Annotated in this window: 41 protein-coding genes and 1 pseudogene; 17 read left to right on the plus strand and 25 right to left on the minus strand. The window is 72.8% G+C overall.

Going from position 1 to position 47600, the window contains the following annotated elements; all coding sequences use genetic code 11:
* Both E0504_RS47535 and E0504_RS47540 read left to right on the plus strand, forming a co-directional pair.
* A partial coding sequence (locus E0504_RS47535; protein ID WP_131627813.1) for a response regulator transcription factor occupies positions 1–265 on the plus strand: 265 nt, incomplete at its 5' end.
* Positions 266–1035: 770 nt separating this feature from the next.
* A complete protein-coding gene (locus tag E0504_RS47540; RefSeq protein ID WP_131627815.1) occupies positions 1036–2769 on the plus strand; it encodes an AAA family ATPase in 1734 nt (577 codons plus the stop codon).
* A 97-nt stretch (positions 2770–2866) separates the two neighbouring features.
* Here E0504_RS47540 and E0504_RS47545 read toward each other — a convergent pair whose 3' ends face one another.
* The 3 genes from E0504_RS47545 to E0504_RS47555 are packed head-to-tail and all read right to left on the minus strand — an operon-like array spanning position 2867 to position 4846.
* Entirely contained in the window at positions 2867–3505 is a 639-nt protein-coding gene (locus E0504_RS47545) for a nucleoside deaminase (protein WP_131627817.1), read from the minus strand.
* 46 nt (positions 3506–3551) lie between these two features.
* A complete protein-coding gene (locus E0504_RS47550; protein ID WP_112108845.1) occupies positions 3552–4214 on the minus strand; it encodes a YdcF family protein in 663 nt (220 codons plus the stop codon).
* A 35-nt stretch (positions 4215–4249) separates the two neighbouring features.
* A complete protein-coding gene (locus tag E0504_RS47555) occupies positions 4250–4846 on the minus strand; it encodes a dihydrofolate reductase family protein (RefSeq protein ID WP_112108844.1) in 597 nt (198 codons plus the stop codon).
* Between the two features lie 315 nt (positions 4847–5161).
* Here E0504_RS47555 and E0504_RS47560 point away from each other — a divergent pair, with 315 nt between their 5' ends.
* Entirely contained in the window at positions 5162–6946 is a 1785-nt protein-coding gene (locus tag E0504_RS47560) for an ABC-F family ATP-binding cassette domain-containing protein (protein ID WP_131627819.1), read from the plus strand.
* 40 nt (positions 6947–6986) lie between these two features.
* Here the strand turns inward: E0504_RS47560 and E0504_RS47565 are convergent, their stop codons facing one another.
* Together E0504_RS47565 and E0504_RS47570 are read right to left on the minus strand one after the other, a co-directional pair.
* Entirely contained in the window at positions 6987–8246 is a 1260-nt protein-coding gene (locus tag E0504_RS47565; RefSeq protein WP_112108842.1) for an acyl-CoA dehydrogenase family protein, read from the minus strand.
* A 248-nt stretch (positions 8247–8494) separates the two neighbouring features.
* Positions 8495–8971 (minus strand): VOC family protein, encoded by a 477-nt coding sequence (locus E0504_RS47570; RefSeq protein ID WP_112108841.1) that lies wholly within the window; start codon positions 8969–8971, stop codon positions 8495–8497.
* 246 nt (positions 8972–9217) lie between these two features.
* Here E0504_RS47570 and E0504_RS53880 point away from each other — a divergent pair, with 246 nt between their 5' ends.
* Positions 9218–11209, plus strand: a complete 1992-nt coding sequence (locus E0504_RS53880) for a serine/threonine-protein kinase (protein ID WP_112108840.1) — start codon at positions 9218–9220, stop codon at positions 11207–11209.
* An 80-nt stretch (positions 11210–11289) separates the two neighbouring features.
* On the opposite strand, the gene nifV is transcribed toward E0504_RS53880, so the two are convergent.
* The 4 genes from nifV to E0504_RS47595 form a co-directional block, all read right to left on the minus strand.
* Complete coding sequence (nifV, locus tag E0504_RS47580; protein WP_112108850.1) at positions 11290–12531, minus strand: homocitrate synthase; 1242 nt, start codon at positions 12529–12531, stop codon at positions 11290–11292.
* 277 nt (positions 12532–12808) lie between these two features.
* Positions 12809–13699 carry a ferritin-like domain-containing protein gene (locus tag E0504_RS47585; RefSeq protein ID WP_083391003.1) on the minus strand — a complete coding sequence of 297 codons (891 nt, stop codon included), beginning with the start codon at positions 13697–13699 and terminating at the stop codon, positions 12809–12811.
* Between the two features lie 138 nt (positions 13700–13837).
* Complete coding sequence (locus E0504_RS47590; RefSeq protein WP_112108839.1) at positions 13838–14524, minus strand: zf-HC2 domain-containing protein; 687 nt, start codon at positions 14522–14524, stop codon at positions 13838–13840.
* The gene (locus tag E0504_RS47595; RefSeq protein ID WP_112108849.1) at positions 14512–15021 is read right to left on the minus strand and encodes a sigma-70 family RNA polymerase sigma factor; all 510 of its coding nucleotides are present in this window, start codon (positions 15019–15021) and stop codon (positions 14512–14514) included. Before E0504_RS47595 ends, E0504_RS47590 begins: the two co-directional genes overlap by 13 nt.
* A gap of 199 nt (positions 15022–15220) precedes the next feature.
* Between E0504_RS47595 and E0504_RS47600 the strand changes: the two genes are divergently transcribed.
* Complete coding sequence (locus E0504_RS47600; protein ID WP_235014879.1) at positions 15221–15706, plus strand: hypothetical protein; 486 nt, start codon at positions 15221–15223, stop codon at positions 15704–15706.
* Between the two features lie 73 nt (positions 15707–15779).
* Positions 15780–16865 carry a GntG family PLP-dependent aldolase gene (locus E0504_RS47605; RefSeq protein ID WP_112108838.1) on the plus strand — a complete coding sequence of 362 codons (1086 nt, stop codon included), beginning with the start codon at positions 15780–15782 and terminating at the stop codon, positions 16863–16865.
* Between the two features lie 16 nt (positions 16866–16881).
* On the opposite strand, the gene E0504_RS47610 is transcribed toward E0504_RS47605, so the two are convergent.
* The 3 genes from E0504_RS47610 to E0504_RS47620 all read right to left on the minus strand — a co-directional run bounded on the left by E0504_RS47610 (position 16882) and on the right by E0504_RS47620 (position 19256).
* Positions 16882–17307: a TIGR03618 family F420-dependent PPOX class oxidoreductase gene (locus tag E0504_RS47610; RefSeq protein WP_368672128.1), complete on the minus strand. Its 426-nt coding sequence runs from the start codon at positions 17305–17307 to the stop codon at positions 16882–16884.
* A gap of 297 nt (positions 17308–17604) precedes the next feature.
* Positions 17605–18792, minus strand: coding sequence for a serine hydrolase (locus E0504_RS47615; protein WP_207974722.1), 1188 nt, complete (start codon positions 18790–18792; stop codon positions 17605–17607).
* A gap of 227 nt (positions 18793–19019) precedes the next feature.
* A complete protein-coding gene (locus tag E0504_RS47620; protein WP_131627821.1) occupies positions 19020–19256 on the minus strand; it encodes a hypothetical protein in 237 nt (78 codons plus the stop codon).
* 294 nt (positions 19257–19550) lie between these two features.
* On the opposite strand from E0504_RS47620, the gene E0504_RS47625 reads away from it, so the two are divergent.
* Both E0504_RS47625 and E0504_RS47630 read left to right on the plus strand, forming a co-directional pair.
* Entirely contained in the window at positions 19551–21002 is a 1452-nt protein-coding gene (locus E0504_RS47625) for a helix-turn-helix transcriptional regulator (RefSeq protein ID WP_165938864.1), read from the plus strand.
* 25 nt (positions 21003–21027) lie between these two features.
* Positions 21028–21447 (plus strand): hypothetical protein, encoded by a 420-nt coding sequence (locus E0504_RS47630; RefSeq protein ID WP_112108834.1) that lies wholly within the window; start codon positions 21028–21030, stop codon positions 21445–21447.
* Between the two features lie 49 nt (positions 21448–21496).
* Here the strand turns inward: E0504_RS47630 and E0504_RS47635 are convergent, their stop codons facing one another.
* From E0504_RS47635 to E0504_RS47645, 3 genes are all read right to left on the minus strand, one after another.
* Positions 21497–21973: an NUDIX domain-containing protein gene (locus E0504_RS47635; RefSeq protein ID WP_112108833.1), complete on the minus strand. Its 477-nt coding sequence runs from the start codon at positions 21971–21973 to the stop codon at positions 21497–21499.
* Between the two features lie 25 nt (positions 21974–21998).
* The gene (locus tag E0504_RS47640; protein WP_112108832.1) at positions 21999–22235 is read right to left on the minus strand and encodes a hypothetical protein; all 237 of its coding nucleotides are present in this window, start codon (positions 22233–22235) and stop codon (positions 21999–22001) included.
* 210 nt (positions 22236–22445) lie between these two features.
* On the minus strand, positions 22446–24020 hold the full coding sequence (locus E0504_RS47645) for an MFS transporter (RefSeq protein WP_243657972.1): 1575 nt from the start codon (positions 24018–24020) through the stop codon (positions 22446–22448).
* A gap of 209 nt (positions 24021–24229) precedes the next feature.
* Between E0504_RS47645 and E0504_RS47650 the strand changes: the two genes are divergently transcribed.
* Positions 24230–25177: a helix-turn-helix domain-containing protein gene (locus E0504_RS47650; RefSeq protein ID WP_131627825.1), complete on the plus strand. Its 948-nt coding sequence runs from the start codon at positions 24230–24232 to the stop codon at positions 25175–25177.
* Here E0504_RS47650 and E0504_RS47655 read toward each other — a convergent pair.
* From E0504_RS47655 to E0504_RS47670, 4 genes are all read right to left on the minus strand, one after another.
* Positions 25167–25844: a hypothetical protein gene (locus E0504_RS47655; protein ID WP_112108830.1), complete on the minus strand. Its 678-nt coding sequence runs from the start codon at positions 25842–25844 to the stop codon at positions 25167–25169. The genes E0504_RS47650 and E0504_RS47655 overlap by 11 nt on opposite strands.
* A gap of 159 nt (positions 25845–26003) precedes the next feature.
* A complete protein-coding gene (locus E0504_RS47660; RefSeq protein WP_112108829.1) occupies positions 26004–26999 on the minus strand; it encodes a hypothetical protein in 996 nt (331 codons plus the stop codon).
* Positions 26996–27325 (minus strand): PadR family transcriptional regulator, encoded by a 330-nt coding sequence (locus tag E0504_RS47665; RefSeq protein WP_083391002.1) that lies wholly within the window; start codon positions 27323–27325, stop codon positions 26996–26998. The genes E0504_RS47660 and E0504_RS47665 overlap by 4 nt, the downstream gene beginning before the upstream one ends.
* A gap of 58 nt (positions 27326–27383) precedes the next feature.
* Positions 27384–27893, minus strand: a complete 510-nt coding sequence (locus tag E0504_RS47670; protein ID WP_235014875.1) for a MarR family transcriptional regulator — start codon at positions 27891–27893, stop codon at positions 27384–27386.
* Positions 27894–27993: 100 nt separating this feature from the next.
* Here E0504_RS47670 and E0504_RS47675 point away from each other — a divergent pair, with 100 nt between their 5' ends.
* On the plus strand, positions 27994–28629 hold the full coding sequence (locus E0504_RS47675; protein WP_071063472.1) for an NAD(P)-dependent oxidoreductase: 636 nt from the start codon (positions 27994–27996) through the stop codon (positions 28627–28629).
* A 2012-nt stretch (positions 28630–30641) separates the two neighbouring features.
* Here the strand turns inward: E0504_RS47675 and E0504_RS47680 are convergent.
* Positions 30642–31283, minus strand: coding sequence for a carbonic anhydrase (locus tag E0504_RS47680; RefSeq protein WP_071063414.1), 642 nt, complete (start codon positions 31281–31283; stop codon positions 30642–30644).
* Between the two features lie 428 nt (positions 31284–31711).
* Complete coding sequence (locus tag E0504_RS51030) at positions 31712–31852, minus strand: hypothetical protein (RefSeq protein WP_160144362.1); 141 nt, start codon at positions 31850–31852, stop codon at positions 31712–31714.
* Positions 31853–32191: 339 nt separating this feature from the next.
* On the opposite strand from E0504_RS51030, the gene E0504_RS47685 reads away from it, so the two are divergent.
* From E0504_RS47685 to E0504_RS53885, 3 genes are all read left to right on the plus strand, one after another.
* Complete coding sequence (locus tag E0504_RS47685; protein WP_112108827.1) at positions 32192–34747, plus strand: protein kinase; 2556 nt, start codon at positions 32192–32194, stop codon at positions 34745–34747.
* A 117-nt stretch (positions 34748–34864) separates the two neighbouring features.
* Entirely contained in the window at positions 34865–37237 is a 2373-nt protein-coding gene (locus tag E0504_RS47690) for a protein kinase (protein WP_131627827.1), read from the plus strand.
* Between the two features lie 8 nt (positions 37238–37245).
* A complete protein-coding gene (locus E0504_RS53885) occupies positions 37246–39516 on the plus strand; it encodes a serine/threonine-protein kinase (protein WP_131627829.1) in 2271 nt (756 codons plus the stop codon).
* Positions 39517–39564: 48 nt separating this feature from the next.
* Here E0504_RS53885 and E0504_RS47700 read toward each other — a convergent pair whose 3' ends face one another.
* From E0504_RS47700 to E0504_RS47710, 3 genes are all read right to left on the minus strand, one after another.
* On the minus strand, positions 39565–40338 hold the full coding sequence (locus E0504_RS47700; RefSeq protein WP_112104806.1) for a Clp protease N-terminal domain-containing protein: 774 nt from the start codon (positions 40336–40338) through the stop codon (positions 39565–39567).
* Between the two features lie 72 nt (positions 40339–40410).
* Entirely contained in the window at positions 40411–41319 is a 909-nt protein-coding gene (locus E0504_RS47705; RefSeq protein ID WP_131627831.1) for an ABC transporter permease, read from the minus strand.
* Positions 41319–42257: a daunorubicin resistance protein DrrA family ABC transporter ATP-binding protein gene (locus E0504_RS47710; RefSeq protein WP_020461615.1), complete on the minus strand. Its 939-nt coding sequence runs from the start codon at positions 42255–42257 to the stop codon at positions 41319–41321. Before E0504_RS47710 ends, E0504_RS47705 begins: the two co-directional genes overlap by 1 nt.
* 101 nt (positions 42258–42358) lie before the next feature.
* On the opposite strand from E0504_RS47710, the gene E0504_RS47715 reads away from it, so the two are divergent.
* From E0504_RS47715 to E0504_RS47730, 4 genes are all read left to right on the plus strand, one after another.
* Entirely contained in the window at positions 42359–42973 is a 615-nt protein-coding gene (locus E0504_RS47715) for a TetR/AcrR family transcriptional regulator (protein WP_020461616.1), read from the plus strand.
* 74 nt (positions 42974–43047) lie between these two features.
* Positions 43048–44754: a hypothetical protein gene (locus E0504_RS47720; protein WP_112104808.1), complete on the plus strand. Its 1707-nt coding sequence runs from the start codon at positions 43048–43050 to the stop codon at positions 44752–44754.
* A 140-nt stretch (positions 44755–44894) separates the two neighbouring features.
* On the plus strand, positions 44895–46562 hold the full coding sequence (locus E0504_RS47725; RefSeq protein WP_112104809.1) for a CocE/NonD family hydrolase: 1668 nt from the start codon (positions 44895–44897) through the stop codon (positions 46560–46562).
* Between the two features lie 85 nt (positions 46563–46647).
* A complete protein-coding gene (locus E0504_RS47730; protein WP_112104810.1) occupies positions 46648–47286 on the plus strand; it encodes a TetR family transcriptional regulator in 639 nt (212 codons plus the stop codon).
* A gap of 98 nt (positions 47287–47384) precedes the next feature.
* Here the strand turns inward: E0504_RS47730 and E0504_RS47735 are convergent.
* Positions 47385–47600 (minus strand): annotated as a pseudogene (locus E0504_RS47735) (IS5/IS1182 family transposase); the annotation flags it as partial.

The raw sequence follows: 47600 nt of genomic DNA on the forward strand, positions 1-47600 counted from the left end.
GCTGCTGGCTCCGTCGGTGACCAGGCGGGTGCTGGAGCGGTTGCGGGACGGGCCGAGCGAGGACCCGGCGATGGCGACGCTGAACCAGCGGGAGCGCGAGATCCTGCAGCTGATCGCGGACGGGTTGACGAACCGGCAGATCGGCACACGGCTGGGGTTGTCGGAGAAGACGGTGAAGAACTACGTGTCGAGCATTCTGGAGAAGCTCGGCCTGGCGAGCCGTACGCAGGCCGCCGTCTACCTGATGAAGCAGAGTGGGGAGTAGGCGACTGTGGGAGTACGTCGCCGTCTGCGCGTTCCTCGGCTGCCTGGTTGCCGCGCGGGCGATCGTCCGCCGGTGCCGGTCGGCAGGTCCGCCCCGGCCCGGTGCGCACCCCGGTTCGAGGCCTCGGACCTGCATGGACGGCGATACCACCGGTAGGTCCACCCCCCGGCCCGGACGGCCCGGAGCGCGCTGGACCGATCCGAACGGCCCCTGAGAACAGGGCAGCAGGTCGGGTGAGAACGGGACCCTGAAGTCACCTGACGACGCGGGACGAATGGAGGATCGTAACGGGAACAGGGAAACGGACCAAGGAGGATGATCTCCATGTCTGGACTCGTCGATCGACACCGGCATCGTACGGCCCGCCGGCCCCCCGGTCTTTTCCCGACAGCGCCGGCGCGCGAGCTCTTCGGCTCGTAGGACGAGGCGGTGGGATCGCGGCCCGCGGATTTCCGCGGGCCGCTCGAACCGGAGCCGGATCGGCCGGTGTTTGAACACCGCTGTTTGGCCCGGTCGCGCCATTTTATTCGCCCGGATTGAATTCCGGGTGATTCTCCGCCGCGGCCTCTTCCTTCGTTCGCTGCCCGGCTTTCCGTTCAACGGTGTGGCCGGGCTCTGTGCGTGGGGCGCCCCGCGGATGGCGATCCGTCGTCCACGATCCTCGATCCTCGGCTTGATCCGCGGCGTCGATCAGCGGTGCCGGCGATTCGGTCGCGCGGCGGCGGGTGAAACCGAACAGGAATCGTCCAGAACACGGTCTGGAGACGTAGATGTTCGTGCAGAAGGACGCCTTTCCAGGGCAGGACACCGAGGTCCGCCCCGCGCCGTCGGAAATCCCGGGCCCTGCGCCCGTCCGGGAGCAGGCGGCCCGGGAAATCCGTCTCGACAGCCGCGAGACCGTGCAGACTCCCACCGCCGTGGTCTTTCTCACCGAGGACCGCGCGTACAAGCTGCGCCGGGCGGTCAACCACGGTTTCGTGGACCACCGCTCCCGCCGGGCCCGGCTGATCGCCTGCGAGGACGAGGTACGGCTCAACCGGCGCCTCGCCCCGGACGTGTACCTCGGCGTGGCCGACATCCGGGACGAGACCGGGGCACTGCGCGACCACATGGTCGTCATGCGACGGCTGCCGGCCGACCGCCGGCTCTCCGCGCTGATGACAGCCGACGTCTCCGGCGAGCTGCGTGGGCTCGCCCAGCGGCTCGTGGCGTTCCACGAAGGGTGCGAGACCACGCCCGAGAGCACCCGCACCGGTGGTCTGTGCGCGTTGGAGGCACTCTGGCTGGAGGCGATGGACGGCCTCGCGCCGTTCCGCGGCCGGATCCTCGACGCCGCCACCGTCGACGAGATCGGCCGGCTCGCGCTGCGCTACCTGACCGGCCGGGGCCCACTGCTCGCGGAGCGCCAGGCCGCCGGCCGGATCCGCGACGGCCACGGCGACCTGCTCGCCGACGACATCTACTGCCTGAACGACGGCCCGCGGGTCCTCAACTGCGTCGACGTCGACCCCGCGCTGCGGGCCGGTGACGTCCTCGGCGACGCAGCCTCCCTCGCGATGGACCTCGAACGGCTCGGCAACGCCACCGCGGCCCGGACGTTCCTCGACGCCTACCGTGAGTTCTCGGGCGAGACCCATCCAACGTCGCTGGAGGACCTCTACATCGCCTACCGGGCGGTCGTCCGCGCCAAGACCGCCTGCGTCCGCGACCACCAGGGTGACCCGGCCGCCGCCGACGAGGCCCGCCGGCTCACCGACATCGCGCTACGCCACCTGCGGCGCGGCCGTCCCCGGCTCGTCCTGGTCGGCGGCCTGCCCGGCACCGGCAAGTCGACACTGGCCAGCCATCTCGTCTCCGGCGAGGATGACTGGGTGCTGCTGAGCTCGGCCGCCGTCCGCGGCGAGCCGGTCGGAGCGGGCGCGACCGCCCCCGAGTCCGACTCCACCTCCGCCTCCGCCTCCGATTCGGCCGGGACGGAGCCCGCGGCGGGGTGCTACGGCGCGGACGCGACCGAGCACAGCTACGTGGAGGTGCTCACGCGGGCCCGCCACGCGCTCGAAAGAGGGAGGAGCGTCGTGATCGATGCCTCCTGGTCCTCGCGGCGGGTGCGCGCACGGGCCGCCGAGCTGGCGGCGGAGTGCGACGCCGACCTGATGCAGCTGCGGTGCGTGGTCCCGCCCCGGGTCGCGGTCGCCCGCATCGCCGACCGCGCGACCGTCCCCATCGCACTCGGCTCCACCGCGGACCGGTCCGGTCCGGTCCACTCGACCGCGACCCGTTCCGCTCCGGCGGGCGTCGTGCCGATCGGAAGGGCACCGATCGGCGCCGTCGCGGGTGGTGCCACCACCGGGCACCGCGCCGACCCGGCCAACGCCCTGGCCCCCGACGAGTGGATCTACCTGGACATGGCCACCCGCACCGATCCGTGGCCCGACGCACACGACATCGACACCTCCGCCCCAGTCGAACACGCAGTCACCGCCGCGCACCTTCTGATCAACTAGCCCACCCCATCCGCCTCGCCAGCCCCCTCTCGGCCGGGCGAGGTGATGTGTGGCGGGTGAGTGGGCCTATGGACGCACCCACCCGCCACTGACCTATCTACTGGTCGCAGTTGGTCAGAAGATCCCAGACCTGCTCAAGCGCCTGGCTGGTCGTATCAGGGTGATTGGCTTCGAGGCGATGCGAGATGGTCCGAGCTCGGTGGGCGCGTTGTGGCGCGACCGTTTCCATCGCCTGTAGGAGAGACCCGTTCGTGTTCAGGGCGGGGAGGACCGCGGCCCACTCGCCCAGCGGGCCGGCAAGAGGGCCGGTGACCGCCGGCCAGCGACGTCGGACCTCCTCGTTGAGATCCGGCAGCTGCTCAATGCCGAGCCAGGTCGGATCAAAGGCTCCGAAGCGGACCTGGCCTATGCGCGCCACCACCACGGCGCCGAGACACATCGGGCACGGGTGCAACGTCGTGTAGAGAACAGCGTCGTGTGCACGATCCTTGCCCGGGGGGAGCGCGGCAAGGGCCTCCATCTCTGCGTGGGCAAGCAGGCGAGGAGACGCGGAGGCGAAGCGTTGGTTTCGGCCCTGGCCGATGATGCGCCCCCCGCTGTCGGTCAGTATCGCGCCGACTCCGACCCCACCGGCGCGATACGACTCCCACGCCATCTCCAGTGCTTTGTGCCACGGTGTATCGAGGGCCGCCCAGGCCTCGTGCGGATCCTCGTACCGGCGTGGTTCCACTGTCATGGCCTCCTCGGGGAGAATCGTTGATGCTGCCGCTCTGGCTCGAAGGTCAGGCGATGAGGCGGCTGGTGTAGCCGGCTGCGACGAGTTCGCGGTATGCGTTGTGGACGTCGTCGGGGACGGGTTGGGGGATGGCGTGTCCGCGTTCGGCGTAGAGCCAGATGCGTTGGGTGTCTCCGACGAGCATGGAGATGACGCGGTCGGTGTTGCCGATGCTGGCGACGTAGTCGTCGAGGGTGGCTGGTTGGGATGCGCAGCGGACGGTGACGTCGGGCCAGAGTCTGCGGCAGGTGGCGTAGGCGCGGCGCTGCTGGTAGGGCCGCGAGATGAGCGTGACGGAGCTGGGTGTCATGCCGTGGGTGGTGAGGAGGTCGCGGGTTCGGGTGATGTTCTCGCCGGTGTTGCGGGCGGTGGTTTCGGTGAGGATGGCGGAGTCGGGGACGTTGAGGGACAGTGCGTGTTCGCGGTAGTGGACCGCTTCACCGCGGGGGAATGTGCCGATGGTGGTGGGGGCGTTCGCGCCGGTGAACACGATCTGGGGGAACAGGCCCTGGTGGTAGAGGGTGGCGGTGCAGGTCGCGACGCTGAGGTCGTGGCTGCCCAGGCCCACGCCGACGTCGGTGGGGTGGGGGTCGTGGTGCATGTCGTGGTAGTTCCAGAGCACGTCGACCGGGCTCCGCAGCATGGTGGGCAGCGATGCGTCGGGGGGCATGAGCCGTCTGTGATGTCGAAAGGTTCGCGTCCCGATTATGTGGACGGCCGACGGTAGGTGAGGAAAAGCGCGCCGCTTTTCAGGGCGGTGTGGTCGGCCAGCTCCCAGCGCTTGGGATCGAACGGGGCGGCGCCGGAGAACAGTGGAATTCCGGTGCCGAGGGTCAACGGGCCCAGCTTTACGACCAGCTCGTCGATCTCCGGGTAGAGGACGCCGGCGAGTGTTCCTCCACCGACGAGCCAGACGTCCTTGCCGTCCTGCCTCTTCAGCTCCTGCGCTGTCGTGACCGGGTCGGTGGCGACCAGCTCGACACCCGGGTCCGGGCTGGTGGTCAGGGTTCGGGAGAAGACCAGGTGGCGAAGGTGCGGGAAGGCGTTCGTCACGCCGGCCCGCAGGCCGGTCTCGTAGCTGCGCCGGCCTTCCAGAACAGTGTCGAAGTGGGTTCCCGGGGCGGTTACCCCGAGGGCCGCGCGCGCCGGGCCGGGCAGGGTCTCCGGGTATTCGGCGACGAGGTGCTCGAGGTAGTCCTGCGGCACCGGCCAGAATCCGCCGGGTCCGGTCGGGTCGGCACCGTCCGGGCCCGCGACGAATCCGTCGACGGTGGAGGCGACGAGATAGACCAGCTTCCGCACGACACCACACTCCTCGGAATCGGGGAACCGGCGGCGGTCACGGTCAGGCGGCCGGCCCGACGCACGACCCTACCGGTGCGGTTCCGAGTCAAGATAGTCAACGGCGTTGACGTCTCGGCTTCGCCTTTCCGATCTTGAGAAGCCACGGCCTGGGGAGAGCACGGGGCCGCCACAAAACCTCTGGGCGACCCGGCCGGCGTGGGGTACGGTCGTTTCGTCATGAGGCACTGACCCCACCCGCGCCCGCGCCTGAGGCCCCCGCATCTGAGGCACTGCCCGGCGGGCGGAGGAGACCAGCCGCTCTGGTGGTGTCGCATGCCCGCAACAGCTCTGTCCGCCCATGACCTCGTCCGCGTGCTCGGTGGGCGCAGGGTTCTCGACGGCGTCTCCCTCACGGCCGTTCCCGGTCAGCGGATCGGACTGATCGGGGAGAACGGCGCCGGCAAGTCCACGCTGCTGCGCCTGTTGGCCGGGGTGGACGAGCCGGACGGCGGCTCCGTCGTCCGGCCCGTGGAGCTGGGGTTCCTCCACCAGGAGATGCCCTTCGACCCCGCCGCGACCATCCGTCACGTGCTCGACGACGCCCTGCGCGAAGCCCGCGCGGATCTCGCCGAGCTCGACCGGCTGACCAGCGCGCTCGCCGCCGGCGACTCCGCCCCTGGTGGCCCGGCCGACGGCGAGTCGACCGACAGCGGCACGGCCCCGGCCGACCTGCTCGCCGCGTACTCCGCGTGTCTCGACCGGGTCGAGGAGCATGCGGCCTGGGACGCGGACCGGCATGCCGAGATCGTCCTTGCCGGCCTCGGTCTCGCGCGGGTTCCGGCCGACCGCGCGCTCGGCTCACTCTCGGGCGGGCAGCGCGGCCGGCTCGCGCTCGGTGCGCTGCTGGTTCGCCGGCCCGCCGCGGTGCTGCTGGACGAGCCCACAAACCATCTTGACGATGACGCCGCGGCGTTCCTGGAGGAGCAGCTGCGGGCTCTGCCCGGGGTCGTGATCGCGGCGAGCCATGACCGGACTTTCCTGGACGCGGTGTGCACCGACCTGATCGACCTCGATCCCGCGCTGGGCGGCCCGACCCGCTACGGGGGTGCCTACACCGAGTACCAGCAGGCGCGGCGCCTGGAGCGGGAGCGCTGGGAGCGCCGGTTCGCCGAGGAGCAGGGGGAGCTGGCGGCGCTGCGGCACGCGGTCGCGGTGACCGCCCGCCAGGTCGCGCACAACCGCCCGCGTCGCGACAACGAGAAGATGAACTACGGCCGCACCGCCGGCCGGGTGCAGGACCAGGTGTCGCGGCGCGTGCGCAACGCCGCCCGCCGGCTCGGTGACCTGGAGCGGGAGCAGGTCCGGCGGCCACCGCGGCCGCTGCGGTTCAGGGTCGGCGCGCTCGTCGCCGAGCCGTCCGCCTCTCCGTCCGCTGCCCTGCCGTCGGCGGGCGTCCCGGTCCAGGCGGGTCCGGGGCAGGGGACCATCGTGTCGTTGCGGGAGGTGCGTGTTCCCGGCCGCCTCGTCCTCGACCGTCTCGACGTGACGGTGACGGACCGCCTGCTGCTCGCCGGTCCCAACGGCGCGGGCAAGTCGACGCTGCTGGCGGTCCTGGCAGGCCGCTTCGAGCAGGCCGGCCCCGCGCTCGACCCGTCCGACCCGACACCCGGTGGTGTTCCCGGTGTTCCCGGTACGACCGGCGTGACGGGGGAGGTGCTGCGGCGGCGTGGGCTGCGGGTCGGCCTGCTGGCGCAGGACACGGTCTTCGCCCGGCCGGACCGCACCGCGCGGGACGTCTACACGCTCGCGCTGGGACCCGAGCGGGCCGCGGCGGTGCCGCTGGCCTCGCTCGGCCTGCTGGCCCCGCGTGACCTCGGCACGCGGGTGGGGGAGCTGTCGGTCGGGCAGCGGCGCAGGCTCGCGCTGGCGCTGCTGGTGGCGGACCCACCCGAGCTGCTGCTGCTCGACGAGCCCACCAACCATCTCTCGCCGGCACTCGCCGACGAGCTGGAGGAGGCGCTGGGCGGCGGCCCGGGCGCCATCGTGGTCGCCAGCCACGACCGCTGGCTGCGCTCCCGGTGGCCCGGCCGCGAGCTGAGGCTGACCCCGGCCGGGTGACGGTGGCGGCAGGCAGCGGCGCCAGCGGCGGATGGGGACGTCAGCGGCGCATGAGCAGTGTGTCCCCGAACAGGTGCGCGCCGACCATCTCGAAGTTCGTCGCGGCGAGGGTGATGTGGCGGGCCGCGGTGTGGACGTCGCGGAAGCAGCGGTCGAGGTCCCCGCCGGAGCGCAGCGCGCTCGCGCCGGCCGCGGTGTGCAGCATGGTGACGGCCTGGACGCAGTTCTCGCCGACGGCGGCCGCGGCGAGCCGGATCACCCCGCTCAGATCGTCGCCGCCGTTCTCGCCGCGCTCCGTCGCCTGGTCGGCGGCGTCCTCGAGCATCAGCCGGCTGGCGCGGACGAGCGCGGTGGCACGGGCGAACGTGGCCTGCACGGTGTGGCCGCCGGCGAGGGTCTCGGTCGCGCGGGCGGGAACGGTCTGGAGGGCGAGCTGGCGGAAGGCGCGCAGTGCGTCCTGGGCGATGCCGAGCGCGGTGGAGGCGGTGGTGAACGGCGCGAAGTCGTAGTAGGCGACGGCGTAACCCCGGGACTTTCGTGCGGTGGGTGGCCGCCGCAGCAGCGAGCCGTCGACGGTCTGGCTTTCGGGGACGACGATGTTGTCCACGGTGAAGGTCCCGCTGCCGGTGCCGCGCAGGCCCAGCGCGTGCCAGTCGTCGGTGAAGGTGGCGGCGCCGCGCGGGACGCACAGCATCCGGATCGGTGCGCTCCCCGTCGGGGCGCTACCCGGAACCTGGGCCTGGGCCGGAACCTGGGTCGGGGCGTGCGCGGGTGTCGACCTGCGCGCCGGGGTGTTCGTGGACGTCTGGGCGCAGCCGCCGGTGACGACCGCGCTGGCGACGAGCCAGTCGGCGTGGGTGGCGCCGCTGGCGAACGACCAGCGGCCCCGGAGCCGGTACCCGCCGGGTACCGGCACCGCCTGGCCGGTCGGGTTGATGCCGCCGACGACGAGCCCGTGGCTGCTGCAGAAGATGCGGCAGGCGGCCTGGTCGGACAGGTAGTCGGAGATGCGCCCGATCGCGCCCTGCACGCCCATCTGCCAGGCGGCGGACGGGTCGGTGCGCGCGATCGCCTGCAGCACCGCCGATCCGGTGCGCAGACTCACCCCCGCGCCGCCGAACGCGCGGGACACCCACATCCGGTGGAAGCCCTGCTCCCGCAACGCGTCGATGACCTCCGGGGAGGTGGCGCGGTCCTCCTCGGCCCGGGACCGGTGCTCGGCGAGCAGGCCGGTGACCTTCTCGACCCGGGTCAGCCACTGCTCGGTCTCCTCGGCGTGGGCCTGGGGGAGGGTGGTCATCGTTACCGGCCGCCTTCGTGTCGCGCTCGTCGCTGGAGTGGACATCCGGCCGGGGCCGCGCGCTGGGGCAGATCCGCATCCACGATCTGATGGTAGGGAATCTTCCGTAGGATCGACGGCTGAAAGGAAATAGTGCCGTGTGTGCGGCTCTCCTGTGGCCTGTTCGCGGGGGTGAAGGTGGCCGGGCCCGCCGGCCTTGGTCCCCTTGTGGGGACCCGGCCGGCGTGCTCCGCGACGGGGCCGCCCGGCTACCGGCCGTCGGCGGCGCGCTCGATCGCGGCGATGTCGATCTTCCCCATGGTGAGCATCGCCTGGGTGGCGCGCTGGGCGCGCTCCGGGTCGGGGTCACCGACCAGTTCGGTCAGCCGGGTGGGGACGACCTGCCAGGACAGGCCGAAACGGTCGGTGAGCCAGCCGCACTGGCTTTCCTTGCCGCCGCCGTCGGTGAGGGCGTTCCAGTAGTGATCCACCTCGGCCTGGTCAGCGCAGGGGATCTGGAACGAGATCGCCTCGGAGAAGGTGAACTCCGGTCCGCCGTTGAGCGCGACGTATTCCTGCCCGTCGAGGGTGAAGGAGACGGTCAGGGCCAGGCCCTCGGGTCGGTGCATGCCCGGCCCGTAGCGGGTGACGCCGGTGATGGCCGAGTTCGGGAAGACGGAGACGTAGAGCGCGGCGGCCTCCTCGGCGTCGGTGTCGAACCACAGGCAGGGAATCGTCTTCGGCATCGCTGTTTCCTCCACTGGTCGTGACGCCCGCTGGTCGTGGACGCCCGGGTCCGGCAGTCTGGCCTGCCGGTGGTAGGACCGGCGGGCGTGCGTGAACTCATCGGCGCGGCGGGACGTTCTCCCTACGGGCCTGGCAGGGGTTTTTGCGGCGGGCTCGGCTGTCGCGTGTCCGTTGCGGCGGTTTCGGGCTCGTGTGGCGGGTAGTACGGGGAGAATTCGGTCGTGCCGGAGAAGGCGGAGCAACCAATGCAGAGCGACCGAGCCGCGGGCCGGGAGCGCCGGCTGGCCGGCCGGTACCGGCTGGGCCGCGTGCTCGGCAGCGGCGGGGCGGGAATCGTCCGCGAGGGCGAGGACATGCTCCTGCGCCGGCCGGTCGCCATCAAGCAGGTGCGCCTGCCGCCGCTCGCCTCCGAGACCGAGCGGGAGATCATCGGCGAGCGGGTGCTGCGCGAGGCGCGCGCGGCGGCGCGGCTGCGCCATCCCGGTCTGGTGGCCGTCTACGACGTCATCGACGCCGAGGATTCGCCGTGGATCGTCATGGAGCTGGTCGACGGCCGGTCGCTGGCAGAGGAGATCCGTGCGTCGGGCCGGCTCGCGCCGGCGTGGGTGGCGCGCATCGGGGTGAGCCTGGCCTACGCGCTGGAGGCGGCGCACCGCGCCGGGGTCGTGCACCGGGACGTCAAACCGGGCAACGTGCTGCTGACCGCGGACGGGCAGGCCCGACTCACCGACTTCGGCATCGCCGTCAGCGAGGGCGACGCGACCCTGACCAGCACGGGGATGGTGGTCGGCTCGCCTGCCTACATCCCGCCCGAGCGGGCCCGCGGCGCGCGGGTGGGCGTGCCCGGTGACGTGTGGGGCCTGGGCGCCACGCTGTTCACCGCGGTGGAGGGCGAGGCGCCGTACGCGGGTGAGGGCGCCCTGGCGACGCTGGCGGCCATCATCCAGGATCGGCGCCGTCCTTACCGGCACGCGGGCCCGTTGCAGGACGTCATCGACCAGCTGCTCGATCCCGATCCGGCGCGGCGCCCGTCGCTGGCGCAGGCCCGGGCGCAGCTGCGGCGGATCGCGGCCACCGCCGAGCCGCATCCGACCGCCGTGTTCGACGCGGAGGCCGACGCGCTGCTCGACGCCGACGTCGGCGACCGGCCGGACGCGCCCCTACCCGGGCCGGCGGAAGCCGAGGAGGACGCCGATCTCGGGCTCGGCGACGACCTCGGATCCGGCAACAGCGCCGGCGCCGGCAGCGGCAGCGGCAGCGGCAGAGCAGCGGGCCGTGGGGCCGGCACCGGACCGCGGACGGGCCCGCGTGCCGGCTTCACCTTCGGTACCGGCCCCGCCGCCCGGACCGGATCCTCAGACGCTGGCCCAGGACCGCGGCCGAGTCCAGGTGCCGATCCAGGGCCGGGGCCGGATCCAGCCGCGGGTGCGCGCGTCGGCGGGGCCGCGGCCGCGCCGGAACGGCGCCGTCGGGTGGTGCTGCTGGCGATGGTCGTCGCCCTGCTGCTCGCCGCGGGCGGGGTCGGGCTCGGGCTGGCCCTGACCGGCGGTTCGGACACCCCGTCGGCCGGCCTGGCGTCAGGTACCAGCGCCCCGGCCACACCCGCGGGTACCGGCGGGCCGTCCGCGGGCGCGTCGACCAGCCCGACCGGTGGGCAGGCCGTGACACCGGGAACCTCCGCCACTCCGGGCGGCACCAGCCCGGCGTCGGCGACGCCGGGTCAGGGCGGTTCGGGCGGCGTGCCGTCGCTGGACAGGCTCGGCACGGTGATCCCGGACGACACCGCGCCCGCGCCGGCGCCGGCCGGGCTCGAGACGTACCGTGGCGCGGCCGGGTGGTCGCTCGCCGTCCCGCCGCAGTGGGCCCGATCGCGCCGTGACGGGGACCGCGAGACCTTCACGGCTCCCGGGGGCTACCCGAATCTGCTCGTCGAGACGCGGGACGTCGCCGGCCCGTCCTCGATCGGCGCGTGGCACGAGCTCGAGCCCGGCACCCGGCGCACCACCGCCGGCTACCAGCTGGTCTCGATCCGCCCGTCGGACGGGGCGGACGGGACGACGTCCGCGGTGTGGGAGTTCACCCTCACCTCAGGCGGGCAGACGGTGCACGTCCTGGACTTCGGTGTGGTCCGCAACGGGCACGGCTACGCGCTGTTCTGGCGGGTGCCCGAGGCCCAGTGGCAGGACCAGCTCGAGCTGATCCGCACCATCACCGCGACCTTCCGCCCCGGGCCCTGACCGCCGCCGCGCCGCGGCCGACCGCCGAGGCGCGACCGGCGGCGCGGGCCGCCGCCGCTGGCGCCACCAGCGGCGGCGGGTCAGCCGCGGCGGGGCCGTGTGCCGCGGCGGCTGGCGACCCGCCGGGCCATCGCCCGCAGCTGGTCGGAACTCAGCGGCTGCTTGTACACGGTGGCGTGCGCGCGGACCAGGCCGACGATCGGTTCCAGGTCCTCGTCGGGCGCGTCGATGCCGTGCCGGTCCATCGCGTGCCGCACGGCGGCGCGGCCGCTGTGCTTGCCCAGCACCAGCCGCCGGCGCGCGCCGACCTCCGCCGGGTCGAACGGCTCGTAGGTCGCCGGGGCGCGCAGCACGCCGTGCACGTGGATGCCGGACTCGTGGTCGAACACGGCGTCGCCGACCACGGCCTTGCCGGCGGGAACCGGCCGGCGCGACGCGCCGGCGACCAGCCGCGCCAGCGGGCGGAACGCGGCGGTGTCCAGGTCGACGGGCAGGCCGAGCAGGTGCCGCAGCGCCATCGCGACCTCCTCGGTCGGCGCGTTGCCGGCCCGCTCGCCCAGGCCGGCCACCGTGGTGCTCACCCAGGTGAACCCGGCCTGCACCGCGGCGATCGTGTTCGCGGTCGCCAGGCCGAAGTCGTCGTGGGCGTGGATCTCCCACGGCCCGGGGACGGCGTCGAGCAGCGCCCGCAGCCGCGTGTGCAGGGTGATCGGATTGGCCACCCCGACCGTGTCCGCCCAACGGAACCGGGTGACGCCGAGGCGCCGTAGCTCCCCGGCCAGGTCGATGACGAAGCCGTCGTCCGCGCGGGAGGCGTCCTCGAAGCCGACGCTCACCCGCAGGCCACGGTCGGTGGCGTCGAGGACGCAGTCGCGGATGCGGGCCCGCGCCCAGGCCCGGTCCTTGCCGAGCTTGGTGCGCAGGTGCAGGTCGGAGGCGGGGATGGTCAGGTGCGCGGCGTCGACCCCGCTGGCGACGGCGGCGTCGACGTCGCGGCGGTCCGCGCGGCACCAGGCGACCACGCCGGCCCGCTCGACCGCCGCGACGACGCGGCGCAGGACATCCACCTCGACCGGCCCCATCGCCGGCACCCCGGCCTCGATCTGGTGCACGCCGGCGGCGTCGAGCGCGACCGCGATGGCGATCTTCTCCTTGGCGGTGAAGGCGACCCCCGGGGTCTGCTCGCCGTCACGCAGGGTGGTGTCGCAGAACCGGACCGGACCGGGGCCAGGCCCGGGGTCCGGCCCGGACCCGTTCTCCCGAGCGTGATCCGTCGGGACGGGGCGCGGCGCGGGCGGGCAGGACGACGTGCCGCTCTTCATGATGGTCACCGGCACTTTCGACGGCTGAGGAGAATCCGGCGCTGGCTGTGTGTTCCCGGTCTCGCGGGCCGGCTCATACAGGCAGACGCACGGTTCCAGGCGACCGGAATCGCTCAGGACCCTATGTTCCGTCGATTTCGTGCGCGGGTCGTGCGGTAGCGGCGAGGTTAACAGGATAGTCCGCGGCGAGGGCGGTACCTTTTCGGGGACGGGAAATCCTGCGGAGGTCGAAGGATAATCTCCCGCGCCGGGAAATCCGCCCTGCCGCCCGGCGGGCTCAGCCCAGCGACGCGGCGAGCGCCCGGCGGATGTCGCCGGTGCTGTGCAGCGGCACGCCGACCGCCGAGCCGATCGCCCGGCGCAGCTTCGCCAGCAGCTTCTCCTGGGCGTCCGGCGGCGAGATCCGCAGGTAGACGTCGATCACGTCGTCGACCGTCTCGTGGCCGCGCAGCTCCTCGACGCGCTGGTGCTTGTAGACGCCGACCGGGTGGCTCAGCCGCGACGACGTCACATAGAAGTGGATGCGTTCCAGGACGGACGGCAGCTCCTCGGGATGCGTCGCCAGCCGCCGCTTCAGGTAGTAGAGGAACTCGCGGGCGTGCCCGGCCTCGTCCCGGCTGGCGCGCAGGTACAGGTCGGCCAGGACGGGTTCCTGCACCCAGGCCGCCATCGCCCGGTAGACCGTGTTGACGGTGATCTCGCTGATCACGTTCGTGGCCAGTGTGGCGCTCGGCGTGACCCCCGGCTCGTAGGGCTCCCGCAGCGCCTCGACCTTGGCCTGCTCGATGTGCACGCCGACGGCGCGCAGCCACGCCCGGAAACCGAAGTGGTGCTGCAGCTCCTGGTAGGCCCAGATGGCCACGAAGGCCGAGCAGTCGTAGTCGTCCGCGAACTCGCTGAGAAAGCCGTGCAGGCCGGGCAGGGACGTCGCCTCGCCGAGCACGACGCCCTTGGCGGTGGCGATGTCCTCGGGCCGGACGAGGTCGTGCCGGATGTTCTCCAGGCCGACGTCGGAGACCTTCCACTGGAGGCGCTCGTAGTGCAGGAAGGCGTCGAAGCTGTGGGACTCGCCGGCGAGGGCGTCGCCGGCGCCGGATCCGTCGGTTCGGGAATCGCTGCTCGGGGTATTGCCGGTGTGGATGTCGGTCGGTGCCGTGGTGACGGCCATGGGTGGACTCCTTCGGAGATCTCCCGGAGTATCTCGCATCCATTGTCGGGCTGTTTCCGGGAATTCCCAGCCACGGCTCCGGACGGCAATCGCGCAATTCCGCGCGCTAATCGTGCCCTCGAGGCCCTTCGCGGTGGTTCAGGTGGTGCGGACCGGGACGGTGAGCAGGTCCTCGCCGGTGCCGCTGACCACCACGACACGTACGAGCCGTCCTGCCGGGATGGCGGACGTCCCGCGTACGTCGACCGCGCCGCGGTAGTCGGCGGTCCAGGTCGCCGCGGTGTCGCTGCTGCCGTCCTCGGACACGGCGACCAGGGCGCAGGTCGTTCCCGGCCGCACGCCCCACAGCCGGATGGTGAAGCCCGCGCCGGAGGGGACGTCGGTCACCCAGACCTCCGCCCACACGCGGGTGGTCGCGTCCGCCGCCGACACCAGCCGGCCCGCCGGCCCGTCCGGCGAGGATGTCAGCGCCACGGTGCCCGTGATCGACCCGCCGGCGACGACGGCGGACAGCGCCGCGGCGGCCAGCGCGCGCCGCCGGCGTGCCGTGCGCCGGGACCGGGCGAGCCCGGCGAGCGCGCGGTCGACGGCGCGCTCGCCGGGCTCGCCTGCCGCGGCGGCGGGCGGGGGATCGGTGACGTCGGCGAGGCGCAGGCGGGAGAGCAGGCCCGGCAGCCCGGCCAGCCGGGTCAGCTCGGCGCGGCAGTCGGGACATCCGTCCAGATGAGTCTCCACCGCGGCGCGTTCTCCGGGGGCGAGCGCGCCGAGCACGTAGCAGCCGAGCGTGACGCGCAGCGCCGAGCAGGTGTCGGTCACGGCGCCCACCCCTGCTCCTCCAGCGCCAGCCGCAGCGCGCGCAGGCCGTAGTAGACCCGGGACTTCACCGTGCCCTCCGGAATATCCAGCGCCGCCGCCGCCTCGGCCACCGAGCGGCCGAGGAAGTACGTCTTGACCAGCGCGGCGCGGTGTTCCAGGCTGAGTGTGCGGAACGCCTCCGCGACCTGCCAGCTTTCCATCGCCCGTTCCAGGTCGTCGCCGGCGGGCAGCGACGCCAGGACGTCGCCGGGCAGTTCGGCCGGGCGGGCCCGGCGGGCGCGCTGCTCGTCCACGACGATCCGGGCCGCGACGGTGAACAGCCACGGGCGCAGCGGCCGGTCGTCCGCGCCGAGCTTCGGCGCCTGCCGCCAGGCCCGCAGCATCGTCTCCTGCACGACGTCCTCGGCCCGGCCGCGGTCACCGGTCAGCCGGGTGGTGAAGGCGAGCAGTGCCGCCCCGTGCTCGGCGTGCACGGCACGCACGAACACGGCCCCGGGGTCGTCCACCCCGGGCCGGCCGCCGCGGCGCAGTCCCACATCCCCCCTTCACGGGCAGAACGGCCGTTCGGTTCAGCGGCCGCGCTGTCGGACGGGTGACAGCGGTCACGGTGAACCGGGACGGCCCGTGCCGCGTGACATCCCACGTCCGCACCGGCTCCCGGCCCTTCCGAGGTGCTGGCCCTTCCGAGAGACAGGAGAACATGTGATGCACCGTCCGCATACCCGTACCGCGGCCGCACTGGCGACCGGCGTCATGCTGCTCGCCCTCACCGCCGCCTGCGGGGGCGGCGACGACACCGCCGCCGCGCCGGCGGCCTCCCAGCCCGCCGCGGCCACGGCCGCGCCGTGGACCGGTGCGCCGAGCGCGGGCGCGACCGCGGGAGCAGGCGCCCCGGCGGCGCCGACGGCGACCGGCACGACCGTCACGGTCACCGCGACCGAGTTCGCGCTCAAGCTCTCCCAGGACACCTTCACCGCGGGCACCTACACGTTCGTCACCACGAACGACGGCCAGGCGATCCACGCCCTGGAGATCGAGGGACCGGGCGTGAGCGGCTCGGAGACAGCGGACCTCGGGCCGGGCCAGTCCGAGGGACTCACCGTCGCCCTCAGCCCGGGCACGTACAAGCTGTACTGCCCCGTCGGCAACCACGAGTCGCGGGGCATGTCCACGGAGATCACCGTGACCTGACCTCGCCCCGCCTGGTCGTGGTCCGCCTGGCCGTGGTCCGCGTCCGGGGCGGCGCCGGGCTAACGTCGGGAGGGTGAGCGTCCAGCCCCCGCGAACACGGCCCGCCGGCCTGCCCGTCGACCTGCGCAGCGACACCGTCACCCGGCCCACGCCCGGCATGCGCCGCGCGATGGCGGAGGCGGAGGTCGGCGACGACGTCTACCGCGAGGACCCGACCGTCCGCGAGCTCGAGGAGCAGGCCGCCGTGCTGCTCGGGCACGAGGCCGCGCTGTTCGTGCCGAGCGGCACCATGGGCAACTTCTGTGCCCTGCGCGCCGGCGCCCCGGTGGGCACCGAGGTCGTCGCCGACACCGACGCGCACGTCGTCACCTACGAGCTCGGCGGGCTCGCCGCCCTCGGTGGCGTGCAGACCCGGACCCTCAGCGGCCTCGCAGACACGCTCGACCCGGCCGACATCGCGGCCCAGCTGCGCGCGTTCCCGGTCGCGCACAACTACAACATGGTCCGGACGAGCGTGCTCGCGGTGGAGAACACCCGGGCCCGGGCCGGTGGTCGGGTGTGGCCCCTGGAGCGGCTCGACCGGCTGCGGCTGATCACCGAGGATGCCGGGGTGGTCCTGCACTGCGACGGCGCCCGCCTCTGGAACGCGGCGGTGGCGCTCGACGTCCCGCCGCGCCGCCTCGGCGAGATCTTCGGGACGCTGTCGGTCTGCCTCTCGAAGGGCCTCGGCGCCCCGGTCGGCTCCCTCGTCGTCGGCGGCGCCGAGCACGTCGAGCGGGCCCGCGAGTGGCGCAAGCGGCTCGGCGGCGGGATGCGCCAGGCCGGGGTGCTCGCCGCCGCCGGCCTGTACGCGCTGCGGCACCACCTCGACCGCCTCGCCGACGACCACCGCCACGCCGCCGCGCTGGCCGCGACCCTCGCCGACGCGGCACCGCGGCGGGTCCACCCGGAGCGCACCGAGACCAACATGGTGCTCGTCGACGTCCCGGACGCGGCCGCCTTCTGCGCGCAGGCGGCGGACGGCGGTGTGCTCGTCGGCCTGGCCGGTCCGACGACGATCCGGATCGTCACCCACCTCGACGTCGACGACACCGCGATCCGCCGGGCCGGGGACGTCCTCGCCCCGCTGCTGAACGCCCTGCCACCAGCCGGTTCCTGACCGCGGCGCCGAGGTGTCAGGGGCCGTAGGCCCTGGTCGGGTGGATGAGGACGGCGGCGCGGCGCTGTTCGGCCATCACCCGGTCGTAGGTGTCCCAGTCGTCGTGGGTACCACCGGCGGCGGTGAAGATCTCCCGCAGCAGCAGCCGGAGACGCTCCGCGTCGACCTGATCGTGGGGGTCGTCGGGCCCGACGATCTCCGCCGTGCCCTCCACGGTGGCCCACCGCCACCCGGACCGGAACGTCGCGCTGACCTGCGGCCGGCGGCGCAGGTTGGCCAGCTTCGTCCGACCGTAGGTCACGAAGGCCACGACCGGCGCGGGCTCCCGCGGATCGGGCGGCAGCGGATGGGGCATGAACGCGGCGTTCACCACAGAGGCCTGGATGCTCCCGTCGGCGCGGCTGGTGGAGATCACGGCCAGCCCGCTCTCCGCACGCCCCAGCTCGGCTGCCGCCTCGAAAGCGGCCCTGTCAAAGGCGGCCCCCTCGAGAGCGGCGGAGTTGTACGGGGGGTCGAACGGGGCCACAGCCGTCCCTCGCCTTCGCGGTCGGTCCGCCCCCACCGGCACCGGACATGGTGGTGGGCGGTCACACACGGTCCGCGGCCAGGCTACCCAGCGGGAGCCGCGAAGCGACGATCACGAGCTGTGGCGGACGTCCTCAGGCTACGGATGGCTGACAGGCGCGCTGCGAGGCGGCCGCGTCCGGCTCCGGGGAGGGGGTCCGCGGGGCGCGACGGCTCAGGCGAGCGCGGCGCGGGCGGCCCGGCGGATCTCAGCGTGGACGTCGGGGAGGCCCGAGTCACCGAACATGCGCTGGGTCAGCACGATCACGGTCAGCTCCCTGGCGGGGTCGACCAGCCACGACGAGCCGAGGCCGCCGTCCCACCCGAAAGCGCCGCTGTCGTGCACCGCCTGGCCGAACGACCACGACTGGTCGTCGAAGTCGCCCGGGAGCAGCCCGCCGCGCGACCTCTGCCCGGCAGTGAGCTGACCGGTGGTCATCGCCCGGACGGACGACGCGGACAGCACCGGGGCGCCGCCGTCGAGGAACATCCGGGCGAACGCGAGCAGGTCGTCGGCCGTTGACAGCAGACCCCCGGCGCCGTCGCAGAACTCCGGCGGCCGGCCCCAGGCGCTGCCGGCGGGCTCGTCCCAGGCGACCAGGCCCGCCGGTTCGGGCCGGTAGGCGGTCGCGAGGCGGCGGAGCCGGCCGGGACCGGGCGCCCAGAACGCGGTGTCGTGCATGCCCAGCGGGTCGAACAGCCGGGCGCGCAGCACCTCGGCGAACGGTGCCCGCGCGGCGCGCTGCACCAGCACGCCCAGCACCGAGGCTCCGGTGTTGTACAGCCAGCGCTCCCCGGGCTGGGTGATCAGGGGCAGCGACCCGAGCCGCGCGATCCACTCGTCCGCGGCCGGCGGCGTCGCCGGGTCGGGCGGTCCGAACGTGGCCAGCCGTAGCCGGTCGGCCGCCTCGACGACGGGCCACGGTGCCGCCGCGGTGAACATCTCCCCGGCGAGGCCGAACCCGAAGGTGAACGTCAGCAGGTCCCGCGCCGTGATCGGCCGCCGCGCCGGGACGGTGTCGTCGAGCGGGCCGTCCGGATGGCACAGCACCCGCCGTCCTGCCAGCTCCGGAAGCAGCCGGTCGACCGGCTCGTCGAGGTCCACCAGCCCGTCGTCGACCAGGGTCATCGTCACCGCGGCCGTCATCGGCTTGGTCGTCGAGGAGATCCGGAACATGGTGTCCCGCGCCATCGGGGCGCCGCCGACGGCGAGGGCGCCCAGCGCCTCCACGTGCACGTCGTCCCCGGCCGCGACGAGGGCGACCAGGCCGGGGACGAGGTCGTCCCCGGCGTCGTCCCCGACGTGGCGCGCCGCCGTCCGGTGAAGAAGATCCCTGCCCTCGTCCGCCAACCGCACGCCCACAGTTCCTCCTCGGCTCCCACGCGTCGACCCGATGGTCCCTTCCCAGGTCAGACCGCCGTAGACCGCGAATTCCATCGGCGCGCCCCGGCCGACATCTCCCTTTGCATCCGGGGAGGGGAGTGCCGCGCAGCGGGGTGCGGAAGAGAAGACGCCCATGCGGAAATCCGGGCCGGTCGGTGGTGACCACCACCGACCGGCCCGGTCACGACTCCACTCAGCTGATCACCTCAGAAGATCACCCAGTTCTTGTCGTTGGTGTCGGCATACCAGAGGTTGGCGCACTGGAGGCCACCGTCGCGCCGGAGGCAGACCCGGACCGGCCGATGGGCGGCAGCGATAGCCTCGGTTCGCAGCGCCTGCCCGTTCACGCTCGCCGTCGCCTCGCAGTAGTCCCAGGTTCCGGCCGCGCTGATCTCGTCGGTCGAGTAGAAATGCCTGTCCGCGTCCCCGCCCGGCAGCGGCACGGTGAAATCTGCGCGATCGATGGACAGGATGTCTCCGGCCCGTACCTGACTCCCGGATTTGACTTCGGCGTACGCAGCGCCGTTGATTTTTCCTGTACGTAGATCGATTATTACCCCGTGAAGCTCGGCGGGATAGGAGAGGTCTCCGATCCGTCCGTCTGCGGATCGGTTGCTCCCGCGAGTAGCCGGATCATGGTTTCCGCCGATCGGACCGAGCGACGGACCCCGGTGGTCGCTCGCCGGTAGGCTCCGGCCGCGGTGCCCGGTGGACGCGTCCTACGTACGGAGGCAGGGTTGACCCAGGCGGGGGCCAGAGAACTGGGTGAGTACCTTTCCCACCTCAAACAGCGCAGTGGCCGGAGCTATGCATGGATTGGCGTTCGCGTCAACGCGGGCCGGTCGACGGTGCAGCGATACTGCGTCGGCCGCACGGTCCCGACCGAGTTCGCGATTCTGGAAAAGATCGCGCGCCTGTGCGGCGCGGATAATAAGGAAATAGAACGACTCTTCCGGCTCTGGATGTCTGCGGTCGCGGTCGATCCGAGACGACCTGGGGATGCGGATCCGCCGCCGCCGGAGCACGAACCGACGGCTGGCGGCGCGCCCCGTCCGGCCATCGACGGCGGTGGCGTCGTCGGGTCATTGCCCGCCGCTGGCTGCGCTGACTCGGCCGATGCCGATGCCGATGCCGATGCCGATGCCGATGCCGACGGCGACGGCGACGGCGACAAGGCTGGCATCGGCATCAGATCCGCGGAGATCCGCGGCGTCGTGGTCGAGGGCGTGGCGGGCGGCCAACCATCCCTTCCGCCCGCCGGGATCTCCTCGGAGCCGACCGAGGCGCTCGACCCGCGCCGGAACCGCCCGCGACGGATGCTCGTGTTGGGTGCGTTACTGGTCGCCACCGCGGTCCTCGCCACGGTGTCAGCCGTGTCCCAGGGGTCCTCACCGTCCGTGGAAGCCGCTTCGGAGGGCGTGCCGGTGGCCCAGTGGATCGACGGACCGGCATGGACGCGGCCGTTCGCGCCTGTGCGGCCGACTCTGTTCGGAGTGACGGTCAACAGCGCGACCGGCTCCATGCCGGCCTTCCGCGTCGGCGCCGTCCGGCTCTGGGACAGCGGCACCCGCTGGTCCGAGATCCAGTTCGCCCGGGGCGAGTTCGAGTGGACGATCGTCGACCGGCAGGTGGCCGGCGCGGAGCACGCGGGGCTACCCGTCCTGTTCGTCCTCGGCGGCACACCCCCCTGGGCGAGCCCGGGCGGGGCGCGCGGGCTCTATCCGGACGGCACCCGTGCCACGCCACCCGATGACCTCGCTGACTGGGACGTGTTCGTCCGAGCCCTGGCCGAGCGGTACCGGGGCCGGATCGAGGCCTACGAACTGTGGGTGCTCGGCAACGACCGCCGCTTCTTCGACGGCCCGGTGGAGACCCTCGTCGAGATGACCCGCCGGGCAAGCCGCGTGATCCGTGCGGTGGACCCGGCCGCCAGGCTGGTGTGCCCGGGGATGGGGAACCTCGAGACACCGGAGGGCCAACAGACGCTGCGGCGCTTCGCCGAGCTCGATGGCTACGACCACTGCGACGCGGCGGGGATCAAACTGCATCAGCGCAGCGCCGCCGACCCACCGGAGTCGATGCTCGGCATGGCGATGACCGTCGACAAGATTCTGCACGACACCGGGAACCACCCGCCGCTGTGGAACACCGGGACCACCTACAGGATCCGTTCCCAGACCGCGCTCTGACGATGTCACCGCCCGCAACTACGCCGTGCGCTTCTTTCTCGCCGGCATCTACGCGCGGGATCTGAACCTCGAACGCATGTACTTCTACAACTGGGGCGGCACGAAGATCCCGCTGGTCCTACAGGCCGTCGGGGGCGCGCCGACCGGGGCGGCGCTCGCCGTCGAGCAGCTTCAGCGCTGGCTCCACGGCGCCAGCAGCCGGTCCTGCGGGCGCGGTGTGGCCGTCGGCCAGCCCGAGAACGTCTGGCAGTGCGAGTTCGAGGTGCGCGACGCCGAAGGAACACACAGCGCCTTCATCCGCTGGACCCATGACGGCACCGCCGCGACGACGGCCGGCCCGCGCACCCGGACGGTTCGCCATCTCGACGGCACCACGACCGAGACGACGGCGGGCGAGCCGATCCTCGTCGGAGAGGAGTCGATCCTCGTCGACCTGGAGGACTGACCGCCGCCTCGCCGATTCTCACGCCAGCACCGCCGGCCGGAGCAGGCTCTCAACGCGGCGGCGGCGCGGTTCGACTCAGGCGGGCGAGGGCGACGTCCATGACCTGTACCCGGCCGGGAAGCGGGCGGGTGCCGTCCCACCAGGTGATCGTGGCGATCTCCGCGTCGGGTGTGAACGGGTGGGAGGCACCGGCCCGTCCCGTGAAGACCGCGGCGTACTCCGTCCGGGACGGGGCGGCCAGGCCGAAGTGCGCGAGGCCCGCGAACACGAGCGCCTCGGCCTCGTACCCGGACTCCTCGCGCAGCTCGCGGACGGCTGCCTGCCGGGGTGTCTCCCCGGGCTCGATCGTGCCGCCGGGCAGCTCCCAGCACTCCCGGCGGCGGTCGCGGACCAGCAGGAGGTCGTCGCCCCTCCACAGCGCCACCAGCGCAAGCGGCAGCGGGGCGACGCCCGTGGCTTGCTGCTCGGCCACCCGCTGGAACGCCAACAGGACGTTTCCCCCGTAGTCCTGGGCCAGCACGGTCATCAGCGTCGGGAACGTGGACGTGGGTTCAGGGCACTTCCAGGTTGCCCTCGATCAGGGGCAGGTGCTGCAGGTGCTTCGCGTTGGACGCGATCGCCACCAGCGCGAGAGCCTGCGCGTAGGCGACCTTGCCCGCCTCGTCGAGCGCGTCGACGTCGATGTCCGCGAGGACGTCGACCGACATCCGTAGGAACTCCTTCGAGTCGAACTCCGTGCCGTCACCGATCAACGCGGGGACGCGGGGCGGGAGAGCGCGTTTGGCCATACCCCATGGTGCTTGCCGCCGCGTCCCCCTCTTGCCCGGACCCCCGATCGGCCCACCACATCACCGGCGTGCGGACCCCCGGGCCCGCCGACAGACCTCACCGAAACCGGGCGTACCCGGGAAAGCGCGGCGGGTGAGTGAGTCCATGGACCCACTCACCCGCCACGGTTCTGCTGGAACGGCCGTCATCAGTTCGGGCACGGGGTGCGGCTACACCATGGCTGTCCGGAGGGCCGGGCGGCGGCGGAGCAGGAAGGCCGCGATCAGCGCGGCCAGGGCGATCGTGACGAGCCCGTTCACGACCAGCGCGGTCTGGATGCCGCCCAGCGTCGCCTCCCGCGCCGAGTGGTCGCCACCCGCGGTGAGCGCGGACGTCCGGGCGGTCGCCACCGCGCTCATGATCGGTATGCCCAGTGTGAGTGCCACCTGCTGGGTCATCGTCGTCAGGCCGGTGGCCAGGCCCTGCTGGGTGTCGGGTAGCCCGGAGGTCGCCGTCACCAGGTAGGCGACGAGCCCGCTGGCGTGGCCGAAGAATCCGACGACGGAGGCCGCCAGCACGAGCGACAGCGAGCTGCGGTCCAGCCCGACGAAGGCCAGGGCCAGCGCGGACAGGCCCTGGACGAGCAGCCCGAACACCAGGGTGCGGCGCGGTTCCACGACGGCCAGGACGCGCGGTGCCACCAGTCCGGCCACGAACGCGGCCGCCCCGGGCAGCCCGAAGATCAGCCCGGTCGTCACCGCCGAGTAGCCGAGGACCCGCTGCAGGTACAGCGTCATCAGGAACACGATCGAACTGCCCATCGCGAAGACGACCAACCCGCCGAGGTTGCCCCATCCGACGTGGCGCAGCCGCAGCACCTCCAGCGAGGCCAGCGGATGCGGGCTGGTCGCCTCTATCCGCCAGAAGGCGCCGAGCAGGACGAGCCCCGCGGCCACCGCGATCCACACCGACGGCCGGCCCCAGCCGTCCTCACCGCCGCTGGAGATGCCGTAGACGAAGGCGACCAGCCCGGCGGTGACGGTCAGCGCACCGGGGACGTCGAGCCGCTGGCGGACGTCCGCGCGGCCACCGGGGACGACCCGCGGCGCGGCGAGCAGGATCGCCAGCGCCACCGGAACGTTGACGAGGAAGGCCCAGCGCCAGCTGAGATAGCCGGTCAGCAGCCCGCCCACCAGCGCGCCCACGGTGAAGCCGGCCGGCAGCAGCGCACCGTTGAGGCTGAGCGCACGCTGCCGGACGGGGCCCTCCGGGAACGTCGTGACCAGCAGGGACAGCGCGGCCGGGATGGCGATCGCGGCCGCGAGGCCCTGGCCGACGCGGGCGAGCAGCAGCAGGGTCGGCCCCTGGGCGAGCCCGCCGAGCAGGGACGCCACGATCAGCAGCACCAGGCCGGTGAGGAACATCCGGCGCCGCCCGGCCAGGTCGGCGACCCGCGCGAACAGCAGGGTGAATCCCGCGGAGGGCAGCGCGAACGTGGTCGCGATCCACTGCAGGTCACCCTCACCGAGCCCGACCCCCGCCCCGATCGACGGCAGGGCCACATTGAGGATCGAGAAGTCGATCGCGAGCATGAACTGCGTCCCCAGCAGCAGCACGAGCGCCAGCCGCTGCCGCGGAGTCATCCGGTCGGGCCCCGCCGGCCGTCGATCCGCGGTGGCGGGCCGCCCGGTCGCGGACGGCGCGGGGTGCCTCGGGGCCGGCACGGCGACGCCGGCCGGGTCGGTCGCGTCCGGCGCGCCGACGGAGGCCCGTTCCGAGATCGCCGCGGGCATCGAATCTGTCATGCCCCGCACGATTCTGGACGTCGGCGGCCCTAGCCACGCCCCCGCCGTTGCCACCCCCACGGGTCCTGCCCACGGCGTGGATGGCACCGTCAGGGTGACGACCACCGGGAATAGCCCGGCGGCGGAACCCGGTCCTGGTGGTTCCTGGCACTGGCAGGGTCACCCTCGCCCCGTCGACTCGCGCGCCGCGCGGCGTGACAATGCCGAGCATGACCGAGCTGGGGGAGTTTCTCCGTTCGCGGCGTAACCAGATCACACCCGCGGACGTCGGCCTGACCCGCCCGGGTGACCGCCGCCGCGTCCCGGGCCTGCGGCGCGAGGAGCTGGCCCAGCTCGCCGGGGTGAGTGTCACCTACTACACCCGGCTGGAACAGGGGCAGAGTCGCAACGCGTCCGACGCGGTCCTGGACGCGCTCGCCCGGGTGCTGCTGCTCGGCGACGACGAGCACGCCCACCTGCGCACCCTGGCCCGCCCGGCGCGCGTCGCCCGGCGCACCGCCCGGCCGGAGAAGGTCCGCCCGGGCGTGCGGCTGCTGCTGGACGCGGTGCGCGACGTGCCGGCGCTCGTCATCGGACGGCGGACCGACGTCCTGGCCTGGAACCGGCTCGCGCACGCCCTGCTCGCGCCGCACCTGGACTTCGCGGCGCCGAACCGCTGCGCGACCCAGCCGAACATGGCCCGCCTCATCCTGCTGGACCCCCACATCCGTGATCTTTATGTGAACTGGCGGCGCAAGGTCGATGAGGTCGTCCGCTACCTGCGGCTGGCCTCCGGTCAGTATCCCGACGACCAGCAGCTCACCACCCTCATCGGCGAGCTGTGTGTGAACAGCCCGGAATTCGCGGTGAACTGGGCCCGCCACCAGGTGCGTGACTGCGGGCACGCCGTCCGCGAGTACCGGCACCCGCTGGTGGGCGACCTCGTCCTCGCAGAGGAGGTGCTGCGCGTGCAGGACGACTCGGGCCTGCGGCTGCTCGTGCTCTCCCCCGAGCCGGGCTCGGCGAGCGCCGAACGGCTCACCCTGCTCGCCAGCCTCACCGCCGCCACCGCCGCCACCGTCGCCACGGCCACGGCCGTCGGCGAGCACCCCTGCGCCACGACTCCCGGCAGCCATCACCTCGCCACGACTCCTGGCAGCCAGCACCTCATCCCGTAACCACCGTCGCCTTCCCCACGCCCGCACCCGTGCCGTGGTCACCGAGGCCGGCGCGGTCGCGGTCCACCCGCAGCAGGTGGACGCCGACCAGGACGAACGCGGCTCCGGCCACGGCCTGGAAGACGGCCACCAGGGCGAGCGGAAGGACGTCCACCAGTGTGCCGGGCAGGGCCATCAGCAGGAGGAGCCAGCTCGCGACGGGGACGAACCGTTCACGGACGAGCGCCGTGGCGAACAGCATGCTGCCGGCGACGTAGAGGATCCCGGCGGTGTACACGGCCGGCATCGTCGGGGCGGAGTCCGCGAGCGCGTCGCGGACGGGCTCATCCAGGGGGAACAGCACGTACACCCGGGAGAACTCGATACCGGTCAGCAGCACCAGCCCGACGATGTTCGCCAGCGCGCCCAGGTCGAGCAGCCGGTTGCCCGGCCCGGCGAGGGGACCCGGCCTGCGCAGGCAGGCGGTGATGCCGGCGACGGCGAGCACCGCGAGGACGGGCGCGGCGACCCCGGCGGTGTTCAGCACGGCGTTCTCGCTGCCGGCGATGTCCACCGGCGCGTCGAGCAGGACGGCGGCGCCGCCCGCGATGCTCGCCGCCGCGGCCGCGAGCCGGGTTCGTGGCTCGACAGCGGGCGGGCTGGATGGGGTGTCTCGGTCGGTGCTCATGGTCGTCCTCCGAACGGCGGGGAGTGTCGCCCCGGCCACCGACCCTGTCTATATCGGTAGCCGGTACTCTGATCGCCAATATAACGGTAGACGTACTAGTGGGCAACGGGACAGCTGGCCGCCCCGCTGGAGGCGCGGGTCAGTGCGGGTCAGTGAGTTTCAGTGCAGTTCGGTGAGGCGGCGGCTTCCACTGCCGGTCACCGCCACCGCGATCGCCACTCCCGCCGCCATCAGCAGCCAGCGCAGCAGGAGCAGCTCGTCACGGTCGAGCGCCACGGCCCGCAGGGCGTCGCCGAGCTCCCCGAGCGCACCCAGCGCGAGCCGGCCGAACCACACGACGGCCGCGGCGGCCGCCAGCCGTGGATCCTGCCCGCCGAGCAGGACGCACAAGGCGGGCAGCAGGACGGTCAGGCCGAGGCGGAGCGCGACCGGTGCCGCCTCTCCCACGGTGCAGGTCGCGGCGAGTGCGAGCAGCGGGCCGGCGGCGTAGGTCGCGGCGACGCCGGCCCGGCGCGCGGACCGCGGCCAGTGCCGCACGGAGGGCCCGGCCGCTGCCGCCGGCCTTTGCGCCGGACGGCCCAGCAGCAGGCCCAGGAAGACCACGCCGAGGCCGGACAGCCAGCCGAGATCCCCGTACCCGCCGCTGTTCGCGGCGGTCAGACTGGCTGTGATCGTGACCAGGACCGTGAGCGCGGTTGCCGTCAGTGCGCCGGCCCGCCGCCCGCTGTATCCCAGTCCGACGCCTACCGCCCCGCTCACTCCCGCCACGGCGGTCCACCACTCGGGAACCTGACCAATCAGGAGAGCGGGGGTGATCCGGGGCGTCGCGCCGCCGAACTGTGCGGTCCAGACATCCACCGTCATGACGAGCAGTAACACCACCGCGCCGAGGTACAGGCCGCCGCGCCAGATGTCGACAGGCCCCGGTCCGGCGCGGGCCCGTGCGCGCAGGCGCAGCGCCAGCGCGGCGAGCGACCCGAGCTCGCCGAGGTGGGCGCGCCGGCCGCGGGTGGCACCGACCTCCGCGACGGTGAGCGCCACGTCGTGGGTGAACGCGGGGTCCACACCCTCGAGGCGGGCGGCGAGCCACCGCGTCGACGCGGCGAGCCGGCCGTCGCTCCAGCGTCCCAGCGGGCCGGGGGTGGACGCCGTCACGTGCCGCGCAACCCGAGCCGGGCCACGGCCAGGTCGGCGTTCGCCCGCAGCCTCGCGGCCTCCTGAGCAAGCAGGTCGGCACCGGTGTCGGTCAGCCGGTAGTTGCGGCGTGGCGGGCCGCCGTCCGACACCTCACCGTCGAAGGCGACGAGCCCGTCAGCCTCCAGGCGTTCGAGCGCGCCGTACAGGGTGCCCGCGCGGAGCCGGACGCGCCCCTGGGACATCTCCTCGACGGCCTTGATCACCCCGTAGCCGTGCAGCGGCCCGGGCCCCAGCGCGGCGAGAATGAGAAACGTCGGTTCCCGCAGCGGGACGGAGGCGGACACCCCGCGATCATACCGTCGACTGTGCCGCCCATCGGTATACCGGCGGCCGGTGATCGGCCTAGGAATCCTCGGGCGTCGCACAGGTGGAACGGGGCCGGGCTCCCAGGTGCGGATGGATCCCCGGGTGCAGCTTCAGCGTCGCGGCCACCCGGCGCAGCAGGCCGACGAACACCCGCCGCTCGTCGGCGGTCAGATCGCGGGCGATCTCGCCCTCCAGCGGTGGGAGCATCTCCGCGACCTGCTCCAGGAGTGCCGTGCCGGCCGGCGTCAGGTCGATCTCGAAGGCCCTCCGGTCCTGTGCGCTGCGCCGCCGCCGGACCCAGCCCGCCTCCTCCATCTCGTCGATCAACCCGACCATGTTGTTGCGGTGCATGCCCAGCGCGTCCGCGAGCTGCTGCTGGGTCCGGCCCGCGGCCGCGGTGGTCAGGTTGCTGAGCACACCGAACGCTCGCGGTGAGACGCCGAGCGGCGCCAGCCGGTCGGCGAACTCCTGCGCCGTGCAGGCGCCGACCTGGGACAGCAGGAAGGGCAGGGACGCGGAGTAGGGGGCCGCCGGGACGTCGCTCACGAGTCGGAAGTGTACCGTCCAGTGATTGTCATCTAAGGTGACAATCACTGGACGGGCGTTTGGCGCCGATTCTGTGTGATCGAGGTGGGGAGTGGCTGAGATGAAGATCGCCGTGGTGGGGGCGACCGGGCGGACCGGAGCCCTGGTCGTGGAGCAGGCACTGGCCCGCGGCCATCGGGTGACGGCCGTGGCACGCCGGCCCGAGGCGGTGCCGGCCCGGCACGACAACCTGCAGGTCGCCGCCGCGGACGTGCTCGACCGGGACACCCTCCTCCCAGCGCTCGCCGGCGTCGAAGCCGTCGTCTCGGCGCTGGGCGCGGCGGCCGGCAGGGAACCGACGACGGTGTACTCCACCGGCGTCCGCAACCTGCTCGCGGCGATGCGGGCCGGCGGCGCGGGCACCATCGCCGTGATCTCCGCGACCCCGGCGGGGCCGCGCGGCGAACTGCCCTTCCTGGAACGGCGGCTGATGATGCCGGTACTCGACCGTTTCTTCGGCGAGGCCTACGCCGACATGCGGCGGATGGAGGACATCCTGCGGACCAGTGACGCCGACTGGATCTCGGTGCGCCCGCCCCGCCTGATCGCCCGCCCCGGGACCGGCTCCTACCGCGTCGCCACGGAGGCGCCGCTGCCGAGGGCCCGCAGCATCACCTATTCCGACCTGGCCATGGCCCTGCTGGACGTGCTCGACCGCCGCGACCTCCACCGCCGAGCGGTAACCGTCGCGCACTGAACCGCCGCCGGCCGCCGGCCGGCACGACGTGGAGGGCCTCGGTGCGGGAGCGGTGTCTCCCCGCCGCAGCAGCGCTCTGTGCAGGCGGGCGTTCTCCTGGTACAGCCGTTGTAGTTCAGCCTGCCGCCTCCTTTATCTCAGTGGCAGGGGCGCGGTCACGGCGTATAGGGCCTTCGTAACAGGAGTCCTGCGAGGAACCCGTACGGCGGAGTCTGGAGTAATTTTGAGCGACGCGGGAAGCCGAGTGGAAGGTGGCGTCACAACGGTCATCTTCGGATTCGACCCCGGCTCGGATCTACAGTAGGGAGACGAGGGGTTTCTGTGTCGATTCCATTGTGGCGAACGGGTGTGGCTGGAAGGGTTGTAGTCGGAGAGTATGGTGGCCGTTATATCTGCATAGAAAAAGACAGGGCCGGAGCTGGTTGGCATATCTACGTCTCGGAGAATCCGCCGGGTGACCCGGGTGAGGGTTGGGATATTTGGGCCGAGAATGAACGCCGGATAGAAGAGTGGTTTCAGGATCTTGAGATCGCTGTTGAATGGGAATCTGGTTGAACGGATCTTTTTCGTCCGTACTCGGACTCCTGGCGTGCGCCGCGGTCGGGTGGCAGCAGGATCTGCGGGTCTTCGCCTGATCCCGGTTCTCTCATCAATGCTGAGGAGCACCGTGCCGGCCGGGGGCAGGGCTCCGGCAAGGCTGCGGGCTAGTAATTCAGGTTTCATGATCGCCTGAAGTGGTCGTTCGAGTTGGCGGGCGTGGGGGCATAGTGCCTGGGCGATGTTGGTGGCGCCGGTCAGGCGCAGGATGCTGATCGTCAGGTTGCGGAGGCTGGCCATGACCTGAGGGGCGTTGCCGGTGCTGGCGCGGTGGTCGTCCTCGTCGAAGGCGACGTCGCGGATCCAGTGCAACTGGTTCTCGATGGTCCAGTGGCCGCGGGCGAGGTCGTCCTCTCGGGTCCGCCGGTGTGGGGCCGCCGTCGGCGGGTGATCTGGACGGCCTGGACGGCGTGGGGGAAGTCGAGGCCGGCGCGGGCCTCGGTGGCCTCGACGACGCGGTCTCGGTGCGTCCATTTGTCTCAGGTGGCGGCGATTAGATTTTTGGTGAGAGTGGGTGATGCTTTGTCGGCGAGGGTCCATAAGACGACGTGATCCATGGAAGAATAGCACTTTACGAAATAGGCGTGCCGACCGCTTCGGCCTGCCCTACTCCCCATCCTCTGCCGGCATACGAAGGGATTCTGAAAGCGGGAGGCGGACTGGGCGGGGCCGCAAATTTTACCAGTGGTTTCGCTCGGTGGCGGGACCGCCGCTACTGTGCACCCTGATCGAAGGAATGCTGCTATGGCTGCTGACGGGATAGTACTGCGACCCCGCCTCTATAGTTGGGCGATGACAGTGCCAGCAATGGCCTTTGGAGCGATCGGCCTAAGTGGACTGGTAGTTTCCGCTGACGAGGTGGGAGGCGTAGGTGGCCGCATCTTCAAGCGGAGCTATAGCGACACTGAGTACCCTCTTGATTGTGAGACTAATTCGCCTTCGAGTCGTGGTGGGAGATGTGGGGATTTCACTTCACAGAATCCAAAACACCAGGAAATTCTCCTGGTCCGAAATAAATTCCACCTCCATTGTCGATCCGGGCGAAGTTCTTCCCTGGCGAATTCCCGTTCTATCGCTCGAGAATGGTAAAACTCTACGCCTGGATGAATATCGGAGCCTTCGAAATGACCCTTCGTTATCGATCGCCGAATCGGTCGTTCGCCTCTTGGTGGACAAGCGAGCAAACTACTACGGACACGGGTAATGAATCTGGGCGGCTAAAGGACGGTCTCGCGCTTTAGTGGATAGAGCCGTGAGCGCGGGCCCCGTACGATCCATCAATCATCGAGGTAGGTTCTGGTGAGGCATGTACCGACATCCCTGGCTCGAACCATCTTGACAGGTAGGGCCGCGACTCGGCGAGGCCGGTCGCCGGTGTGGTCCACAGTGAGGCAGCCGGAGGGCGCCGGCGCAGGTCATCGGGTGGCTGCGGGTACAGGCCCGTGGCTGGTGACAACGCCGACGGTGCCCTCGGCGAGCCGGTAGGACAGACCGACTACCGCACATCGTCCTGCGGCGACCTCGGCCGCGAGCAGGACTGATCGGCCGACCAGGCCGTCGACCGTCCGCCGGATATGCGTGCGCACGAACGCGTCGATGTCAGTGTGTCCGGCCGCCCGCGCCGACAACACACTCGGCATCACCCGCTCGACCACGTCCCCGAGATAGCCCGCAGGCGCGGTCCCGTCACGATCTGCCTCGGACGCCGCGGTGACAGCGCCACACGAATCGTGCCCGAGAACGACGACGAGTGGCGCGCCGAGCACGCTGACGCCGTACTCGATGCTGCCCAGAACCTCAGGCCCGGCGACGTGACCGGCGGTCCTCACCACGAAGAGATCCCCCAACCCCCGGTCGAAGATGATCTCAGCTGCCAGGCGGGAATCAGAACATCCGAACAGCACGGCGAACGGATGCTGTCTCGGCGCCACAGCCGATCGACGGTCAGCATCCTGGTTCGGGTGCAGCCGTTCACCGCGCACGAAGCGCGCGTTGCCTTCCCTCAGAACCGCGAACGCCTCAGCGGGCGAGGAAGCAGCGAGATTGAAATCGGGCACGCGCAGCAACCTATCTGGTCGGGCGCCGAACCGAACCCGATCACGCCAACGCCACCAGCAACCACAACCAGCCGGGCGCCGCGAAGGCCCGGTCGTCGAAGTGTCTCCTCCGGGTGCCGGGGCGTCCCTATGCCCGGTCCCGCCCCTCGAACGCGGCCCGCCATCCCAAACCCAAGATAGTCAACGCCGTTGACGGCCCGTGCCTCCGACTGGTGATCTTGCTGTTCTACCGAGAGGTATTTGATCTCCGTCGGGAATGGATGGCGCGACGAGCTCGCCGCGAACATATGCGAAAATGGTTTTCGCACCTCCACCAGTGATGACGTCACGGAGTGCGATTGTCGTCGCGCCAGCCATGAATGACATCGGGGGCGTACAGGGGATTGGCTGGGGTGACCCGGGTCGATGTCGGGCAGGGCGATGTCGGGTCAGCACGTGGATGTGGTCCCCTGCACGCCTTCCAGCCAGGCGCCTTCGAGGTCGGCGTGACACAGGTCCGCGACGAGGAGGTCGTCCCGGACCAGGCAGATCTCGTTGATGGGACGGCGCCGGGTGTCAGGGTCGTCCACTACGGCATGAGGGCCGCTCGCGCCGGAGGCCGGCTCCTGGCCTCGTTGTCGGATAGCCGTCAGCGGGTACCGGTCGGTCCGGCGAGTCGGGGCGGGTGCCGCGGCCGCCGGGCATCTCGTTCGCTGCGTTACCGCAGGTCAGAGTGCTGCGGTGGGGTCGAAGCCGGTCATGCGTCGGTCGTGTTAGGGCCCGGGTGGGCGTATCACTGCCAGACCGGGACCGATCGCGCTTTGCTACCATCCGGCACTCTAGGGGTGCCCGAAAAGGGGCACGGATGGTGATAGCGGGCGTGTCTCGCGCACCATCGTTCCGCGGGGCGGCGACCAGGAGGTCGGTCTGTGTCGGTCATCGACCGGGCTCGGGTGGCCACGGCACTGCCGGGGTACGTGCTCGGCCGCGAGCTGGGCGCGGGCGCGTTCGGTCTGGTGATTGCCGGGCGTCGACTCGCACCCGGCCCCGTCGCGCCTGGCCTGGACCAGGCGGGAGGCGACGCGGCGGGCGACGGCGCCGCAACGGACGTGGCCGTCAAGATCCTCGACCTGGGCGTGGCCGACGGTGACGGCCCCAGCGGGGCGTCCGCGGGCACCGTCGTGCTCGGGTCGGATCCCGGTGCCGGTCCGCCGCCGGCCCCGGACCGTGACCAGGACGCCCGGATCCTCACCCAGCTCGATCATCCACACCTGTGCCAGCTGCTCGACATCGTCCCCGCCGACGGGCTGCGGCTGCTGGTGACCGAACTGCTGCCCGGCGGGACGCTGGCCAGCCAGAGCCTGACCCCGCAGGCCGCGTGCGCGGTCGTGCTCGCCGCCGCCGACGCGCTGATGCATGCCCACGCCGCCGGCGTCCTGCACCGCGATGTCAAACCCGCCAACATCCTTTTCGCCGCGGACGGCCGGCCGAAACTGACGGACCTGGGCGTGGTCGGGCTCGTCGACGGGACGCCGCTGACCGCCGGCGGGGTCGTCGGGACCGCCCAGTACATGGCGCCCGAGCAGGTGACCGGGGGCCGCCTGGGGCCCGCGACGGACATCTACGCGCTGGCCGCGACCCTGTACGAGCTGCTGGCCGGGACGCCGCTGTTCGGTGCCGGCCTGACCGCGCCCGACCTGTTACGCCATCACTGCGAGGTCGTCCCGGCTCCGCCGCCGGGCGTTCCGCCACCGGTGGCGGCGGTGCTGGCCAGAGCGCTGGCGAAGGCGCCGGGGGAGCGGCACCGCACCGCCGGGCAGTTCGCCATGGATCTCGCCGCGGCCGCGCGGCTGGGGTACGGCGGCGACTGGCTGGCGCGGGCGGACGTCCCGCTGGCGGTCAGTGACGGGCTGCGCGAGCAGGGGTCGGGGCCCCACCCGGCGCTGGGACCGCCGGGCGCCACCGGCACCGGCACCGGCGGCACACCTGGCTCCGGCACCTCCGGGGCCGGAGCCAGCACAGGGGCCGAGGACGATCCGGCGGGGCGGACCACGAGGCTGGACCCGCCGCTGCCGCCGGTGACCTCCCTGCTTCCGGAGCCCGTGCCTGTCGGCCCGCCCGGCGCGTTCCCGCCTGCGGCGCCAGGCGAGCCGGCCGGTGGCGGCCCCGGTCACCAGGCTGCCGGCCACCATCCCGGCGGACCGTGGGCCACCCCCGGCGCCACGCCTGGCAGAGCACCCGACGCCGGCCCCGGCGGGCCTGAGGGACCGGCCGGCCGGCGGGCGTCCCGGCGGCGGGTGTGGATTGTCGGCGCCGCGGTCGCGGCGGTGCTGGCGGTCGTGGCCGCGCTGGTCGTCCCGCGGGTCACCGGCGACGAGCAGGCGGTCACCGGTGCCGCTCCGGCCAGCCCGCTGAGCGGTCCGGGTACGGCGGCGCCGCCGGAACGGCCGGGACCGCTGCCGCCGCCACCGCCGTACCCGGTGGTCACGGTGGCCGGGACGGGCGAGGCGGCGTTCTCCGGCGACGGCGGCCCCGCCGGCTCGGCGGCGCTCAACGGCCCGTTCGGGATGGTCGCGGACTGGGCCGGCAACATCTACGTCGCCGACTTCGACAACAACCGGGTCCGGCGGATCACGGCGGACGGGACGATCACCACGATCGCCGGGACCGGCGAGGCGGGCTTCTCCGGCGACGGCGGCCCCGCCACCCAGGCGCAGCTGCGTCAGCCGGCGGCGGTGGCGCTCGACTCGGCCGGCAACATCCTGATCGCGGACACGTTCAACCAGCGGATCCGCCGCGTCGACCCGGCCGGGATCATCACCACCGTGGCCGGTGGCGACGACCGCGGGCCCGGCGGCGACGGCGGCCCCGCGACCGAGGCCAGCCTCTGGTACCCCGGCGGGGTCGTGGCCGACCCGACCGGCAACATCTACATCGCCGACAGCGGCAACAACCGGATCCGGCGGGTCGGCACCGACGGGATCATCCAGACCGTGGCCGGCGGGGACGGCGAGGGCGCGTTCGGTGACGGCGGCCCGGCGGTCGACGCCCTGCTGACGTTCCCGATCAGTGTGGCGATGGACCGCCCCGGCCGGCTCTACATCGCCGACTCCGGCAACAACCGGATCCGCCGGATCGGGCTGGACGGGGTGATCGAGACCGTCGCCGGCACCGGCCTGCCCGGCTACTCCGGCGACGGCGGGCCGGCTACGCGCGCCACGCTGCGTTCCCCGCGCGGGGTCGCCGTCGACGCGCGGGGCGCCATCTTCATCACCGACCGGACCAACCGGCGTATCCGGCGGGTCGACCCGTCCGGGATCATCACCACTGTCGCGGGCACCGCCCACCCGGGCCGGGACGAGTCCGTCGACCCGGACGAGATGAGTCCCGATGGGCCGGTCGCGCTCGATCCCACCGGGGACGTCTTCGTCGCCGACCGGCGGCACAACCGGGTGCTCCACGTGGAGCTGACCGGCTCCGGGTAGCACCGGAGCCGCCGGCCGTCCCGGTGCCGGAACGAGAACCAGCGGACCAGCGGACCAGCGGACCAGACAGCCGGACAACCGACAGACCGGACGACCAGACCAGGACGGAGGGGAGCCGTGCCAGTCGTCGACCGCGCGCGTGTCGCCGCCGCGCTCCCGGGCTACGGGATCGGCGGTGAGCTGGGGTCGGGTGCCTTCGGGCTCGTCCTCGCCGGCTACCACCAGGAGCTCGACCGGCGGGTCGCGGTCAAGGTGCTCTCCAGCGGAGCGGCCGAGGCGGCGGCGGACTTCCGCACCGAGGCCCGGCTGCTCAGCAGGCTCGACCACCCGCACATCGTGCGGACCTACGACTACGTCACCCGCGGTGACCTGTGTCTGCTGGTGATGGAGATGCTGCCCGGCGGGACGCTGACGCACCGGGTGATGCGCCCCGAGGCCGCCTGCGCGGTCGGCCTCGCCGTCGCCGACGCGCTCGCCCACGCGCACGCCCACGGCGTGCTGCACCGTGACATCAAACCGGCGAACATCCTGTTCACCGACGCCGGCCAGCCGAAGATCACCGACTTCGGTATCTCGAAGGTGTTCGAGGGGTCGGCGTCGACGGCGAGCCGGGTGGTGGGCACCCCCCGCTACATGGCCCCCGAGCAGATCACCGGCGACCGGCTCAGCCCGGCCACCGACCTGTACGCGCTCGGCGTCGTCCTCTACGAACTGTTCACCGGCGCGTCACTGGCCCCGCCGTCGCTGCCGCTGCCGGTGCTGCTGCGCCATCACACCGAGGTCGTCCCGCCCCCGCCGCCGGGGGTGCCGGCTCCGCTGGCCGCCGTGCTGATGCGCAGCCTGGCCAAGCGGCCCGAGGACCGCCATCCCAGCGCCCGGGCGTTCGCGATCGATCTGGCCCGCGCCGCCACCGCCGTGTTCGGGCGGCACTGGCTCGACCGCGCCGGCATCCCGATCCACCTCGCCGACGACGTCCGCCAGATCACCACCCGCAGGTTCGGGCGGGCCCCGCGGGCCGACGACCATCCGTGGCGCGGTGCCGGCGGCCCGGGCCCGGCCGGACGGGTGCGTTCCCGGCTGCCCGCGGTGCTGCTCGCCGGCGGCGGATCCGGCGGCCGGGTGCCGCTCGCGGTGACGGCGCTGGCTGTCCTCCTCGCCCTAGTCGCCGGTGGCGGGGTCGGCTGGGCGGTGTGGGGCCAGCCCGAGCCCGCGCCCCCGGCGCCGCCCGCGCCGCCGCCGGCCTGGCAGCCGGAGCTGGCCACGGGCACGATCACCACCGTGTTCGGGGCCGGCTCGGACGGCTTCTCCGGCGACGGCGGTCCCGCCGTACAGGCGGAGTTCGACCGCGCCAGCGATCTGACCATCGACGCCCCGCGCGGCTACGTCTACGTCGCCGACACCGACAACCACCGGATCCGCCGCGTCGACCGGGCCGGCACGATCACCACGGTCGCCGGCACCGGGGCGGACGGCTTCTCCGGCGACGGCGGCCCGGCCACCGAGGCGCAGCTCGACGAGCCGACCAGTGTCGCGGTCGCCCCCGACGGAACCCTGTACGTCGCCGACACGCGGAACCACCGGGTCCGCCGCATCGGCCGGGACGGGATCATCACCACGATCGCGGGGCAGGACGAGTTCGGTTTCGCCGGTGAGGTGAGCGAGGACGGCCTGGCCTACTCGGGCGACGGCCTGCCCGCGGTGAACGCGAAGCTCAACTACCCCAACACCGTGCTGATGGAGACCGATGGGAGTCTGCTGATCGCGGACGGTGAGAACAACCGGGTCCGCCGCATCGGCCTGGACGGGATCATCACCACGATCGCGGGCACCGGCGCGGAGGGCTTCGGCGGTGACGGCGGCCCGGCCACGTCCGCCCGGTTCAGCTATCCGAGCGCGCTGGCCCGCGGCCCCGACGGCAGCCTCTATGTCGCCGACCAGGACAACCACCGGGTGCGCCGCATCGCCGGGGACGGGACGATCAGCACGCTGGCCGGGACGGGAAAGACGGGGTACTCCGGTGACGGCGGCCCGGCCGACCAGGCGCAGATCAACGCGGTCGGCGCCGACCTCGTCGTCGACGCTGCGGGCAACGTCTACCTCTCCGACCCGGGGAGCAACCGGGTCCGCCGCATCGCCCCCGACGGGACCATCACCACGATCGCCGGTACGGGGGTGTCGAAGTACTCCGGCAACGGCGGCCCGGCGACCGCCGCCGAGCTGGTGTACCCGGGCGGACTCGCTCTCGACCAGCTCGGGAACCTCTACATCGCCGACGGTATCGACAGCCGGGTGCGAGCCGTACGCCTCCCGCCGGGCAGCTGCGCCGCCGCGCCGTGCCCGACGTCCTCACCGGCCCCCGGCGCGTCACCGGCCCCCGGCGCGTCACCGGCCCCCGGCGCGTCACCGGCCCCCGGCGCGTCACCGGCGCCCGCCGGACCCGTCCCGCCCGCGACAGCTGCGACGCCCGCGGTCGCGGGCACCGCGGCCTAGGGTCCGGCGTGCCCGCCGTCGACCGCGCGCGGATCGCCCACGCGCTGCCCCGCTACACCCTCGGCGACCAGCTCGGCTCGGGCTCGTTCGGCCTGGTCATCGCCGGGCACCACCAGGATCTCGACCGCCCTGTCGCGATCAAGATCCTGGTGGCGGCGCTCGCGGACGACTTCCGGGCCGAGGCGCGGATGCTCAGCCGCCTCGACCACCCGCACATCGTCCGCATCTACGACTACGTCGCCCAGGACGACCTGTGCCTGCTGATCATGGAGAAGTTGGGGGGCGGCAGCCTCGCCCAGCACCGCCTGCGGGCCGAGGCGGCCCTCGCCGTCGGGGTGGCCGTCGCCGACGCGCTCGCCCACGCGCACGCCCACGGCGTGCTGCACCGTGACATCAAGCCGGACAACATCCTGTTCACCGACGCCGGGCAGCCCAAGCTCACCGACTTCGGCATCGGGAAGATCGTCGAGGGTGGGGCGGGCACGGTCAGCCGCGCCGTCGGTACCCCGAAGTACATGGCGCCCGAGCAGATCACCGGTGCGCCGGTCGGGCCGCCCGCGGACCTCTACGCGCTCGGCGCCGTCCTCTACGAGCTGGCCGCGGGCCGGCCCATGTTCGACCCCGGGCTGGGGGTCGCGCAGCTGCTGCGCCATCAGTGCGAGGTCGACCCGCCCGCGCCGCCCGGCGTGCCGCCGGTGGTGAGCGACATCATCCTGCGTGCGCTGGCCAAGGATCCCGCCGCCCGCCAGCCCGGCGCGCACGAGCTGGCCCGCGCCCTGGCGGAGGCGGCCCTCGGTCTGTTCGGCCCGGACTGGCTGGCGCGCAGCGGGCTGATCGTCCGGCGCACCGAGACCACGGACGCACCGGATCCGCCCGGTGGCACCGGCACCGTCCGCCGCTTCACCCCGGCCGCGGGACGGTCCGTCCCGCCCGGACCCTCCGGTCCGGTGAGCCCACCCGGCGAACCCGGCCCGCCGGGCTCACCGGGGGCGGCTGACCTGGCGGTGACGTCCGGTCCGGTGGCGGTTCCGGTCGCGCCGGGTGGGCCCGGTCCGGAGGGCTCCGCGGGTTCCGGCGGCGCCTCCGGGCCGCCGGGGCGGAACCTGTTCGAGGGCACCCCGTACGGCCCGCGCCGGCGTACCGCCGGGTGGGGCGGGCGGCGCGTCACCGCCGTCGTGGTCGCCGGGGTGGCCGCGGTCGCCCTGGCCGTCACCGGAGTGGTCGTGCTCGTCGGCGGCGGTGCGGGCTCCGACGACCAGGTCGCCGTCCCCGTCACCCCGACCGCCCCGCCGCGGACTCCCGCGCCCGCGACGATCGACAGCATCGCCGCCTGGGCCGCCGCGCCGTCCGGCGGTTTCTACGTCGTCGAGGACGGCGGCACCCGGCTGTTGCGGCTGGGTTTGGACGGGAAGGTGTCCGTCGTCGCGGGCACCGGTGCGCAGGGGTCGGACGGTGACGGTGGCCCCGCCGTCCAGGCACGCCTGCGTGGGCTCGACGCCGTCGCGGTCGACGGCGCCGGCACCGTCTATCTCGGCGAGGACTCGAACGGCAAGATCAGGAGGATCGGCCGCGACGGGGTGATCACGACGGTGGTGGGTGGCGGGACGCGCCTCGCCCGGGAGGGCGAGCCGGCAACCGAGGTCTCGCTCTCCTTCATCTCAGGCCCGATAGCCGTCGACACGGACGGCGACCTCTACCTCTACGGCGCGGGCCGGATCTACCGGGTCGACCGAGACGGCATCCTGCACGTCGTCGCCCGCACGCAGGAGCCGGGATCCACCGAGGCGCCCCCGGAGGGCGAGGAGGACGTGCCCGTCGTCGCGGCCAACATCGGTGACCTGGAGGTACGCGACGGACAGGTCTACATCGCCGACTACTCCGCCGACCGGATCCAGGTACTCGGCCCGGACGGCGCCGTGCGCACCCTGGCCGGCGGCGGCCGGGAGGGCGACAGCGGGGACGGCGGCCCGGCGACCGCCGCCGCCCTGAGCCTGTCCGTCGATGCCTCTGTCCTCGCGTTCGACCCGGCGGGCGGTCTGTACGTCGTCGAGTCCCTCGGCAACCGGGTGCGGCGGGTCGACCCCGGCGGGACCATCACCACCGTCGCCGGCACCGGCGAGCTCGGCTCGGACGGCGACGGCGGCCCCGCCGCGAAGGCCCGGCTCTGGTTTCCCCGCCGCATCACGGTCGACGCCGCGGGCGTCCTGTACGTGAACGAGACCGGCACGACCATCCGACGGGTCGGCCTCGACGGGATCATCACCACGATTCACGAGTGACCGTGGCGCCGCGAGCGTGAGAGCGCGAGGCCCCGGGCCGTCGCCAGGTCAGGACGGGGACACGCCGGAGTCCTGGCCGCCGGTGGCGCGCCCGGCGGTGATCAGGGAGAGGACCTCGGCGAGGTAGGTCTCGGCCGCGGTCTTGCTGATCCCCAGGGCGGTGAGCGGGCCGGTGCCGTCCTCCAGCTCCAGCAGCGCCAGCAGGATGTGTTCGGTGCCGACGTAGTTGTGCCCCAGCCGCAGCGCCTCCCGGAAGGTGAGCTCCAGGGCCTTCTTGGACGGCCCGTCGAACGGGATCAGAGCGGGAAGGTCGTCCACCCGCGGGGGCAGGGCCGCGGTCACCGCCTGGCGGACGGCGTCGAGGGAGACACCCTGGGCGGCGATGGCGGCCGGGCCGAGGCCCTCCGGGTCGGCGAGCAGACCGAGGATCAGGTGGCCGGGGGTGATCTCGGCGTTGCCCGCCGCCCGGGTCTCGTTCTGGGCGGCGACGATGCTGTTGCGGGCCCGCGGGGTGTAGCGGCCGAACCCCTGTGACGGGTCGAGGCTGGACGGCTCGCCGGGCCCCTTGGGTACGAAGCGCTTCTGGGCGGCCTGCTTCGTCACGCCCATGCTGGCGCCGATCTCCGTCCAGGACGCGCCGGAGCGGCGGGCCTGGTCGACGAAGTGGCCGATGAGGTGGTCGGCCACCTCGCCGAGGTGGTCGGCGACCATGACGGCGTCGGTGAGCTGGTCGAGGGCGTCCGAGTGCGCCTTCTTGATCGCCGCGATGAGGTCGTCGAGGCGGACGGGGTTGCTGATGGGGACGGGGCTCGGGTTCGTCATTCGTCAACTCTAGGTTGACGCTCCTCGAAGCGTCAACCTAGAGTTGACGAATGGCTGCGGCTGCGGCTGCGTTCAGTCGGTCGTGCGGCGCCGGTAGAGGGCGACCGCCAGCGGCGCGCACACCGCGACGATCCCCACCGACCAGAGCACGGCGGCGACCACCGGGTGCTGCATCGGCCAGGCGTCCGCGGCGGCCGAGGGGTTCGGATTGCCGAACAGGTCCCGCGCGGCCGCCGTCACCGCGCTGACCGGGTTCCACTCGGCGATCGCCCGCACCGCGGCCGGCATGCCGGCCGCGGGCACCATCGCGTTGGAGACGAACGCGAGTGGGAACAACACCACCAGCCCGATCCCCTGCGCGCTCTCCGGGCCGTCACTGACCATGCCCAGGCACGCCGTCGCCCAGGCCAGCGCGTAGGCGAACAGCAGCGGGATCGCGAACGCCGCCACGAACCGGGCCGGCGAGGTGTGCGGCCGCCAGCCGATCGCCAGCCCGGTGAGCACGACGATCGACATGCACACCAGCGACGAGAGCAGGTCGGACAGCGACCGGCCGACGAGGACGGCGGCCCGCCAGATCGGCAGGGTGCGGAACCGGTCGACGGCGCCGCTGCCCAGATCCGTGCTCAGGCCGACCGCCGTCCCGATCGAGGCGGTCGTGAGGTTCAGCGAGATCAGCCCGGCGATGGCGAACTGCTTGTAGTCCCCGCCTCCGACGGCCACGCCGCCGCTGAGCACGTACACGAACAGCAGCGTGAACAGCACCGGCTGGATGGTCACGTCGGACAGTTGCAGAGGTTCCCGGGCGACGTGGACGAGGTTGCGGCGGGTCAGCACGACGACGTCGCGCACCGCCTGGCCGATCGAGCCCGACCGCGCGGGCGCCGCGGGCGCCGCGGGCGTCGCGGGCGTCGCGGGCGTCGCGGGCGTCGCGGGGGCGCTCGGCGTGGGGGTGCCGGTCGCGACGGTGAGCTGGGACATCAGGACACTCCCTGGCCGGTGAGCGCGAAGAAGACGTCGTCGAGGGACGGGGCGTGCACGACGACGTCGTCGACGAGCGCACCCACCCCGTCGAGGGCCCGGATCACCTCGGTCGCCACCCCGGAGCCGCTGCGCACCCCGGCCCGCAGCCGCCGCCCGTCCGCGTCGACGTCGACCCGGCCCTCGACGAGAGGCGCCAACGCGGGGAGTGCGCCGTCGTGCGGGGCGCTCAGCGTGACCTCCAGCCGGTGCCCGCCGGTCGCCGCCTTCAGCTCACCGGCGGTGCCGCGGGCGACGACCCGGCCGTGGTCGATCACCACGATGCGGTCGGCGAGCGCGTCGGCCTCCTCCAGGTACTGGGTGGTCAGCAGGATCGTCGTGCCGGCCGCGACGAGGTCGCGCACGACGTCCCACATCCGCGCCCGGCTCGTCGGGTCCAGCCCGGTGGTCGGCTCGTCGAGGAACAGCACGGCCGGGTGGGCGACCAGGCTGGCGGCGAGGTCGAGGCGCCGGCGCATCCCGCCCGAGTAGCCCTTCACCACGCGGTCGGCGGCGCCGGCCAGCTCGAACCGCTCCAGCAGCTCGTCGGCGCGGGTGGCGGCCGCGCCGCGGCGCAGGCCGCTGAGCTCGGCGACCATCCGCAGGTTCTGCCGGCCGGTCAGCGCCTCGTCGACGGTGGCGTCCTGCGCGGTCACGCCGATGCGTCGGCGGACCTCGCCGGCCTGGGTGACGACGTCGTAGCCGGCGACGCGGGCGTGACCGGCGTCCGGCCGGGCCAGCGTCGTCAGGATCCGCACGGCGGTGCTCTTGCCCGCCCCGTTCGGGCCGAGGACACCGAGGATCGTTCCCGCGGGGACGCTCAGGTCGACCCCGGCCAGCGCCTGGGTGTCGCCGTAGCGTTTCGCGAGGTCCGTCGCCTCGATCATGATCTGGTCCATCCGGGCTCCGTCTCGCCGAATATTTACCTGCCAGCAGGTAAGCTGACTTACCTGTCGCAAGGTAAGTAACATCGTGTCAGGTCGTCAAGTAGGTTGAGATCATGCCCAGACCGCCCGCGCCCACCGAAGGGGAGAAGAGCACCCGGGAACGGATCCTCGACGTGGCCCTGGAGCTGTTCAGCACCGCCGGGTACGAAGCGGTGTCGCTGCGCGAGATCGCGGAGCGGATGAACTTCACGAAGGCGGCGCTCTACTACCACTTCTCGAGCAAGGACGACATCCTGCTCGCCCTGCACCTGCGTCTGCACGATCTCGGCCGGGCGGGCTTCGACGATCTCGAGGCGGATCTGGCCCGCCCGGAGCGCTGGCCGCAGCTGCTCGACCTCGTCGTCAACACCATGCTGGCGAACCGGTCGCTGTTCCTGTTCCACATCCGCAACCACGGTGCGCTCGAACGGCTGCACGGCCACAGCCACGACGCCGACCACGCCGACCTGCAGGAGCGGTTCCAGCGGATCCTCACCGACGAGAACGTCCCGGTGGAGCTGCGGGTGCGGCTGATGTGCGCCCTCGGCGCGATCGCCGGCGGGTTCGTGCTCGGCGGTGAGGTGCTCGCCGCCGTCCCGGACGCCGACCTCGGCCGGATGCTGCGCGCCGCCGTCGGTGACCTGATGTCCCCGGCCGCCGCCCTCGCGCAGCCGACCCGCACCTCCTGACCGAACCGCGCCGTGTCGCGCGGGTAGCCGTCAGGTGGCGACGGGTGGCCGCGCACCTGCCATGATCCAGGGCCATGACGACGCGGGACGGGCGGCAGCCGGCCAGCCGGCGGGGATTCCTCGACGCGACGCTGCGGCTGGCGGCCTCCGGCGGGTTCGCCGCGGTCGCCGGCACCGGGGCGGCGGGCTGCGACGGCCCGGCGCCCGACCCGGGCGGCGCACCGTCGGCCACCGCCGCGCCCCGGCCCTTCGCCACCGGCACGCCGGGCCCGATCGCCGCCACCGACCTGGTGGACGTCGACACGCTCTGGGGCTGGGTCGAGCGGATGACCGCGGTGGGACCGCGGTTCACCGGCTCGGCGGCGCACCGGCACCACATCGACGACCTCGAGCGACAGCTGCGCGACTACGGCCTCGAGGTGACCCGCCATCCGACCCCGCTGTCGCAGTGGCTCGCGCGGTCCTGGTCGCTGCGGGTCACCGACGCCACCGGCGCGACCCGGTCGGTGCCCGTCGCCTACTACCGGCCGTACTCGGGGGAGACCGGCCCGGCCGGTGTCGAGGGACCGCTGGTCGACCTGGGCGCCGGCGCCGAAGCCGACTACCAGGCCGCCGGCGCCGGCCTGGCGGGCGCCGCGAGCGGCCCGGGTGCTCTGGGAGCCCCGGATGCCCCGGGCGTCCCGGGTGCGGGGTCGCCGTCCGGGGCGATCGTGCTGGTCGACGCCCCGGTGGCCCGGCTGCGTGCCTCGGTGCTCGCCGACCTGGCGTACGACGTCCACCCGCCCGAGGCCCGCGCCGAGTTCGCGGCGGAGGACTACTCCCGGGTCTGGCTGGGGATCCCGCCGGCGCCGAGCCTGGCCACCGCCCGCGCCCACGGCGCCGTCGGCATGATCGAGGTCTCCGACATGTCACCCGCCCTCGCCGCCGGGCAGTACACCCCACACCAGCAGGAGCACGCCGACCTCCCGGCGCTGCGGGTCGACCGGGAGCAGGGCGCCCTCCTGCGCGGCCTGCTCGCCCGCGGGCCGGTGCGCGCCACCCTCGTCCTGGACGCCGACCGGAGCCGCACCACCGTCGACTACCTGCTGGCCCGCCTGCCAGGAGCCGGGCCGCGCCAGGACCCACGAACCGTCCTCGTCGCCACCCACACCGACGGGCAGAACGCGCTCGAGGAGAACGGCGGCCCGGCGCTGCTCGCGCTCGCCGAGTACTTCAGCCGGTTCCCGGCCGCCACCCGCCGCCGCGACCTGCTGTTCATGTTCTCTCCGAGCCACATGACCGCCGAGACGGCGACCGTGAAGCCGGACGAGTGGCTGCGCGAGCACCCCGACATCACGGCGGGGATCGACATGGCGCTCGCCGTCGAACACCTCGGCGCCATGGCCTGGGACGACGACGGCGGCACCGGCCCCTACCGCGCCACCGGCCGCACCGAGCCGGTCGCCGTCGCGGTGGGCAACAGCGAGACCCTGCGCCGGCTGGCCACCGACGAGGTCCGCCACAGCGACCTGGCCCGCACCGGCATCCAGAAGCCGTTCCAGGACGGCCTCTACGGCGAGGGGACCTTCGCCTACCGCCTCGGCATCCCCACCATCGCGATGATCACCGGGCCGGCCTACCTGTTGCAGGTCACCCCGGGCGACAACCTCGACAAGCTGGACCGGGACCTACTGCATCGCCAGACGCTCTTCCTGGCCCGGCTGCTCGCCCGGATGACCGAGCTGCCCCCGATCGCCGAACTGCCCCGGGTCACCGGGCTGCCCGGCACCACGCCGGCCTGAGTACGGAGGCAGTCGATACCAGCTGTAGCGGCGACCAGAACAGGATGCTGACCGTCGAATCCGGTATGCGGAATTGAGGACCGTCGTGACCTTCTCCAAATTGTATGGCAGCATCTGCCGTCTGATTGGGAAGGAGCCTCATGGCCAGATGTGCGCCAACGTTCATCCGCCGCTTCGCTCCGGTCGCCGCTCTGACGGTCGCCGCATCTTTGTCCGCATCGGCTTTGTCCGCAACGGCCGGTATCGCCGCCCCGTCGACATCCCCGCCCACGCCCGTCCTCGCCCGTCCTTTATCGGCGGACACACAGGCCTGGTGGAACTACGACCGTCCGGCCACCTATCAGACCGTCTCCACCGAGACCACAGTTCCGGCCCGGGACGGCACCCCGCTCAGCTGCACCCTGGTCCGGCCGGCGACCAACGGTGCGCCGGCCGCGGGTACCTTCCCCGGCCTGGTCGTCGAGTTCACTCCGTATACGGCATTACGGGCGAGCTACGTCGCCAGCGAGGCCACCTATTTCGCGACCCACGGCTACAACGCCCTGGTCTGCAACCTGCGGGGGACCGGCGGATCAGGGGGCACCTGGCAGCACGCCATGTCGCCCCAGGACGGCAAGGATGCCCGCGACCTGGTCGAATGGCTGGCCGTCCAGCCCTTCTCGAACGGCCGGATCGGAATGACCGGCGAGAGCTACGGCGGTGACACGACCTACGCCGCCGCCATCAACCGGCCTCCGCACCTGGTCGCCATCGCCCCGCTGCAGTCCCCGGCCGACCTCTACAGCGACGTCATCTATCCGGGTGGCATCAAGACCACAGAGGGCGGCAGCATCGACAACTGGCCCGACACCGCTCAGCTGATCAGCGGCGGAGCGATCAACGCCGAGGCCGAGTACGCGGCCAACCGCGCGCACCCCACCTACGACGACTACTGGCAGTCACGATCGTTCGTCGGCCGCCATCATGCGATCAACGTCCCGATTTTCGCGATGGGCGGCTGGGTCGACCAGTACTTCCGCTCCGGCCAGTTCACCAACATCGAAGGTGCCCTCGGCCGCACGTGGGCCATCTACGGCCAGTGGCCGCACCAGGCCCCGCTGCGGTATCCGAGCTGCGGGCGGGTCTGCAACTCCGAAGGACTCTCCCCGGGGATCACACTCGCCTGGTTCGACCACTGGGTGATGCGGATTCCCAACGTCCCGATCCCGCCCCGGCCGACGCTGGTCAGTTACGCCGGCGCCAGCCCCGGCACGACCTCAGCGGGATGGCGGGAGATCATCGGCTACCGGCCGACCGGCACCACCACGCGAGCGTTCACCCTCAACCCGGACGGCTCGCTGGGAGCGGCCAGCCCGACGGCCGGAACCAGGACGTTCCACCAGCCGCAGGATCCGTCGACCGCCGGGGGGTCCGTCCTCTTCCAGACCAGCGCGCTCACCGCACCGACGGCACTGTTCGGCCGCCCGACGCTCACGCTGCGGGCGAGGCTGTCCGGCCCGGACGCCAACCTCTACGTCGAACTGCTCGACGTCGGACCTGACGGTACCGAGACGCTGGTCAACAACGGCTTCCTCCGGGCCAGCCACCGGATCTCGAGCGTCGTGCCCACCCCGGTGCCGACCGGGGCACCCGTCACCCTCACCGTTCCGATCCGGCCGGACGACTGGCAGTTCGGGGCCGGCCACCGCATCGCCGTGCGCGTCTCCGGCGGCGTCTCGACGATGCTCACCCAGAATCCGACCCCGGTCGACGTCACCGTCGCCACCGGCGTCGGCGGCTCCACCCTGACCCTTCCGACCGTCGCCTGACCCTGAGCCTGTGGGGCCTGCCCGGCGCCTAGCCTGGTGGTGGACGGTCCGATCCACCGTCACGGGCGCACGGGCAGGAGGGCGAGTGGCTGGGGACGGCGCAAAGCGGCCGTACCGGACATCGCCGAGTGTGCGACAGGCCCGGGCCGACCGGCTGGAAGCCGCGGCCCGGGCCGTCGAGTCAGCCGCTCTCCAGTTGTTCGAGCTCCGCGGATTCGACGTGGTGACGGTCGACGACATCGCGGCCGCCGCGAGGATCTCCGTCCGCACGTTCTACCGCTACTTCCCAGCCAAGGACGATGTCCTGCGGGCCGTCGTCCGGCGCCGGGCACAGGCCGTCGCAACCGCCCTGGCGACCCGACCCGCGGACGAGGCGCCGATGCGTTCGGTCCGCCAGGCCGTCCAGGACGTCGTCGCCGCCGAGGACTCGGCCGAGGTCGCCCGGTGGGTCCAGGTCGTGGAGGCCAGCCTCTACGCCACCCGGGTGATGCTCGGTGTGAGCATCCTGGAGTTCAACGGCGTCCTCGCCGAGTTCCTTGGCATGCGGCTGGGCAAGGCGCCCGACGACCTGGAGCCCGCGATGCTCGCAGTCGCCGCGGGTGCGATCATCCTCGCCGCACAGACCCGCTGGTATCTGCTCGGCGGAGACCTGGCGGCGACGATCAGCGATGCCCTCACCGTCATCGACACCGTCGTCCTGGGCGGGGCCGGCGCCAGCGAATGATGCGCCATCCCTCGCTCCGAGGAGTGGAAGTCATCGTGGCAGACGTTTCACGTCGCACCTGATCGAAGCCGCGCGCGGCTAGAGCGCCGGTCAGGTAGTCAGGCTGCCTGTTGATCGTTCCTGTGGCGGGCGATGACGTGGAGGTTGTGGACGACGGCGGTGCGGCGTAGGTCGAACAGGTTCTTGCGCTGTCCGTGGTAGCGAGCGCGGCGGCCTTGCCAGTGGCCGACGTGGGCGAGGGTGTGTTCGACCTTGGTGCGTTCGCGTAGCCGGGCGCGGCCGGTTGGTGTCACCTGGCGTTTGCGGAGTTCAGC

The organism is Parafrankia sp. BMG5.11 (genome assembly GCF_004337455.1).

Excerpts from the sequence above, each read along its gene's own strand:
- E0504_RS47540 (WP_131627815.1), top strand. The coding sequence starts at position 1,036 with ATGTTCGTGCAGAAGGACGCCTTTCCAGGGCAGGACACCGAGGTCCGC.
- E0504_RS47545 (WP_131627817.1), bottom strand. The coding sequence starts at position 3,505 with ATGACAGTGGAACCACGCCGGTACGAGGATCCGCACGAGGCCTGGGCG.
- E0504_RS47550 (WP_112108845.1), bottom strand. The coding sequence starts at position 4,214 with ATGCCCCCCGACGCATCGCTGCCCACCATGCTGCGGAGCCCGGTCGAC.
- E0504_RS47560 (WP_131627819.1), top strand. The coding sequence starts at position 5,162 with ATGCCCGCAACAGCTCTGTCCGCCCATGACCTCGTCCGCGTGCTCGGT.
- E0504_RS47565 (WP_112108842.1), bottom strand. The coding sequence starts at position 8,246 with ATGACCACCCTCCCCCAGGCCCACGCCGAGGAGACCGAGCAGTGGCTG.
- E0504_RS47570 (WP_112108841.1), bottom strand. The coding sequence starts at position 8,971 with ATGCCGAAGACGATTCCCTGCCTGTGGTTCGACACCGACGCCGAGGAG.
- E0504_RS53880 (WP_112108840.1), top strand. The coding sequence starts at position 9,218 with ATGCAGAGCGACCGAGCCGCGGGCCGGGAGCGCCGGCTGGCCGGCCGG.
- nifV (WP_112108850.1), bottom strand. The coding sequence starts at position 12,531 with ATGAAGAGCGGCACGTCGTCCTGCCCGCCCGCGCCGCGCCCCGTCCCG.
- E0504_RS47585 (WP_083391003.1), bottom strand. The coding sequence starts at position 13,699 with ATGGCCGTCACCACGGCACCGACCGACATCCACACCGGCAATACCCCG.
- E0504_RS47600 (WP_235014879.1), top strand. The coding sequence starts at position 15,221 with ATGCACCGTCCGCATACCCGTACCGCGGCCGCACTGGCGACCGGCGTC.
- E0504_RS47635 (WP_112108833.1), bottom strand. The coding sequence starts at position 21,973 with ATGACCGTGCTGGCCCAGGACTACGGGGGAAACGTCCTGTTGGCGTTC.
- E0504_RS47640 (WP_112108832.1), bottom strand. The coding sequence starts at position 22,235 with ATGGCCAAACGCGCTCTCCCGCCCCGCGTCCCCGCGTTGATCGGTGAC.
- E0504_RS47645 (WP_243657972.1), bottom strand. The coding sequence starts at position 24,020 with ATGACAGATTCGATGCCCGCGGCGATCTCGGAACGGGCCTCCGTCGGC.
- E0504_RS47650 (WP_131627825.1), top strand. The coding sequence starts at position 24,230 with ATGACCGAGCTGGGGGAGTTTCTCCGTTCGCGGCGTAACCAGATCACA.
- E0504_RS47655 (WP_112108830.1), bottom strand. The coding sequence starts at position 25,844 with ATGAGCACCGACCGAGACACCCCATCCAGCCCGCCCGCTGTCGAGCCA.
- E0504_RS47675 (WP_071063472.1), top strand. The coding sequence starts at position 27,994 with ATGAAGATCGCCGTGGTGGGGGCGACCGGGCGGACCGGAGCCCTGGTC.
- E0504_RS47700 (WP_112104806.1), bottom strand. The coding sequence starts at position 40,338 with ATGACGAACCCGAGCCCCGTCCCCATCAGCAACCCCGTCCGCCTCGAC.
- E0504_RS47705 (WP_131627831.1), bottom strand. The coding sequence starts at position 41,319 with ATGTCCCAGCTCACCGTCGCGACCGGCACCCCCACGCCGAGCGCCCCC.
- E0504_RS47710 (WP_020461615.1), bottom strand. The coding sequence starts at position 42,257 with ATGGACCAGATCATGATCGAGGCGACGGACCTCGCGAAACGCTACGGC.
- E0504_RS47715 (WP_020461616.1), top strand. The coding sequence starts at position 42,359 with ATGCCCAGACCGCCCGCGCCCACCGAAGGGGAGAAGAGCACCCGGGAA.
- E0504_RS47720 (WP_112104808.1), top strand. The coding sequence starts at position 43,048 with ATGACGACGCGGGACGGGCGGCAGCCGGCCAGCCGGCGGGGATTCCTC.
- E0504_RS47725 (WP_112104809.1), top strand. The coding sequence starts at position 44,895 with ATGGCCAGATGTGCGCCAACGTTCATCCGCCGCTTCGCTCCGGTCGCC.